Source organism: Idiomarina baltica OS145, assembly GCF_000152885.1.
In the GTDB taxonomy this organism is placed as follows: domain Bacteria; phylum Pseudomonadota; class Gammaproteobacteria; order Enterobacterales; family Alteromonadaceae; genus Idiomarina; species Idiomarina baltica.
The window spans coordinates 9548-67218 of record NZ_CH672409.1 but is presented as its reverse complement, the minus strand read 5'-3'; the positions used below and the strand labels follow the sequence as shown (position 1 = coordinate 67218).

Here is a 57671-nt window from a genome sequence, read left to right as displayed (position 1 = left end):
CTGAATCAACGTCCGGTCGTTGCAGTCACAGGTTCGAATGGTAAGTCAACGGTGACAACACTGGTAGAGCAAATGGGTCAATATCACGGCTACCGATGGGTCGCCGCTGGTAATATTGGCGTGCCGGTGCTAGACGCGTTGCAGCAAGACGCAGATGCTTACGTGTTAGAGTTGTCCAGTTTTCAACTGGAGACCACACGGAGTTTGAAATTGAACGCGGCAGCACTGCTTAATGTCAGTGCTGATCATCTTGATAGATATGACTCTGAGCAGTCTTATTTCGAAGCAAAACTGAATATTTTTAACCATGCATCGGTGAGCGTGCTTAATCGACAAGACCAACAACACTGGCCGAAGATTGTGCCAGATTCAGTTGTGACAGTGGGTGTCGATGAGAGCGTCAGTGACTATGGGCTCGTAAAAGACGACGCGGGCATCGCGATGACTCGTAACGGGAGCATTTTGGCACGAGCTGATAGATTTGCTCTAGCGGGTACGCACAATTTAGTGAACATTCAAGCGGCACTCGCACTTGCAGAAACGCTTGGTCTCAGTCCAGATAAAGGCATTGCCGCTATTGCAGACTTCACCGGCTTACCGCATCGTTGCCAAGTCGTTTACGAGGCTCAGGGTGTGCGCTGGGTAGATGACTCGAAAGCGACCAATATCGGTGCTACCGAGGCGGCGATCAATGGCCTGCGCCCGATGATTAATGGGCGGCTCATTCTTATCGCTGGCGGTGATGGTAAAGGAGCGCAGTTTACGCAACTCCTACCGGTATTGAGTCAGGTGGATGTCTTACTGACGATCGGTCGCGACGGTAAAAAAATTGCTGAATTAAGAAAAGGAGCGCGTTACTGCGAGCACTTGTCGGACGCGGTAAAAACGGCGCAGCAAATCGCTGAAGCAGAAGACTGGGTTGTTCTATCTCCAGCCTGCGCTAGTCTCGATCAGTTTAAAAATTTTGTCGAACGCGGCAAGGTTTTTCAAGAGCATATAGTGAGGTTATATGAGCGCAGCGCGTGAACAGCAGTTGCAACTCAATATAACCGAGCGCAGCAAGCACTTGGGCGTTGCTGCATGGGCTTGGTTGCGCCCTAATGCATCGCAATGCTTATATGATCGTACATTGTTCACGTTGGCAATCACGCTGTTGGTCTTTGGCTTTGTTATGGTTACCTCAGCTTCTTTGCCGACTGCCGATAAGTTAACTGGACAGCCGTTTTATTTTGCGATTCGCCATACCATTTATGTCACTGCAGGTCTGGTTGTGCTATTTGCAACGCTCGCCGTACCAACACAGTTGTGGCAAAAACACAGCGGGAAGTTGCTACTGATAGGGTTAGCATTGTTGCTGGCTGTTCTCGCGGTAGGGCACTCGGTAAATGGGGCACAGCGTTGGATAAAAATTGGACCCATTACCATTCAGGTCGCTGAGCTGGCTAAATTATTCTTTTATATTTATATGGCGAGTTATCTCGATCGTCGAGAGGTCGAGTTACGTGAGGCGACAAAAGGCTTTATAAAGCCCATGGCGCTGTTGTTTTTAGCTGCAGTGTTGTTGCTCATGCAACCGGATTTCGGCACCGTTGCGGTGTTATCAGCAACCACTATTGCAATGCTGTTTTTAGCAGGGGCTAAACTGTGGCAGTTCTTCAGTGTCTTTATCACCTGTGTGCTGGCGCTTATATTGCTGATTGTCATCGAGCCTTATCGCATGCAGCGCTTACTGACCTTTCTAGAGCCCGAAAAGGATCCGTTCGGAGCTGGTTATCAGCTTATGCAGTCTCTGATTGCATTCGGGCAGGGGCATCTATCAGGAGTGGGACTGGGAAACAGTATCCAGAAATTACAATACCTGCCAGAGGCGCACACTGACTTTATTATGTCCGTCGTAGCTGAAGAACTAGGGTTCCTGGGCGTGATGGCGGTTATCACGCTCGTGTTGATGGTTGTGGTTCGTGCACTAATTATTGGCCGTCGTTGTCTAATGGTACAAAAGCGCTACGGCGGGTATCTTGCTTATGGTATTGGTGTCTGGTTCAGCATCCAAGCTTTCGTTAATATCGGCGTGGCATCCGGTGCTTTGCCAACCAAAGGGCTGACGCTCCCATTAGTCAGTTACGGTGGTACCAGCCTCTTAGTATCCTGTATGGCTGTCGGACTGCTACTTCGAATTGATCATGAACGCCGCATGACCGGACGCAAAGTGACCCCACGCGGAGGTGCCGAATGAGTCGTATTTTAATCGCGGCAGCGGGCACCGGTGGCCACGTTTTTCCTGCGCTTGCCGTTGCTGAGCAGTTGCGTAGTGAGGGTCACCAGGTCGAGTGGGTAGGTACGGAAGAACAGCGTATCGAAGCAAAAGTTGTGCCCCAACACGGTTTTACATTGCATCGCATTTCGATGACAGGACTTCGCGGTCACGGCGTTAAGAGGCTCATTAGCATGCCGAAGACACTGTTTTCGGCTTGGCGCCAGACGCGTAAATTGTTTCGTCAGCTTCAACCCGACTTAGTGCTTACATTTGGCGGTTACGTATGTGCCCCTGTCGGTTGGGTGGCGCATGGTCTTGGTGTGCCACTGATAACCCATGAGCAAAACTCAGTTCCGGGCATGACGACACTGTTACTTGCTCGATGGGCGAATACGGTATTACTGGGATTGCCATTGGATAAGTCACGCTCGAAGAGTTTGCAGTTATTAAAGCGCGATCATGTGTATCGAGTGGGTAATCCGTTGCGACAAGATATTATTAAAGCGGCGCATCAAGCAGATCGTGAACAAGCAACGGCGTCAACGAATATATTGATCGTCGGCGGCAGCTTGGGTGCGCGTGTCTTTAATCAAACGTTGCCCGAGGCACTCTTGCAAGTTGACGCGTCCTTAAATGTGACACACCAGGTAGGGGCTGGAAATGCTGCTTCGGTTGAGGCGCATTATGGTGCAGTCAATAATGAACACCATACGGTTGAGGTTGTCGAGTTTATTGATGATATGGCGAGTGCTTATGCGGCTGCCGATATCATTATTAGTCGCGCTGGTGCGCTTTCGGTATCTGAGATCTGTGGCATTGGTAGAGCCGCTATTTTTGTGCCGCTTCCACATGCCGTTGATGATCACCAGACCGCTAACGCCAAGGCGGTGACTGATGCGGGTGGAGCGCTTCTCATCGCGCAGGATGAGTTCACCGCTGAAAACCTTGCAAAGTCCTTGCAAAGTCTATTGCAAGCACCTTCGCAACTATGGAAAATGGCGAGCTTTTCCCGCTCGGTCGGTGAGTTGCAAGCAACAGACCATATTGTCGACCTGTGCCTTCAGGTTTTGGCGGGCGAGACCCACCCTCAACCAGCAGTAGAGAGAGCGTTATGAGCCAAACGTCACAACAGCCTTTTACCATTGTTAACGTGCCTGAGATGCGTCGCGTCAAGCGTATCCACTTTATCGGTATTGGTGGCGCTGGTATGGCAGGTATCGCCGAAGTATTGCTGAATCAGGGTTATTGCGTTGTTGGCTCCGATGTTGCCGAAAATGCGAATACACAGCGCTTGGCTGCTATCGGTGCAGAGCTTTTTATCGGACACCGGGCCGTCAATGTTGAAGGCGCCGATGTCGTAGTTGTGAGTAGTGCGATTAAACCGGACAATGTTGAGCTTGATGCTGCGCAACAGCAGCGTATCCCGATTGTACGCCGTGCTGAAATGCTGGCTGAATTGATGCGCTTTAGACATGGCATCGCCGTCGCAGGAACGCACGGTAAAACGACAACCACTTCGTTAGTTGCCAGTGTATTCGCGCAAGCCGAGCGTGATCCGACCTTCGTCATTGGTGGCTTACTTAACTCGGCGGGAAGTAATGCTCGCTTGGGTTCGAGCAAATACCTGATTGCCGAAGCAGATGAAAGTGACGCCTCGTTTTTGCACCTGCAACCGATGGTGGCGGTGGTCACCAATATCGAAGCTGATCACATGGATACATACGGTGGGGACTTTAGCCGTTTACTCGATACTTATGTCGATTTTCTGCACAATTTGCCGTTTTATGGCTTAGCAGTCATGTGTATCGATGACCCTGCGGTACGTGAGTTGATTCCCCGCGTCGGTCGCCAAGCGATCACCTATGGTTTTAGCGAGGACGCTGATGTGCGAGCAGTGGACTACCATCAGCATCAAGGACAAAGTCATTTTAAAGTACTACGCGATGGACATGCGCCATTAAATGTCTCACTGAATCTGCCTGGACGCCACAATGTTCTCAATGCATTAGCGGCTGTTGCGGTCGCTTCGGATGAGGGGATTGAAGATGATGCCATCCAGCGCGCATTAAATAAATTTGAGGGAATCGGACGAAGGTTCGAATACCATGGTGAGTGTCGAGTTTCCGGTTGGTCAACCGAGACACCGGATGGTGTGATGGTGGTCGATGATTATGGTCACCACCCGTCCGAGGTTGATGCGACTATTAAAGCGGCGCGTCAAGGCTGGCCTGATAAACGTCTGGTCATGGCTTTTCAGCCACATCGATATTCGCGTACGCGAGACCTGTATGAAGATTTTGTCAACGTACTATCGCAGGTTGATACGTTATTACTACTTGAAGTTTATGGCGCCGGAGAAACTCCTATTTCAGGTGCTGACAGCCGTTCGCTCTGTCGCTCGATTCGTCAGCGCGGTCAGCTCGATCCAATCTATGTTTCTGACACGGATGCATTGCTGGAAATTATTGGCGATGTTTTACAACCGGGAGACCTTCTCCTGACTCAAGGCGCAGGTAACGTTGGGCAGTTAGCTAAACGACTGGCAAGCGAAGTATTTGATTGTCGAAAGGAGGCTCTATGAAGTCTTCCGACTTTGGTAAGGTAGCTGTGCTGATGGGCGGAAACTCTGCGGAACGAGAAGTTTCGTTGAAATCGGGTCATGCGGTACTGAATGCGTTAATTGCCCAGCAAATTGATGCGTTCGCCTTCGATCCGGCGGAGCGTCCAATTACTGATTTATTGAGTCTTGGTGTCGACCGTGCATTTATCGTTTTACACGGTCGTGGAGGCGAGGATGGCGCAATGCAAGGCGCGCTGCAATCGTTAAACGTACCTTATACCGGTAGCGCCGTTTTAGGTTGCGCATTGGCGATGGATAAAGTGCGTACAAAGCAAATCTGGCAGAGTCTGCACTTGCCTGTTGCTCCGTCAATCGTCATTCGCGTCGGCAGTGCCCAGTGGGATGCAGCACAAATATTGAAACAGCTGGGTGATAAGGTCATCGTCAAGCCTGCCTTAGAAGGCTCATCAATTGGTATGAGCGTTGCGTCCGAAGCCGGCGAGTTAGATGCGGCGATAAGAGAAGCATTGCGCTACCAGAGCGACGTACTGGTCGAACGTTGGATCAACGGGAAAGAATACACCGTAGCACTGTTAAATGATGAGGCATTGCCCGTCATACGGTTACAAACGCCGCATCAGTTTTATGATTTTTCTGCCAAATATCAGGCAAACGATACCCAGTATCACTGCCCGGCCGGATTATCTGACGAAGATGAGGAGTATCTGCGTCACTTAGCTGTGTTGGCATTTTCAGCCATCGATGGTCGCGGTTGGGGACGCATTGATGCCATGCGTGATGACGAAGGTCAGTGGTTTTTACTAGAAGCCAATGCAGTTCCAGGAATGACCGAGAAAAGTTTAGTACCTATGGCTGCAAAACAATATGGTCTGTCATTTGAACAGTTAGTCTGGAATATTTTGGCACAGACACTGGAGCAGTAAATGAGCCAACATGCCAAGCTACCCCCGCTAACACAGTGGAACTTTTGGCTCGGGGTGGTGATTTGTGTGGTGACCATAGGGGGCTTTGTATTTGGCACCTGGTATTTGATGGATGTGCTAGAAGATGAGCAACAAGTACCGTTAGCGCGATTCAACGTACAAGGTCAATTGCAGCAAACGGACGTGGCGGCCATTAGAGAAGCTATATTAGCGCAGCCGCTAGGCAGTTTTTTTACGGCCGATGTGGACCAAATTAGAGCGCGCATTGAGGCGTTACCGTGGGTTAAGCAAGCCTCACTGCGCAAAGTGTGGCCCGATCGATTATCGGTCCATGTGACGGAGCAGACGCCGATCGCTCATTGGAATGGCGACCGGTTATTGAATGCAGAAGGGGATGTATTTAGTGCTGAGCTCGATACCCGCAAGCTACCACAAGCGCTGCCTCAATTGTTTGGGCCAGAGCGCGAGGTAGAGCAAACGCTTACGGCGTATCGTGATTTACAAGGGCTACTGTCGTTAAATGGTCTAAGCATCTCAGCATTACGACTAACGGATAGATTTTCTGTCAATGTCGTATTGACGTCGGGTATCGAGTTAAAACTAGGACGCGAAGCGACGGCAGAACGGATAAAGCGCTTTATTGATTTATTACCGAAGATTAAGTCGCATCCGAACAATGAAAAGCAACGCATAGAAGCCGTTGATTTACGGTATGATACAGGGGTTGCCGTGAGTTGGCAGCCAAAGGAAGCAGAAGAGAGTTAAACAACTATGTCGAAGACCACTGAACGACAAATGGTCGTTGGATTAGATATCGGAACTAGCAAGGTCACTGCCTTGGTAGGAGAGTTGTTGCCTGATGATGATATCAGTGTCATTGGCGTAGGCGTAACAACAGCGCGCGGTATGGATAAGGGTGGCGTTAACGATCTTAATTTGGTTGTGCAGTCGATTCAGCGTGCAGTGGATGAAGCTGAGTTGATGGCTGACTGTCGAATTGCTTCGGTATACCTTAATATTTCGGGTCGTCATATTTCATGCCAGAACGAAAGCGGTATGGTGCCGGTTAATGAGGCAGAAGTAACACAAGATGATGTGGACAATGTTATTCACGCGGCACAATCCGTACCGATTGCGAAAGAACGTCGAATACTACACGTGCTACCACAGGAGTACGTGATCGATTCGCAAGAGAGTATTCGTAGCCCCATCGGCATGTCGGGCGTTCGCATGGAATCAAAGGTTCATATCATCACCTGTGCCAATGATATGGCAAAGAATATCACTAAAGCGGTTGAACGCTGTGGCTTGCAGGTTGATAAGCTGATTTTTTCAGCGTTAGCGTCCAGCATTTCCGTGCTGACCGATGACGAAAAGGATCTGGGTGTCGCCTTAGTTGATATGGGCGGTGGTACCATTGACATTTGTATTTATGCTGGCGGTGTACTGCGTCATACCGCAGTTATTCCGGCGGCGGGCAACCAAGTAACGAGTGATATCGCGAAGATATTCCGTACGCCGACTAATCATGCCGAGCAAATAAAAACCGAGCACGCCTGTGCATTGCGCGGGTTGGTCAGTATGGAAGATACCATCGAAGTCCCCTCTGTCGGTGGGCGACCCGCTCGGATGATGTCTCGTCACACGTTGGCAGAGGTGGTCGAGCCGCGTTACCAAGAGTTGTTCGAGTTAGTTCGCGAAGAGATAGTGCAGAGTGGCCTTGATGAGCAAGTGGCTGCCGGCGTTGTGCTAACGGGCGGCAGTGCAAAAATGCAGGGTTGTATTGAGTTCGCAGAAGAGATTTTTCAGATGCCAGTGCGCATAGGTAAACCGCTCCATATAAAAGGTTTAAAAGATTACGTAGAGGATCCGGTTTATGCGACCGCTGTTGGACTGTTAAAGTACGGTCAAGAAGACGCGACGGCATCGCAACAAGAAAGCAGTAAAACTGACGTGATCGGTATGTGGCAAAAGCTGCAAAACTGGTTTAAAGGTGAGTTTTAATCGCTGGGGTAGCAAGTAAAAGCAGGTAGGGAGAAGAAAAATGTTTGAACTGATGGATAATTACGAAAGTGAAGCCGTCATCAAGGTTATTGGTGTCGGCGGTGGTGGCGGTAACGCCGTCCAGCATATGGTTAAAGAGTCAATCGAAGGTGTACAGTTCATCGCTGCAAACACCGATGCGCAAGCACTCCGAAACCATAGTGCCGATGTTACTATTCAGCTCGGCTCTGATATTACTAAGGGCTTGGGTGCAGGCGCGAATCCAGAAGTCGGGCGCCAGTCGGCGGAAGAAGACCGCGATAACATTCGTGCGCAACTTGAAGGCGCCGACATGGTCTTTATCGCTGCGGGCATGGGCGGCGGCACCGGTACGGGTGCGGCACCGGTGGTCGCTGAAGTAGCAAAAGAGCTCGGTATCTTAACCGTTGCTGTCGTCACCAAGCCGTTCCCGTTCGAGGGTAAAAAACGCATGGCGGTAGCTGAAGAAGGTATCAACGCCTTGGCACAGAGTGTCGACTCACTGATTACCATTCCTAACGAAAAGCTATTAAAAGTGATGGGGCGTGGTACCACCTTACTCGATGCGTTTAGCGCGGCTAACAATGTACTGCTAGGTGCCGTACAAGGTATTGCCGAACTCATTACTCGTCCGGGTCTGATTAACGTCGACTTTGCCGATGTGCGTGCGGTCATGAAAGAAATGGGTACGGCTATGATGGGCACCGGCGTAGCCAGTGGCGAAGACCGAGCGCAAGAAGCCGCTGAAATGGCTATCAATAGTCCATTGCTAGAAGATATCGACCTTTCCGGTGCGCGTGGCGTTCTCGTCAACGTGACTGCGGGCATGGATATGAGTATCGATGAGTTTGAAACGGTTGGTAATACCGTCAAGGCGTTTGCTTCTGATAATGCAACCGTCATTGTGGGAACCGTTATCGATACTGAGATGTCTGATGAAATTACGTGTCACTGTTGTTGCGACCGGTATTGTTGCAGAGCGCAAGCCCAGATATCTCCTTGGTCAATAACGCAGCACAAGCACCTAAGCGCGAACCGGGCAGCAACTTATCGTCGGGATTTAGATTGTAGCTCGACAGCACCGCACTACGACGAGGAGCAAGAGCCTGCAGCTGAACACAAAGCAGAGCCAGCGCGCAAGCCAGCACCTAAGCAAAACGCAGAAAAAGAGCTCGACTATTTGGATATCCCAGCGTTTTTGCGTAAGCAAGTGGATTAATGCGTAAAAATTAAGCAAAATTTGCGTCATACATGACATTTATCGTATAATGTCAGACCGCGTTTCGCGCAGCAGATTTGATTGGATAGGTGAATTCGATTAATGATTACACAACGTACACTTAAAAAAGCGATTTCAACCACAGGTGTGGGTCTACACCGCGGCAACAAAGTGAACTTAACTTTGCGCCCCGCGCCGGCCAACACAGGGTTGATATTCCGCCGTGTCGATTTAGACCCGGTGGTGGACATCCCAGCTCGCGCTGATTGGGTACGAGATACCCAGTTGTGTACGTGTTTAATCAACGAAGACAACGTTCGAGTGTCGACGGTTGAGCACTTGCTCGCCGCATTAGCGGGCGTTGGCATCGACAACTTGATTATCGAAGTTGATTCGCACGAGATCCCGATTATGGACGGAAGCTCTCACCCCTTTGTGTACCTGCTACAAAGCGCGGGCATTGAAGAGCAAGCGAGTGCGAAGAAATTTATTCGAATCAAACAGCCTATTCGTGTCGAAGACGATGGAAAGTGGGCGGAACTGCTACCCCATGATGGTTTCCGCATCGACTTTGCTATCGATTTCGACCACCCTGCGATCTCTGAAACCGGTCAGACGGTCTCGATGGATTTCAGTAGTTCGGCGTTTATCAAGGAAATAAGTCGTGCGCGTACGTTCGGCTTTATGAAAGACATCGAATACTTGCGTGCAAACAACCTGGCTTTAGGTGGAAGTTTTGATAACGCAGTGGTGTTAGACGAGTTTAGAGTCCTGAATACAGATGGTCTGCGTTACGACGATGAGTTCGTTAAACATAAAATGTTAGACGCGATTGGTGATTTGTACATGGGTGGGCATAGTATTTTAGGTCACTTGAGAGCGTATAAATCAGGCCATGCGTTAAATAATCAGTTACTACAAGCGTTGCTAGCACAGCAGTCAGCTTGGGAGTTCGTGACATTTGAAGATAAAGCGTCTGAAGCACCCATTAAATATTGGTCACCTTCACTCGCTTGATGTCGAGACATAGCCTGTGCGTATTTGAAAAGGTGCTTAGTGAAAACTATGCACCTTTTTTTATTCGTCAGGCGTTAATTTAGTGCTGTTAGCAATTTGTTCTGCGAGCTTAAGCAGCTGAGTCTTAAGGGGTTCACTGCTTTGCTCAGCGAGCCTTAACAACCGTTGCTGGCGGCTCATTTCGGGCGAGGTTGGGTCACGCCGCTGAGAGCGGTTGGAAGGATCAATATCGACGCTAAGTGAGTGAACGCTGGTGCCCGTCTCGCAAAAAGTCTTGATTAACCGGGGCGCTAATGCTCGCAACTGAGTCCCTGCTGATGCCGAGCGCGTGCGTACGATAATCTTGCCGTCGCGAATATTAAGCAAATCGCATTCAGCGGCAAGGTTTGCGGGCAGGCTACGTGCAAAGAGTAGTTGCCAATCACGGAGTTGAACGGCAAACTGTGCGTATTGGCTCAACGTGTTATGATCGCGTTGATTATCTAGCCACTGTTTGGTGGTCTTAGGTTTAGAGTTCATGTGCGCTTAGTCGTTGCTGTAAACCCATAATAAGAGAGTACTAATGAGTTTATCAGTCTTTTATAAAGGCTCCAAAATTCGTTTTAGTTTCCGGCTATCGCGGCGTCGATTTTTTTCTTATATCGGCTTAGCTGCGTTAGTGGGTGTCGCTTATTTCAAGCCTTGGAGTTATCAAGGTGTCGATCCGCGTGTGGCACAAGAGAAAATTAGCGAAGAGCAAAAAAACTTGGCGTTACAATCTAAGGCGGTCGCTGATCTGTATAGCGAGACTGAGAAACGTCTCGGCGCGATGACCGTTTATTTGGGCGAGTTGAGAGCGCACATGCGTCGTTTAGATGCGCTTGGTGAAAGGCTCGCGCAAAAGGCGAACCTAAATAACGGTGAGTTCAGTTTTGAATCCGGCATTCCTTTAGGGGGGCCAGAAACTGAGGCGGTCGCATTGCCCAAATCAAATGGCACAGAAGTTTTATCTGATATTGAGCAAATGCTGTCAAAAATTGCTGACAAGCAAAAACAACTCTCGTTACTTGAATCTGTGATGATGAATCACAATGTTAATAATGAAAGCTTCATTGCAGGTAGTCCTATCAGTAGTGGTTGGCTCTCATCGCAGTATGGTGTGCGTAAGGATCCGTTTAATGGCAAACCCGCGATGCACAAAGGTCTGGACTTTGCCAGTTATGACGAGGACGTAAAAGTCATCGCCACAGGTGCAGGCGTGGTGACTTGGGCCGGTGAACGTTGGGGCTATGGAAACTTAGTCGAAATTGACCACGGGGGTGGTTTGAAGACGCGTTATGGCCATAATGAGACGATCAATGTGCAGGTTGGAGATGTGGTCACCCGTGGACAGGTCATTGCCGAGATGGGTAACACAGGTCGTTCGACCGGACCTCACGTCCATTATGAAGTGCTCCGTAATGGAAAGCAGATAGACCCGAATCGTTTCGTATATCGTTCAGCGGATTAACGGTTCAGTTTGAATCATTAGATGCGGTGGCCTGCAGCTGCCGAATTTTTTAATTTTGAAAAAACAGGATAACTCGTTCTCATGCTAGGCAGTTTGTTCAGAAAAGTATTTGGGAGTCGTAACGACCGTATTTTAAAAACGCTTCAAAAACGCGTGAATCGAATTAATCAACTCGAACCAGAGTTCGAGGCGTTATCAGACGAACAACTAAAAGAAAAAACCACAGAGTTCAGAAAACGTCTTAACGAAGGTGCCAAATTAGATAGCCTTCTTGAGGAGGCATTCGCCACAGTTCGCGAAGCAAGCAAGCGTGTGTTTAAAATGCGCCACTTCGACGTGCAGATGGTGGGTGGTATGGTTCTCGATGAAAACCGTATCGCGGAAATGAAAACCGGTGAGGGTAAAACCCTAACGGCGACTTTGCCTGCGTATCTTAATGCATTGACGGGCAAAGGCGTTCATATCATTACGGTTAACGACTATCTCGCTAAGCGTGATGCTGAGTTTAACCGCCCATTGTTTGAGTTTTTAGGCATGTCAGTAGCTTTCAATATCCCCGGCATGCAGCCGCAAGATAAGAAGGCGGCTTACCAAGCTGATATCACCTATGGCACAAACAACGAGTTCGGTTTTGACTATTTACGTGACAACATGGCGTTTTCGCCAGAGGAACGTGTACAACGCGAACTACATTATGCGCTAGTGGATGAGGTTGACTCGATCTTGATCGATGAAGCGCGGACTCCGTTAATTATATCGGGTCCCGCGGAAGATAGCTCTGAGATGTATAAAAAAATGAATGAGCTCGTACCTTTGTTGGTGCGTCAAGAAAAGGAAGACACCGAAGAAGAACGTGGCGACGGTGACTTTACCATCGATGAAAAAGCAAAGCAGCTGCATCTCACTGAGAATGGCCAAGAGCATATTGAGTCATTACTGAAAGAGCGTGGCATGTTGGGCGAGGACGACTCGCTGTATTCAGCCGCTAATATTACTTTACTGCACCACATTAATGCTGCGTTGAGAGCGCACCATTTATTTAGCCGCGATGTTGACTATATCGTTAAAGATGGAAAAATCATCATCGTTGACGAACACACTGGGCGTACGATGGAAGGCCGTCGTTGGTCGGAAGGTTTGCACCAAGCGATGGAAGCCAAAGAAGGCGTTGAAATCCAAAATGAAAACCAAACCTTGGCATCGATTACTTTCCAGAATTATTTCCGATTGTATGACAAGCTTGCCGGTATGACCGGTACAGCGGATACCGAAGCGTTCGAGTTCCAGTCCATTTATGGCTTAGAAACGGTCGTGATTCCGACCAACCGTCCGATGGTGCGCGATGATCGTGCCGACTTGATATATCTAACGACCCGCGAAAAATATGAAGCCATCGCTGAGGATATAGAAGAGTGTCGAAAACAAGGCCGTCCCGTCTTGGTTGGTACCGTCTCTATAGAAAACTCAGAATTGCTTTCGAGCTTGCTGAAGAAGAAAAAGATCCCTCATGCGGTACTTAATGCGAAGTTTCACCAACAAGAAGCCGACATTGTTGCCCAAGCGGGTCGTCCCGGCGCGGTGACCATCGCCACCAACATGGCGGGTCGTGGTACGGATATCGTATTAGGCGGCAACTGGAAATCAGATGTTGAGAAGCTAGAAGAGCCGGACAACGATAAGATTGAGAAAATCAAACAAGAATGGCAAGTGCTTCATGACAAAGTCATAGAAGCGGGCGGCTTACATATCATCGGTACTGAGCGCCATGAGTCACGCCGTATTGATAACCAGCTACGGGGACGTTCAGGTCGCCAGGGTGACCCGGGTTCATCGCGTTTTTACCTCTCTTTAGAAGATCCATTGATGCGGATTTTCGCCTCAGAACGTATGGCGACTATGATGAAGCGCCTTGGAATGAAAGAGGGAGAAGCGATTGAGCACCCATGGGTGACTCGTGCAATTGAAAACGCTCAGCGCAAAGTCGAAGGTCGAAACTTTGATGTGCGTAAACAGTTGCTTGAATATGATGATGTTGCGAATGACCAGCGCCGTGTGGTGTACGAACAGCGTAACGAATTACTCGATGAAGGCGATATTTCAGCGACGATTGATGTAATACGTGAAGACGTTATTAACGCGGTAATTGATGAATACGTGCCGCCGCAGTCGCTTGCTGAGCTTTGGGATCTGCCGAGTTTGGAAGAGCGTCTTCGTGCCGACTTTGATATCGAAGTTGAATTGCAAAAGTCGCTTGATGAGGATGAGCACTTCCACGAAGAAGTATTACGCGAGCGTGTTTTAAATGCGCTAGTCGATGCCTACAAAGAAAAAGAAGCGCTTGTGGGTGCAGAAGTTCTGCGCCGCTTTGAAAAGTCGGTGATGCTACAAAGCCTTGACCAACATTGGAAAGAACACTTAGCAGCGATGGATCATCTGCGCCAAGGTATTCACTTACGTGGTTACGCGCAGAAGAACCCGAAACAAGAGTACAAGCGCGAGGCATTTGAATTATTCAGTGAAATGCTGGAAAACCTAAAACTTGATGTTGTCACGTTATTGAGCCGCGTCCGTGTGCGCGCGCCTGAAGATGTTGATGCGGTTGATCAGCAACGTAAAGCAGCAGACAGCGCACCGCGAGAGTTCAAGCATGAGCAAGCGAGTGCTACTGCATCAGCCGATACCAATGCAGAATCGGGCGATCAGCAACAACCGGCTCAACGCGGAACGAAAGTGGGCCGAAATGAGCCGTGTCCATGTGGCTCGGGTAAAAAATATAAACATTGCCACGGTAAACTCTAATTATGTCTGATAGTACGACGCCCACAGTTCACGTAGCTGTGGGCGTAATTAAAAATGAGCAAGGCGAGATATTTATCGCCAAACGACTGAACCATCAGCACCAAGGTGGTAAATGGGAATTTCCTGGTGGAAAAGTCGAGCAGGGTGAGTCAGTCACCGAAGCACTCATTCGCGAACTAAAAGAAGAGTGTAATATCGCAGTGACGGACTGTGCACCACTCACGGTTGTCGAACACCAGTACCGTGATAAGCGCGTATTACTTGATGTGTGGTGGGTGCTGTCATATACCGGGACTGCACGCCAGATGGAAGGGCAAGAATTTGTTTGGGCTGATATCGCTCAGCTCGATGCTTATCAGTTTCCTGATGCGAATCAACCCATCGTCGACTGCCTTATGGACGCACAATCCCATTAATAATCATCGTTGGCTGACTGCTCGGGTATTTGAGCCGGCTCGCCAGGAATAGCTTTCTCTTCATTTGCCCACTCTCCTAGGTCGATAAGCTTACAGCGCTCGCTACAAAAAGGACGGTAGGCGGCCTTTTCTGACCATTGGACTGTATCGCCGCAAGTTGGGCAATCGACGTGCGTTGGCATACGCTGTTCCTCTTGTTTACTGCTCATAACATCGAGCAAGTTGAATATCTAAGTCGTGCTGATACGCGTTACTCTGACCACTATTTAATGTCATCAAACGTACTGTAAAGCGTTGACGGTGACCAGACACAACGGGATAAACCGCGTCATCGGCGGTTATTTTCATGCGTAGAATAGCTAATGGGTCGGCACTTTCCTGCCAAAAACCTTTTTTTGCTCGAACGGTTTCGAAAGGGGCACGCTCTCTCAATAAACCCAGTAGCTGCGACAGTGCGTGTTGAAAATCGGCAAGTTGAGTGCGCCAATGTTCTTGGTGTTCAATTTGACTCGCTGGGCTCTGACTCAGCCATGTTTGTAACTGCGGGAGATCAAACAGTGCTTGATATCCAGGTTGTGAAAATCGCTGTCTCATGCTTGATAAAAACGCATCTTCTTTCAAGGCTTTGACAGATTGAGCCGCAGTGCCAAGTTGTTCTTGAGCCTCTCCAAGCCGATGTAGGAGCAGTGCGACCATCTCCTTATCAACTTGTGGGTGCTTCGACCACTGCTGCACGAATTGTTTCTGCGTGTCGAGATCACGGTTCAGTTCGGTTTTAAGATCAAAGCGTTCAAATAGTTCGAGCAAACCAAATAGGGTATTAAAAAATGGTAGCGCTTGTTGTTCAGAGCCATCGAGCGGCATTTTGATTTGTAAAAACCCTTGCTCAAGCCTCAAGTAGGTACGAAACCGTTCTTGCAAAGGGTATTCATAAATCACGTATGGCACTGATTCCGACATGGGGCTCTCATCCTATTAATCCGACCGACCATGATAATGATTTCGTCGCGGGGTGCAAACAGATTCATTTTTGTGAAGCCAATTCGAGATAGTGTGCGTGCAATTTATCCAACTGATGGTATAAAGCCCGAAGGTCGTCTTCATTGCTAACAATGTCATCGGCTTTGCTAAGGCGTGTCGCGCGATCAATTTGCGACGCAATGATCGCAGCGACTTGTTCTTCGCTGGCCTGATCGCGCTTTTGCGTTCGCGCTAACTGAGTTTGCTCATCGACATCGATAACCAGCACGCGATCACATAATTCATCTAAGCCATTTTCTAGCAGCAAGGGCGCAACTAATACAACATAAGCAGATTGTGCCTGCTCAAGCTGAGCCAGGATTTGTTGACGAATGAGCGGATGCAGTAACTGATTAATCCATGCTTTTTCGTCCGGGTTATCGAACACGCGTTGACGCAATTGACTACGGATAAGGGCACCCGATTCATCGATGACTTCTGGCCCGAAATGCGCCTTTATTTCCTTCAGACCTTCGGTTCCGGGCGCAACCACTTCTCGTGCAATGACATCCGCATCGACGATGGCAATACCTTGCTCCGCAATATAGTCGGAAGCCGCGCTTTTTCCGCTACCGATGCCGCCCGTTAGACCTAAAATAAAACGACTCATTACATGACTCCAAGCCATTGCCAATAGGATTGAAGCAGCGTCTCTCCCCACAGATAACTGATTACCCCCCCGATAGCCAAAAAAGGACCAAAAGGAATGGGCACAGATTGCTTATGTTTAATCGCCACAGCCAGGCCAATCAAAATACCAGCGACGGCGCTAAAAATGACGGTGACAGGGAGTAGGGTAACACCTGTGAAGGCACTGAGTGCGGCTAATAGCTTAAAGTCGCCGTAACCCATCCCTTCTTTGCCAGTAAGTAGTTTAAATACCCAATAAAGGCTCCAAAGACTTAGATACCCAACCACGGCACCGATGATGGCCTGGCTTGGAGTTACAGTGCTAAGTGGGCTGATAGACCAAAGTAAAGCCAACCATAACAGCGGGTAGGTTAGGTTATCCGGTAATAGTTGATGCTGGTAGTCAATCACTGTCATGGCAATCAGTAAGCTGAGAGCCGTGCCGAATACCCAGAAGCTAATCGTTAAACCGAACTGCCAACTGAGCGCGAGAAAAATAAGCGTCGTTGCGACTTCAACTAACCAGTAATAAATTGGAATTGGTGTATTGCAATGACGACACTGGGCGCGCAACACTAAATAACTCAAAATCGGAATGTTGTCATACCACGCCACCGCATGCTGACATTGAGGACAGTGGGAGCCGGGGACCGCAATATTAAACTGTGTTTTCTCGCGTACTGGCTCGCCGGCAAGTTCAGCACATTCATACTTCCACTGTAATTGCAGTTGTTTTGGCAGGCGCGCGATGACTACGTTCAAAAAGCTCCCAACTGATGCGCCGAGTAACCCTGCGATGAGGAGCGCTTGCCAAGAAGTAGCCGCTAATAATACATCCATTTTATGAGTCCTAAGCTAATTGTTGTGTCAGCGAAAAAATCGGTAAATACATCGCCAACAACATAAATCCTATAATGCCCGTTAGTATGATCATCAGTAAAGGGTTTAGCCACACCCTCAACTGCTCACAATAACGTTCGATACGCTGGCTAAAGTCTTGGCTTAAACGTTCTACAGCGTGATCGACGCGACCAATATGTTCTGCTGTTTGCAGGTACGCCTGGATCGTTGGATCGTTAATTTGTACCGTGCTAAAAGATCGAGACCAACTGTTACCTTGATTAAGTGCTTGTGCAATCTTCAGTAATTTACTTTGCATGGGCAGCCACGTTGAGTGATTCGCAACCATTTGCGTAGCGTTGACCGCAGACATACCACTTTGCATCCCTAAGGCAAGGTATTCGAAGGTTGACTGATACACGCTTAGGCGCTTCAGTTTACCCCAAATCGGTAAACGCTGCATTACTGCCTGAACGCGTTGTTTCTGTAACCGATAAAGCACCGTGAAACTTAGTAGCAAAATACCTGTTACGGCGAGTAGGTTAGCGGCAGATTGACGCAACCAAGTAACACATGTAATTAAATACTGGGTTAATGCAGGGAGCGGTTGGCTGTCGAATAGTTGTTGGATGGTGGGTAGTACCCAGGTGACAAACACCGTAATAATAATGAGTGCCATAAAAAGTAGTGCCACTGGATAGCGTAAGGCATTCTTGACCAACGCGCTGATATGCCGTTGTCGTTTCCAACTAGCCACTAGGCTTTGCATGACCAGAGGTAGTTGCCCGGTTTGTTCTGCAACCGCGATACCCGCCTGAGCTGCTTTTAACGCTCGACGCTTCTCAATGCTCAAGGCCTCGGCCAGGCTGATTCCTGCCTGTACGCTGTGCTGCAGGTACTGATAATGTCTTTTGAGTGCTGGTTGATGCGTTTGTTTGGCGACAACCCCCAGTGCTAACGCGAGCGGCAATCCGCCCGTTATCAGCTGTTCTAGGCGATTGAGCGCGAGATACCATTGAGTCGTTGAAAATTGATTATAACGTCGAAAAACGTTCATCTTCGTGACTCCGATAACTTGCCTGAATGAGTGCCTGTAAACTCGGTAACTGATAGTGTTTTAGAATAGTATCGCGATGCGTTTGCGCTAATGACTCGCTATAGCCGCGCAGACGCTCAGGCCACGGCAGTAACTCAAATATGACTTTGACACCGCCTTGCGCCTGCGCGAGCAGTCGCTGGCTTATTAACAGTCTTAATGCGGCGGTCACATCGGTTTGTTGCGCACCTAACTGAACTAAACGACGAATCACATCAATTGCAGTATCGGCATGTATTGAAGCAATGACTAAATGACCAGTTAGCGCAGCTTGTACAGCGATTTTAGCGGTTTCTGCATCGCGGATCTCACCGATCATGATGACGTCAGGATCTTGTCTCAAAAAGGCACGCAAAACCTTTGCAAAACTTAAATTGCGTTGCGAGTGTACCTGCGTTTGCAAAATTCCATCGAGCTCAACTTCAATCGGATCTTCGACACTACATACCCGAAGCCCTGACTCACTTAGCTGTTTGATAATACTGTACATGGTGGTGCTTTTGCCGCTACCTGTCGGGCCGGATACGAGGATGAGTCCTATCGCAGAGGAGAGTTGCTTAATTAAATGATGAAACTGTCTATCGGTGAATCCAAGTTGGTGCAGCGAGGGCAGTTGTTCGGCACTGTATAAACACCGTATAACAAGACTTTCGCCACGATTACCGGGGCATGAGTTGAGGCGAAACCGGGCGCTTGAATCGGGTAACTCCAAGTCAATGCGCCCGTCTTGAGGTTGTTTGCTCTCCGTGACATCAACCTCTGCCATCACTTTTAGCTGAGCAACCAACGTGTCGACATCGTGCTGTGATAAACGGCGTTGCTCAATTAGTCGACCTTGAATACGCAGGCGAATGCGACCACCTTCGCGGAGCGACTCAATATGAATGTCCGAGGCGTTAAGACGGCGTGCATTAGCAAGCACGCTCTGAGCGTTAAGCGCTGAGAGATGAACAGTAGATTGGGTGCGTGCATAGACGCACAGGATGGACTTGGCGTTCATCGCTTTTAAACGAAATGTAATCGTATCGCGTTGCGGCCACGCATCGCGAGTGAGTATCAGAATTCGACCGTGCTGAGTATCAATAAGTTCGGTCAAGGAGCCTTCCGGAAGCCCTAGTTGGCTTATAAGACGTTGGCAGGTTGATGAGTTAGCAGGTAGTTCAGTGTGCCAATAGGAGCCGATATGATGTGCAACAATCATTGCGCGACTCCTTCCACGCATTGGGTTGCAAGGGGTTGGCCCGAGTCGAAGTCCGAGCAACCAAGACGCCAATCAAATACCAAACCACGGGTATCCGGTGATAAACTTAGTTTAAGCGGTGCTTGATCGACGACAACATTAGCTAAGGTTAGCTGAATGATGCCGCTTGAGGTGACTTCAAGCGACGTTAGCGCCTTAGGTAAAGGATCGGGGATTGGGGGAATACCGCGCTGCCCAGGTCGTGAACAACGGCTCATGTCACTTTCAGTTTGCCAGCACAGTGCCATGGCAAGCTGTAAGCTTTGGGTATGATTTAATGCGGCAGTGACGCGAGCTTGCTGGACATAACGCTGATATGCAGGCACCGCGAGCGATGAGAGAATAGCAATAATGGCAACAACGACCATTAACTCTATAAGACTAAAGGCGGACGAGTACTTTTTCATAATGGCTTTCGAGTAAAGCCAAAACTATGGTATCGCCCGCGCCGTTTGGCAAACGGATTAGTTTGTGCGAGGTTGCCCTATCCGCATCGATAAGTCGATAGCAGTGACGTGTTTAGTCAAAGCACCACTGGAGATGAAATCGACGCCTGTTGCGCCGAGTGATTGCAACGCTTCATCAGTAATATTGCCCGACACTTCTAACTTGAGTGGTGAACCTGCGGCTTTGTTTTGTGCCACAGCCGCTTCGATATCGCTGATAGTAAAATTATCTAACATGACAATATCGGCACCGGCATCCAGTGCTTGTTTAAACTCCGCCAGAGATTCGACTTCGACTTCGACGGGCTTGCCTGGGTTTAATTCACGCGCCGTTTTGACGGCAGGCACAATACCACCACAGGCGGCGATATGGTTTTCCTTTATCAGATAGGCATCAAATAAACCGATGCGGTGGTTAGTACCGCCGCCACAGCGAACCGCATACTTTTGCGCCATACGAAGACCTGGAATTGTTTTGCGCGTGTCTAATAGACGCGTATTGAACCCTGCCAATTTACTGACATAAAAAGCCGTTTGTGAGGCTGTCGCTGACAGTGTTTGCAAAAAGTTAAGTGCACAACGTTCGCCTGTTAGTAAGCTGCGGCTGTTGCCTGATAAGTGGCACAAGGTTGTGTTAGCTTGCACCTTGTCGCCGTCGGTGACACACCACTCGATAGCCACATCGGCATCCACCTGACGAAACACCTCTTCGACCCAAGCAGTGCCGCAAACCACCATATCTTCACGGGTGATGATAGTCGCTTCGCTCAGATGATGAGCCGGAATCAACTGTGCCGTAATATCCAGTGTGGGATCCGCCGCTGACAAATCTTCCTCTAGGCTATGAGTGACTTGCGACGCAATAGCATGGCGTTCGGCTTCGGTGAGCTGCATGGGATACTTTACCTTTTGACTGACAATGACGATACTAGGGCACAAACTTTACCGTTTTGCTGAGCCCGTGAAAAGACACACAATAAAAAATCACTGGATTCGAGACGTAAAACACTGTGCTTCACCGCACTATGATGAGCGCCCCGATAAACAGGACATTTCGCTATTGGTCATCCATTGTATCAGCTTACCCGAAGGTTGCTATGGGACGCCCTATATTGAGAAACTATTTACCCAGGGTTTGAGCCAGCAAGAGGGTGATTATTTCGCGCCTTTGACGGGCTTACGCGTATCAAGCCATTTGTTGATTAGACGTGATGGTACTATCGAGCAATACGTGCCTTTTGACAAACGCGCCTGGCATGCCGGCGTGTCCAGTTACAACGGGCGTGAACGCTGTAATGACTTTAGCATCGGTATTGAGCTTGAAGGCACCGATCATTCCCCTTACAGCAAACGCCAGTATCAGAGCTTGGTTGATGTTAGCCAGACAATATTAGACTATTACCCTAAACTGACATTAGACAGAATCACAGGCCATCAACATATTGCGCCCGGCCGAAAGACGGATCCCGGACGCTGTTTTGACTGGTCGTATTATTTGAACGCATTGTCGCGCAAGGACTCTCTATGACACTCATTGCTTTGCTCATAGCACTTAGTATCGAACGGCTTTACCCATTACCCGCGGTATGGTCGATCGACTTTTACATGCAGCGCTGGATGAATTGGAGCCAAACTAAAGTCCGTTACTTCCGGGGACAGTCGGCTTGGGCGTTACTGCTTCAAATATTATTACCTGCTGCTTTAGCTTGGTTATTATTTCATTGGCTTGATAGTGGTTTAGTTAATTTTATTGGCGGCATTATCGTGTTGCTATTGGTGATGAATGCAGGGCCGGAACGACTCGCGTATAAACAGCTATTAAAAACAGCAATGCGAGCGGATAGTGCAGGTTATCAAGAAGCCGCTGAGCAACTACGTCACTATGCCCATTTACCCGAGGGTACTCCAGTCGAACGCGCCGTAGTATGGCTGAACTTTGTCCACTTTTTGGCACCGATATTCTTCTTCGTCACCTTTGGAATTGCAGGTGTTTTAGCTTATGGCTGTTTGCGGAGTGTCTACCGCGGCACAGTCCAACAGGATTTTGATGAGACCGCACGGGCTCAGGTAGAGCGAGCACTGTGGGCGCTTAATTTTATTCCAGCACGTTTTGCGGCGCTCGGAGCCGCCTTGGTGGGTCACTTTAGTCATGCTCTGCCTGCTGTCATGGCAATGGCGACGAACACTCAAGATGATAACCCCGAGCTATTGCACCAAGTGGTCGAGAAGGCAGAAGGGCGGTCACACCACCCCGATGATCGATCCGATGCTGTCACTCACCAGCTTAATCTGATGAAACGACAACACCTATTCTGGTTTGTTGTCATCGCAGTATTAACCCTGACAGGGACTATCGTTTAGCTTTAATGCCAGTAAACAAAGGTCTGACCAGCTAAATTAATTTGGGGTTTACCGCTGAATGATTTAGAATATCGGGCAACTTTGGTCAGACCAATTTACCGAGGGTGGACAGCACATTGCCTTTTGAACGCATAAAAGTGGCAAAAATTTCCGATCAAATCGTTTCTCAAATCGAGGCGATGATCGTTGATGGCCGTTTTGAAGCCGGGCAAAAGCTGCCCGCCGAACGAGAGCTTGCGCAACAGTTCAGTGTTTCGCGGCAATCGTTGCGGGAAGCGATTCAAAAGCTCGAAGCGAAAGGGTTGTTAGAACGTCGCCACGGTGGTGGCACCTTTGTCACCGACAGTGTGAATGAGTCGGTGACAACGCCGTTGTTCGAGTTATTGGCAAAACACCCCGAATCACAATTCGACCTTCTCGAATTTCGTCATGCGCTGGAGGGCATTTCGTCGTTTTATGCCGCTTTACGAGGCACAGATGCCGATCTAGATCGTATCGAATTCAGTATCAATAGCATAATGGATTCACAAACGCGGGCTATCGACGAGCAAGTGCAGTCGCTCGTTAATTTCTATTTACGCATTGCCGAAGCATCACATAATGTGGTGCTTTTGCATGTGGTGCAGGGCATGCGCGAGCTCCTTGCAGAAAACATAAAGCAAAACTTAGAGGTGTTGGCTAACAATCCCTCAGTAGTGGAGCAGTTAAACCAACACCGTTTGCAAATTGCCAAGGCAATTATCAACGGTCAACCGGAGCAGGCACGAGATGCGTGTCATCAACATTTGTCCTATATTGAACAGGCATTGATGGAGATGACAAAAGAGCAATCTCGCATTCGGCGCTCGCTTCGTCGTTCCTGATTGAAACATTGAATGAAAGGAATAGCTATGAGTGAAGAAAACAAACAAGATGTTGACCAGCAAGAAACGCAGGAGTGGCTTGATGCGCTCGAAGGCGTTCTGGACGCCGAAGGTCCGGATCGCGCACACTTCTTGTTGGAGCAACTGATTGATAAAGCGCGTCGTAACGGTGCGTATTTGCCTTATCGTCCAACCACTTCCTACTTAAATACTATTCCGGCGAGTCAGGAACCGACCATGCCGGGCAATCAAACCATGGAAGCGCGTATTCGTTCAGCCATTCGCTGGAACGCGGCGATGATGGTTTTGCGTGCGTCACAGAAAGGTGAGGAACTCGGCGGTCACATTGCGAGTTTTGCGTCCTCAGCGATGCTATATGATGTCGGCTTTAACCACTTCTTCCGCGCACCGAGTGAGGGCGACGGGGGTGACTTCCTATTTATTCAAGGCCACGCATCGCCGGGTATTTATGGCCGTGCGTTTATCGAAGGTCGTTTGACTCAAGAGCAACTGGATAACTTCCGCCAAGAAGTCGACGGCAAAGGCTTGCCTTCGTATCCGCACCCGAACCTGATGCCTGATTTCTGGCAATTCCCGACCGTATCAATGGGCTTGGGTCCAATTCAGGCGATCTACCTCGCCCGTTTCTTGAAGTATTTGACTGACCGTGGCATTAAAGACTGCTCAAATCAACGCGTGTATTGCTTTATGGGCGATGGTGAAACCGATGAGCCAGAAAGCTTGGGTGCGATTAGCCTGGCATCACGCGAAGGCTTAGATAACTTGACCTTTGTTATCAACTGTAACTTGCAACGCTTAGATGGTCCGGTGCGTGGTAACGGTAAAATTATCCAAGAGCTGGAAGGCACCTTCCGCGGTGCAGGTTGGGAAGTTATCAAGGTAATCTGGGGTCGCTACTGGGATCCACTACTTTATCGCGATACCGAAGGTAAGTTGCGTGAGTTGATGGAAGAAACCGTGGATGGTGACTACCAGAACTTTAAAGCAAAAGGTGGCGCATATACGCGTGAACACTTCTTCGGTAAATATCCAGAAACCGAAGAAATGGTCGCTAACTTATCGGATGAAGATATCTGGCGTCTAAACCGCGGCGGTCACGATCCCGTTAAGGTTTACTCGGCCTATCACAAAGCAGTGAACACCAAAGGGCGTCCGCAAGTTATCTTAGCGAAGACCGTGAAAGGTTACGGCATGGGTGCGGCAGGCGAAGGTAAAAATATCGCCCACCAAGTTAAGAAAATGGATATGGATGCCATCAAGCATCTACGTGATCGCTTTAACATCCCGTTCAAAGATGAAGAGCTACAAGATCTGCCTTACTACAAGTTTGAGGAAGACAGTGAAGAGCTGAAGTACATGAACGAGCGTCGCGAGGCATTGGGCGGTTACATGCCGACTCGCCGCGCCGAGAGCGATGTTGAGCTCGAGCTACCGTCGTTGAAAGCGTTTGATGCGGTGCTGAAAGGTTCAGGCGACCGCGAAATTTCATCAACGATGGCGTTCGTCCGCGTACTGACGGCATTATTGAAAGATAAGAAAATCGGTAAGCGTGTCGTACCTATCATTCCTGACGAAGCACGTACCTTTGGTATGGAAGGCTTGTTCCGTCAAGTGGGCATTTATGCGCACCATGGTCAAAAATATACTCCGCAAGATGCCGATCAAGTGGCCTATTATCGAGAAGATAAGAAAGGTCAGGTTATTCAAGAAGGTATCAACGAGCTGGGCGCAATGGCGTCGTGGGTGGCGGCAGGTACAAGCTACTCACTTAACAATGAGCCGATGATTCCGTTCTACATCTATTACTCGATGTTTGGTTTCCAACGTGTGGGTGACTTAGTGTGGGCCGCTGGCGACAGCCAAACACGCGGTTTCTTGATTGGCGGTACAGCCGGTCGTACAACGCTGAATGGCGAAGGGTTGCAGCACCAAGATGGACACAGCCATATCTTGTTCGGTACGGTGCCTAACTGTATTACTTATGACCCAACCTACGGTTATGAGATTGCAGTGATCGTACATGACGGTCTGAAGCGCATGTATGAAGACCAAGAGAACGTGTTCTATTACTTGACTGTAATGAACGAAAACTATCATCAGCCAGAAATGCCAGAAGGTGTCGAAGAAGGCATCTTACGTGGTATTTATAAGCTCGACGACGTGAAAGCTAAGAAGAAAGCTAAAGCCGATGTTCAGCTGTTAGGTAGCGGTACGATCTTAGAGCAGGTGCGCAAAGCCGCTGACATCTTGGCAGAGGACTTCGATATCAACTCGACTGTGTACAGCGTAACCTCATTTAACGAGCTGGCGCGTGATGGTCTAGATGTTGAGCGTCACAATATGCTCAATGCTGATAAAGAGCCGAAAGAAGCCTTTATCACTAAGGCAATGAAAGATGCGAAAGGTCCAGCGGTTGCAGCGACGGATTACATGAAGTTATACGCTGATCAAGTGCGTCAGTGGGTGCCGACTTCGTATCGTGTCTTGGGTACCGATGGATTTGGTCGTTCGGACAGCCGTGCAAATCTGCGTAAGCACTTTGAAGTGGACGCTAACCACGTGGTGGTTGCTGCACTTAAAGAGCTTGTTGATGCCGGCGACATTGACGCAAAAGTGTTGAGCAAAGCGATCAAAGACTACGGTATTGACGTCGATAAACTTAACCCACGTAACGCATAAGGAGTATTGATATGGCGGATAAGATTGAACTCAAAGTCCCCGACGTGGGCGGAGAAGAAGTCGAAGTCATTGAGATCCTCGTCAGTGCAGGCGACACCATCGAAAAAGAAGATGGTGTTGTCACAGTCGAGAGTGACAAAGCTTCTATGGATATTCCCGCCTCTGAGGGCGGGAAAATCGTCGAGTTAAAAGTAAAAGAAGGCGACACCATCAAAGAAGGTGACGTCCTCGCTATCATCGAAGCGGCGAGTGACGACAGCACCGATGATGACGACGACAGCGATGATGACAAAGCCGAAGACACGACGGAAGAATCCTCTTCTGATGACTCATCCTCTGACGCACCGGAAGACGATGACGATGCACAGGATGACCAGGAGCAGGAAGCAGCAAGTGGTGGCGAGAGCGAAGTGATTGACGTAGAAGTCCCTGATATTGGCGATGAAGAAGATGTCGAAATTATCGAGATCTTGGTCAACAAAGGTGATTCGGTCGAAAAAGAAGATGGCTTGATTACCTTAGAAACTGACAAAGCCACCATGGATGTGCCATGCCCCGAAGATGGCGAAGTGGAAGAAATGCTGGTCAAAGTCGGCGATAAAGTATCGCAAGGCTCTAAGATCGCGAAGTTGAAAGTCACGCGCAGTGGCGGTAGTTCGAGCTCAACCAAAGACGAGTCTAAATCAGCATCGAAATCCGAAGATAAGGCTGAGCAAGCACCCTCGAAGTCTGAGAGCGACGACAAAGCGTCCGCTAAGTCGAACTCTACGCCGACCAGCGAACGTCAGCCGCCTGTGCCGGATCATCCGACCGAGCGTAAAGATGGTTCACCGATTCATGCATCACCGGCCGTTCGTCGTGTTGCACGTGAATTCGGCGTCGACCTATCGCAAGTCAAAGGGACTGGGCCTAAGAGCCGTATCCTCAAAGAAGATGTGCAAGAGTACGTTAAGTACGAGTTGTCACGTCCGAAAGCAGTCGCCGGACAAACGTCCCAAGGCGGCGGTGGTCTGCAAGTAATTGATGGACCTAAAGTCGACTTCAGCAAATTCGGTGAAGTGGAAGAAGTTCAGTTATCGCGCATTCAGCGGAAATCAGGTCCCAACCTGCATCGTAACTGGGTGACTATCCCACACGTCACGCAGTTTGATGAAGCGGACATCACCGAACTTGAGCGGTTCCGTAAATCGGAAAACGAAGTCGCTAAGAAACAAGATCTTGGCTTCAAGATCACACCATTGGTGTTCATCATGAAAGCGTGTGCGAAAGCATTGCGTGAATTCCCGAATTTCAACTCATCGTTGTCAGAGTCGGGTGAAGCCTTAATCATGAAGAAATATGTGCACATTGGTATTGCGGTGGATACGCCGAACGGTCTCGTTGTACCGGTCATCCGTGATGTCGATAAGAAAGGCATTTATGAGCTGTCAGAAGAGCTTGTTGATGTCAGTGCGCGTGCACGTGACGGCAAGTTGAAAGCAGCCGATATGCAAGGCGGATGTTTCTCAATCTCAAGCTTGGGCGGTATTGGTGGCACAGCATTTACACCGATCGTTAATGCACCAGAAGTGGCTATCTTAGGCGTATCGCGTAATGAGATGAAGCCGAAGTGGAACGGTAAAGAGTTTGAACCTAAACTCATGTTGCCATTGTGTCTGTCCTACGATCACCGCGTGATCGATGGTGCAGATGCGGCGCGTTTCACAGCGTATTTGAGCCAAGTTTTAGGTGATATTCGTAAATTGGTGCTTTAAGCACCAATTTTACCGAGAAATACGATCTAAATGGCGTTACAATAACCGCACATTTAGCGTTGACGGACCTCGGTGGGTAGCTCAACCCGCCGTGAATAACAAGGGGTTATCATGAGCGACAAAATTAAAGCACAGGTAGTAGTGTTAGGTTCTGGCCCAGGTGGCTATTCAGCAGCATTCCGTGCCGCTGACCTTGGTTTAGAAACGGTTCTAGTTGAACGTTACAGCACCTTAGGGGGTGTTTGTTTGAACGTAGGCTGTATCCCTTCAAAAGCTTTGTTGCATTTAGCAAAGCACATTGAAGATGCCAAAGTATTGGCGAACGAAGGCGTCGAATTTGGCGAGCCTAAAATTGATTTAGACAAGATCCGTAAGCACAAAGAAAAAGTCGTGGGTCAATTGACTGGCGGTTTAGGTCAAATGTCTAAAATGCGTAAAGTGAAAGTCGTCAACGGTTACGGCAAGTTCACGAGCAGCAACACTTTGAATGTAGAAGGTGAAGACGGCAACACCGAGATTGAGTTTGAAAACGCAATCATCGCAGCCGGTTCACAACCTATCAAATTGCCTTTCATCCCACATGATGATGAGCGTATTTGGGACTCTACCGATGCACTTGAGCTGAAAGAAATCCCTGAAAAAATGCTTCTTCTAGGTGGTGGTATCATCGCTCTAGAAATGGGCCAGGTATACAGCTCGCTGGGTTCTAAAGTTGATGTTGTTGAAATGACGGACCAATTGGTACCGCCTGCTGATGCAGACATCATGAAGAGCTTCAACAAGCAAGTGAAAGGACGTTTTGAAAACGTCATGCTAAGCACTAAAGCGACTAAAGTTGAAGCGAAGAAAGACGGTATCTATGTCACCTTTGAAGGCAAAGGTGCACCAGAGAAACCCGTTAAATATGACGTGGTATTGACCGCAGTCGGCCGTGCGCCGAATGGTAAGAAGATCGACGCTGATAAAGCGGGCGTTAAGGTCACCGAGCAAGGCTTCATCGAAGTGGACAGCCAAATGCGTACTAACGTGGACAACATCTTCGCGATCGGCGATATCGTTGGTCAGCCGATGTTAGCCCACAAAGCCGTTCACGAGTCGCACGTAGCGGCCGAAGTGATTGCAGGCAAGAAACACTTCTTCGAGCCGAAGGTAATTCCTTCGATCATGTATACCGATCCAGAAGTAGCATGGGCCGGTGTAACAGAGAAAGAAGCGAAAGAAAAAGGCATCGAATACGAAGCAGTAACCTTCCCATGGTCTGCATCAGGTCGTGCTATCGCCTCAAATGCTCAGCAAGGTATGACTAAGCTTATCTTTGATAAGAATAACCGTATCATCGGTGGTTCAATGTGTGGTTCTAACGCCGGTGAGTTGTTAGGTGAAGTTTGCTTAGCGATCGAGATGGGTTGTGATGCAGAAGATATCGCATTAACCGTTCATGCTCACCCAACCTTACATGAATCAGTTGGCTTAGCTGCTGAAATTCAAGAAGGTTCAATCACTGATATGCCTAACCCGAAAGCGAAAAAGAAAAAGTAACTTTTCGTTTACGGTAAATTATCAGCAAAACGGCAACATTCATCGCGAATGTTGCCGTTTTTCTTTACTTGTCGCCTAATTTTGCGCTAATTTGTTCGAACTTGTAGATATGAGTCGACAAAAACTAAATAACAGGTGACAACCAATGAATAAATTAACTACCGTTGCTCTGAGTGTCTCTATGGCACTTGCTTTAGGCGCATGTTCGCCGCAACAAGAAGCGCAATCGGAACAGTCTAGCCAACAGAAGCCCGCAGCCGAGAAACAACAAGAACAGCAATTAAGCTCGGGTATCGTGCTAGAGAACTTTGATAAAAGCGCGCGTCCTCAAGATGACCTAAATCAGTACGTCAATGGCGCGTGGATGGAAAAAACCGAAATTCCTGACGATCGCTCGTCCGTCGGTTCTTTCTTTGACTTGCGTGAACGCAACCAAGAGCGTCTACACAATATTATTGAGAAATCAGCCAACATGAATGCGGCTGCAGGCACTAACGAACGCAAAGTGGGTGATTTCTTCAACGCGTATATGGACGTTGAGACGTTGAATGAGCTCGGTGCCAAGCCAATCCAGTCGGATCTTGAGTCGATCAACGCGCTTGATAGCTACGAGTCCGTTGCTGAATACTTCGCACACATGAGCCGCATGAGCACGTCAATTCCGTTCGGCTTCTACGTCTATCCGGATGCAAAAGACCCACAAACTAACGCGATGTATGTATCGCAAAGTGGTCTTGGCTTGCCGGATCGTGAGTACTACTTAAGCGACGAAGACAAATTTAAAGAGTTCCGTACCGCGTATGTTGAGTACATCAGCGATGTGATGGAAATGGCTGGCGTTGACAATGCAAAAGCGGCGGCGGAACGTGTGCTAGAGCTGGAAACAAAATTAGCCGAAGCACAGTGGACGCGTGTTGAAAGCCGTAACGCTGACAAAACTTACAACAAAATGACGGCAAGCGAAGTCGATGAATTGCTTGGTAGCTTTGACTTTGCGCGTTATTTGAAAGCCGCTGACTTGAACGATGTCGACAACATGATTGTCAGTCAACCATCGTATTTCGAGAAACTCGGTGAGATGTTCACGGATGTCGATCTGCAGACGTGGAAGGACTATTTATCGTTTAAAGTGATCAACGATGCCGCTTCAATCTTAAGTGAAGACTTCTCCGATCGCCGTTTTGCATTCTATGGTACTACGTTACGTGGCATTCCAGAGCAAGAGCCGCGCTGGAAGCGTGGCGTGGATGCGACTAACAGCGTGTTAGGCGAAGTGTTAGGGCAGGTATACGTCAAAGAATACTTCCCGCCCGAAGCTAAAGAGAAGATGGAAGGCTTGATTGAAAACTTGCGTGCTGCTTACGCAGATTCAATCCAAGGCTTAGATTGGATGACCGACGAAACTAAAGAAAAAGCGTTGGAAAAGCTCGCCAAGTTCGATCCAAAAGTAGGCTATCCAAACGAGTGGCGTGACTACTCAGATTTAGATATTTCTTCGACTGACCTCGTTGGTAACTACAAAGCGTACGCTGAGTTCAATTACAACGAAGAAATCGAGAAAATCGGCGGTCCAGTCGATGAAGAAGACTGGGGCATGACACCACAAACGGTTAACGCTTATTACAGCCCGGTGCGTAACGAGATCGTTTTCCCAGCGGGTATCTTGCAGCCTCCATTCTTTGATATGAATGCTGAGATGGCTGTTAACTATGGCGGCATCGGTGCCGTTATCGGCCACGAAATGGGCCATGGTTTTGATGACCAAGGTTCTAAATATGATGGTGAAGGTAACTTGAACAGCTGGTGGACTGATGCCGACCGTGAAGCCTTTGATAAACGGGGTAAAGCATTGTCAGCGCAGTACAGCGCTTATGAGCCTATCGAAGGTGTGAACATCAACGGTGATCTGACGTTGGGTGAAAACATTGGTGACCTTGCAGGATTAACTATCGCATATAAAGCTTACATGAAATCGCTCGACGGCGAACAAGCGCCTGTGATGGATGGCTTTACAGGTCCTCAGCGTGTATTCATCGGCTGGGCACAAGTATGGCGTGGCAAGTATCGTGAAGATGCGATTCGTCAACAGGTGTTGAGCGATCCGCATTCGCCAGCCGAATACCGTGTAAACGGAACGGTGGTCAACGTACCTGCGTTTTATGAAGCCTTTGACGTGAAGCCTGGTGATGAGCTTTACGTAGCACCAGAGAACCGTGTTACCATTTGGTAATAACTTGAGGATAGGTAGTCGTATACAGTTATGAGAACTATCGTATTGTTGCTATGTATGGCTCTGACAATCGTGAGTGGGGTATTACCCGCTACTCACGCTCAAGCCATGCCGATGACAACAACGATGACGCATCATGATTGCTGCGACTCTGGTGACGCTCAGCCTAGTGCTGAGCGTCACGCATCTTCATCCGACTGTGAGCAGGACACACACGCCTGCGATAATTGCACACAGCATTGTTTCGCGCATGCGGGACTTCTTTCTATCTCTTCCAATATTCAAGTAACCGCTTACCAAGGTGTTTTTGCAGCACCCATCGCCCAGTTACTTGATGCCTCCGAAGGTATTCTACGCCCACCTAAGGCTTAACCAACTTTAAATAAAATAGCGTTGGTTTTTTTAATTAGGTGGAAACATGAATACTCGTATTTTATGGATCGTTTTGATCCTATTAACTCCGTTTGTCTCTGCACAAGAGCCGGTTTATGTGTGCCCAATGCACAGTGAAGTCACTCAACACGAACCAGGTAAGTGTCCTATTTGTGGCATGGATTTGGTGCTAAAGGAAAGCCAAAGCATGGATATGAATATGAACCATGCCAAGCAAAGTCCGATAACATCGCCATTATTTGAAATACCCGCCGCTCAACAGCAGGCGATTGGCGTGACAACGACTTCGGTGACCCGAAAGTCGCTTCAACCTGAACTGAGTGTGCAAGGGAAACTGCAATGGGCTGAAAATGAACAGATTCATATTCATCCACGCGCGAAAGGATGGGTTGAGAAGCTGTATGTGGACGTCGAGGGAGAGGCTGTTAATAAAGGCGACCCGCTTTATCAAGTCTATGCGCCAGATTTAGTTGTCGCTCAAGATGACTATTTGCAGTTACTTGATTCTCTACAACAAGTTGGCTCAGCTGAAAAGCAAACGAGTTTTAAAAACCGTGGTCGCAAGCGGCTCAAATTACTCGGTATGACCGACGAACAAATTGAACGATTAGAGCGAACAAAAGAAACGCGCTACACGGTTGATTACTTTGCACCTCAGTCGGGTTTTGTGAGTGCGCTCAATATTCAAGAAGGTATGTATATCGTGCCAGAACAGTCAGTTATGACCATTAGTGGTGAACAGTCACTTTGGCTCATGCTTGATATACCACAGCGGTATAGTGCGCTGATTAAGTCGGGGCAGATGGTGCATATCGCTTCAAACACTGTGCAAGGTCACTGGATGGGGCATGTTGATTACGTTTATCCAGAGATAGACGAGGCATCACAAACGCTTCGCGCCCGAGTGCCGCTCAGCGTATCAAGTGACACCCTCGCGGTCGGTAGTTGGTTAAATGCTCATGTTGAGCTACCAAAACTTCCCGCAACGCTGGTGGTGCCTGTCTCAAGCTTGATTCAAGTTGCTAAGCAAAACCGAGTTGTGGTTAAAAGCAGTGACCATGAATTCACTGTAAGGGCGGTGAAAGTCGGTCAAATGGTGGGTGATGAAGTCCAGATATTAAGTGGACTCGAAGCGGGAGAAGAGGTGGTCACTAATGGCCAGTTCATGCTCGACTCTGAGGCGTCTTTAAGGGGCCTGTTGCCCGAGCAGTCAGCAGTGATGCCGATGAATCAGCATCAGCATGGAGGCGCGCATGATTAACTTTCTGATAGGACTCAGTTTACGACATCGTTGGCTTGTGCTGTTACTCGCCGCGGCGATAGCACTCGTCAGTCTTCAATCGTTACGCGATACGCAACTCGATGCGATTCCCGATCTATCGGACGTCCAGGTTGTCGTGAAGACCAGCTACCCAGGTCAAGCCCCTGCGGTGGTTGAAGAGCAAGTAACGTACCCCTTGTCGAGTACTTTATTGTCCGTCCCTAACACGAAGTCAGTGCGTGGCTTTTCATTTTTCGGCGACTCATATATTTATATCGTATTTGAGGAGGGCACAGATCCCTACTGGGCAAGAAGTCGAGTACTCGAGTATTTGAATCAGGCACAGGCACAGTTGCCAACAGGAGTTCAACCGATGCTGGGACCGGATGCGTCCGGTGTCGGCTGGATTTATCAATATGCACTGGTGGACCGAACAAATACGCATGACTTAGGCGAGTTAACGCGAATCCAAAACTGGTACTTAAAGCAAGGATTGCAGAGTGTTAAAGGTGTAGCTGAGGTAGCCCGAGTGGGGGGGATGGTTGAGACATACCAAGTGGTCGTTGATCCGACGCAACTGCAACGCTATCAAATCAGCCTAGGGGATGTCACAGCAGCGATTCGAAATGCTAATTCAGAGGTCGGTGGCTCAGTTATTGAAATGGCTGAGGCCGAATACATGGTGCGTGGATTCGGTTACTTACAATCTATCGAAGATTTTCAGAGGCTACCGATTGGCCCAGCTTCCTCAAATGATGGTGTTGTTACCTTAGGAGACGTTGCGCATATTCGAGTGGGACCTGAATTACGAAGAGGCGTGGCCGATTTAGGTGGGCAGGGTGAAGTGGTGGGTGGCATTATTGTTATGCGCTATGACAGTAATGCGTTAAAGACGATTAACCGCGTAAAGGCTCAATTAAAACAGCTTGCTCAAGGTCTTCCCGAAGGCATCGAGGTCGTAACGACCTATGACCGCTCTGAATTAATCAATGCATCAGTTGATAACCTCAGTAGCAAGCTCATTGAAGAGATGGCGTTTGTCGCCGTGATCTGCTTTATCTTCTTGTTGCATGCCCGCTCGACGCTTGTCGCCGTGATCAGTTTACCGTTATCGGTGTTGATTGCCATTTGGATTATGAACCTGATGGGAATTACAGCGAATATAATGAGTTTGGGTGGTATTGCGATAGCCATTGGTGCTCTAGTTGATGCGGCTATTGTAATGATTGAAAATGCGCATAAACATTTGCAATTATTTACCGACAAGCAACAGCGACAACCTGATTCGTCTGAACGTCAGAAAGTGATACTCGATGCGTGTCGCGAAGTGGGTGGCTCACTGTTCTTTTCGTTGCTCATTATTACCGTTAGTTTTCTTCCTATATTCGCGTTACAAGGGCAGCAAGGGCGCTTATTTGAACCATTGGCATATACTAAAACGCTTGCGATGGCGTGTGCAGCGCTGTTATCGATCACTTTGATTCCAGTGCTCATCGTTTTTTTAATACGCGGTAAAATCCCATCAGAGGAAGGTAATTTTATTACTCGCGTATTAGTTTGGTTCTATCGACCTGCGCTTAATATGTCATTGAAGTGGCCTAAAGTAACGGTGTTACTTGCCATCGCTATCACTGCAAGCGCGGTCTATCCTTGGCAAAAATTAGGCTATGAATTGATGCCTCCCTTATATGAGGGGGATTTAATGTATATGCCGACGACGATGCCTGGCATTAGCGTCGAAGAGGCGTCTGAACTGTTACAGCAGACGGATAAATTGATAGCTCAACACCCTCAAGTTGAGCGAGTATTCGGTAAGATTGGCAGAGCGGATACAGCAACTGATCCGGCTCCTCTTACGATGATTGAGACAAGCATAACCTTAACTCCCGAATCGGAATGGCCCGCGGGAAAGACCATTGAGGATATTAAAGCTGAACTTGACCAGTACGTACAAATTCCAGGCGTAACTAATGCTTGGGTCATGCCGATTAGAACTCGTATAGAAATGCTAGCAACGGGGGTGAAAACACCTTTGGCGATTAAAGTCAGCGGCTCTAATCCGAGCCAGCTACAGCATATTGCGACGCAAATCGAAAACCAGCTGAAGCAGCATCCTGCAACAGGCTCTGTCATAGCCGAACGTGCACAGTCTGGTCGATATGTCGAAATTTCGCCCAAATTAAAGGAAGCGGCTCGCTATGGGGTTTCGCAAAATGAGCTACAACAACTTATTTCGCAAGCGATAGGGGGGCAGCAAATAGCAACATCTATTCAGGGTGATCAACGGTTCCCGATCAATATTCGTTATCCACGTGCGACACGGGATCACATTGAAAAGCTTAAACAACTTCCTTTTTTCAGTGAGTCTGGTCGTTGGTTAGTGTTGAGTGATATCGCAGATATTCAGCTGACCGCAGGTCCTGCCGTGCTAAAAAGTGAGAACGCACGGCTCAGCAGCTGGATTTTTATTGAGCCGAAGGCGGGCGTGACGACTTCGGAGTTGATTGAAAAAACGACACCTTCTCTTCAATCATTGTCGCTCGCTGACGGTTACAGCTGGAACTGGACAGGGCAATTTGAAGCGATGCAACAGGTTGAGCGAGACTTGCAACTAATCATTCCAATTACATTGGTACTCATTCTTTGCCTGCTTTACGGCGCTTTTAACTCGCTATCGCAAGCGTTAGTTGTTATCGCGACCCTACCTTTGGCGCTAGCAGGTAGCCTTTGGTTTATTTATTTACTCGATTACCAATTATCATTAGCTGTAATTGTCGGAATGATTGCTTTAGCGGGGGTCGCTGCAGAATTTGGTATTGTCATGTTGCTTTACCTTAACCAAGCCTGGAAAGCCCGTAATAACGATGCTTCGCAATTGCTACAGGCAATACAGGATGGGGCGTTAAAACGCGTCCGCCCGAAAGCGATGACAGTATCTACAATCATTGTGGGATTATTACCTATCATGCTTGGAGCCGGTATTGGTAATGACGTTATGCAACGCATTGCCGCTCCGATGGTGGGTGGGATGGTATTGGCGCCGTTGGTGTCGATGGTATTAATCCCAGTTGTATTTTTGGTGTTAAATCGACGTCAAAAAAGGTAGTTAATCAGCAAACCGTTGTTCGCAGATGTGCGGTATTTACAAAATGCTTACAAAATAAACTATTAACAAACAATGGTTTAACAATCGATTGCAATAAAACGTTGCAATCGTTATGGCAAATACTAAAACGCTCATCTATTATTTTTTTCGACTCAAGTGGGTTGCCACTTGAGTCGGCCAAACCCTCCGTGAGGCGGGGACGGAAAGCTTCGGGTCTTCTAAAAATAAAAACGAAGATAGCCGGGTTGCAGCTAAATAATTAATTTTGTTTAACTGCCAAACTCATCGCGAGATGAGGACGGAAAGCCACGGGTCTCAGAGTGTGTTGAGATGTATCTCAGATAGCCGGGTTGCGGAACTTAGGAATTTCGCAAAATGAAAACTTCAGTAAAAACCCTCTTAGTTGCTAGTCTATTCACCACCACCGCAGCAGTCGCTGAACAAATGGATTTAAGCAACACCGATACCACGTCATTTACTGTCAACGGTACCGTTGAGAAAGTCTGTAAAGTGGATAACAGCAGTGGTCCATCAAAAACTATCGCTCTCGACGGCGTTGCTACAGCTGGCTTTGGTGTTGGTTTCTGGTGTAATACTTCTGCAATGCCTACCATCACCTACAGCTCACAAAACGGTGGTGTGTTAGCACTAAACAACGATCCACAAGCCGGTTTCATTCCATACACTATGGATCATGGTTCAGCAGTGGGCGTTTCTCTCACCTCACCTTATTCAATGACTGGCAACGGAAACATGGTCGGTAACAACACCAATGGTGACCTCCATCGCCGTACCTTGAAGGTCTCTCCTGCACCTACAGGTTATGAGCGCGCCGGTGACTATAGTGACACGATCACTGTCACTGTGACTCCGAACTAATTGAGTTTTTCCATATAAGCCATCGCTTTAGGGCGATGGCTTAATTTTCCCGAATAATCTCATGAGTTCAGCCATGTTAAAAAAAGCAATGTTGTGGCTGCTAGTACTGGTTGCTGTGCTGGTAGATGCCTACGAAGTGGAGCCGATGATCGCTGAAATCCAGGCGACCAGCGGTCATAACCGTGTGACTTATCGCGTCGCAAATCCGAGCGACACCACCTTGCCGCTTGAAGTTGAAGTGTACAAACGAAGCTTCGATGACAACCAAGTTGAACAGTTAGTCGAAACCGATGACATTATCGTACTGCCACCGCAGATTGAAGTGGGCGCCCAGTCCTATCAAGTTTTTCGAGCGCAATTTATTGGTGACCCACGTTTAGCTGAGACGCAGTCTTACCGAATTGTGTTTAAGCAATTGCCGCTAAAAAGTGAACCCGATGGCCAACCTGAAATTAACATGGTGTTTAATTTCGCTACACTGCTATTCGTCAATCCTCAACAGGGGGTTGAGGACCTACAACAGAAACTCGAGTGTAATGATGCCGAGATAGGTTGTCAGTTAGTGCTTACTAACAATGGTAACCAAGTGGTTAATCTTAATGGCAGTCAATTGATTATAGATTCAGGTAATGAGCATGCTGTTGAATGGACAATGTATCGCGAGTTACTACCCGTTTCCTATTTAATGCCATCGCATACCATTCGTTTAGCGCTGGCGTCTCTCAATGAGCAAGGACGAGTCGAAGATGCGCGCATTAAACTGGCTGATGATCGTTAGTGCGTCTGCCTCGGCTTATGCATTACCGTTACAATCTCAACAATATGCAATTGATTTGCCGGTCAATTATAATGAACGCGCGATTCAAGACATCGCGGCGACCATTCAATCGGGCCAAGTCGTTGCTGTTGTTAAACAGTCATTACTGAGCTCAATGGGCCGTATGCTGAATGACGACACCATGCATTGGGTAGAGGCTTATCCTGACAGTTTAATCCCCATCACTGCACTGCAAGATCGTGGGATTTTTATCGACTTTTCACCGCAAAACATGAGTCTAACGGCAAAGTTAGCTGGTAGTGCTCTGCGTCCAACTGAGTTAAATTACGGTACTGCGGATTATGTCGTAATTCCCGATAGCACTGCGACTATTGCGAGCTTAAATCGGTTTAACCTACTGACGGAGACTGTCGACTCAGACACGCGCTACGCCCTAGAATGGCTCGGTTCGGCAAACGTCGGTGGATACGATGGTGTGAACGCGCGTTGGTCTGCCTTTGCCGATCGAAACGATGAGGGCAATAACGAGTTCTATCGTGGAGAAGTCACACTATTTCACGATAACCCTCAATTGCCATTGCGCTATGAACTCGGCGATTTGACTACCTTTACGAGTGGGCATGTCAGCGGTCTCAATATGGGGGGTATTGGTGTTTCGCGCGCCTACCGTGAGCTTCAACCGCGTCGTGAAATCAGTCCAGGCAACAGTCAGCAGTTCTATCTACCGTCGAGCGCCGATGTTGAGATCCAAGTCAACGGCTTTACCGTCTTACGACAACAATTTAACCCAGGTCGTTATGAGTTAAATGATCTGCCCTTCACAGCAGGCGCCAATGAAGTGCTCGTCGTTGCGACTTTTGAGGACGGCTCCACACAGACATTTCGCTTTGACAACTTTTACAGCGGCGCATTGTTACGCAAAGGTCTTTCAGATTTCTCTTTTCAGCTCGGCTATGCATCGGAGTTTGAAGAGTTTTCATATAACTATGGGGATGAACTGACATTCTCTGGCTATTACGATTACGGTTTCTCGGATAGTTTCACTGCCGGTGTGAACCTCGAACTTAGTAGTTTGGGCCATATTGTGGGCACGACGGTCTCCTATGGTTTTGATATCGGTGTCATTACATTGCGTGGCTCACAATCTAAGTTGGATGAATTTAATGGCTATGCAGCGTCTGTGGATGTCGGGTTCTCAGTCTGGGGAAGTGGTTATAATAGCTCGCCTAACCTGCGCTTCAGTTTTGAGAAAAGAGTTGAGTTTGCCCCCACAGTCGCCACGCAGCCACTGACGTTATTTGATGACCGTCGAGTGACGGCAGACTATACTTATTTCTTCAATGATGAGTTTGATTTAACCGCCAGTGTGTCGCGCTACGAAGCGGTCGATGGCACAACAATTAATACGGATTCGCTTCGGTTCAGTTGGCGTCGTCGCGGCTGGTTACTGAGTGCCGAATATTATCGCAGTAACTTTGTTGATCCATTAACGCAGCAGCAAGATGGCGTGTTTTTGAGTGTTTCGTGGAACAGTTATGATTCACGTAGTCAGTTGCGTACAAGGGTTGAATACGATCACCGTAGAGAACAGGCGCAAGCGAGCTTTGGTCGCATTAACCGCAACCGTGTGGGCAACTATGGCTACGAAATCTATGGTATCGATAATCCACAACTACGGGATATTCGCGCCAGCGGTAGTTACACCGGAAACCGCATACGCGGCGAACTGACGGCGTCAAAACTAGAACTCGAGTCGGGCGCTCGTTTTGACATCTATCGCACATCGCTGAGTACGACGCTCGGTTTTGCTGATGGAAGCCTTGGCATGTCGAGTATTGTTGATGCTCCATTCGCGCTGATTAAAAAGCATAAGACACTCGCCGATAGTGATGTCGAGATTAATCCAGATTATTTGGGTGAAATTGAGGCTCGCGCGGGAGAGCATTTAGCAGGATTAGTGACATTAGGCGCGCCGTTTAGTGAAACCAGCCTTGTCGTTAATGTACCTAATGCACCGCTCGGTTATAACTGGGGCCCAGGATTGTATGACTCAAGTGGTGGTAGTGTGACTGGACGCGTCATTACTGTGGGTTCGGATGCCGCTTATTTAGTCTTGGGTTATATCCAAGATGAGTCGGGTCAGCCACTCAGCTTGGAGCGTGGCGAACTGGTTGGAAATGGATTGGTGTTGGATGTATTTACCAATCGCAGGGGCCGTTTTGCGGTCGAGGGCATTGCGCCAGGTACTTACAAGTTAGTGATAGGTAAGTATCAAGCAAAAGTGAACTTTAAAGCAGCGGAAGAAAATTTAATTGATGCGGGGATTATTACCGTAAGCGAGGTGCAACCATGAAAAGGTTCATAATCGTGTTTATTTTTCTGGTATCAGCTGTGGCACAAGCTGATAGTCGTTACCCACACCAGTGCACGGGTGACTTTGATGTGCAAGTTAATCAATACAACTCGGTAAGGTTTGACGATGAAATTTTATTGCCGATAAAAGTGCAGGCATTTCGAGAGGGACGTCCTTGTATCGATAGTTTGATTTTTAGTGCTGTGGATAACGGACCTTTTAAACTCATCGGTGAAGGAGGTGTACAACTCGACGCCACCTTATTGAACACTAACCGCAAGCCTTTGCCCGTGCGTACGGTCGATGGACGTCGTTCTTGGATTGTTGATTACAATGGTCATCAGCATTTAAACCTATGGTTACGTATCGACGCGCACCGCGTGATCACGGCTGGCGCCTATGCCGCTGCCCTGGTGGTTCAATCAAAGGATGGTCGTCGTACATTAATGGACAAAGTGGTCGACCTTGGGTTTTACATGCCAGCCGTTGTCAGTATTCAAGTCGCTCGGTCGCACAGTGATTCGGTGCGCGGTCATGGCGGCCACTACCAAGTAGACTTAGGGAGCCTCAATGATGGCGCGCGGGCTGATTGGCGACTGAAAGTATTTAGTAACAGTCTATACGATGTATCAATTTACTCGGAAGACCGTGCACTGGTACATCAACAAGATACGAGTAGCCGTATCCCGTATGAGATCCTTTTTGATGGCAATCGTTTTCCCGCGACCACCACCTACCAACGCAGCTACCAGCAAAGTTACTCAGGCAAGCGACGTTTTGATATGGGTATCGTCGTGGATGATGTGAAGTATCAACGCGCGGGTCGGTACCAGGATACCGTTTATGTGACCGTAACAGCAAGGTAGGAGCCCTTTTGAGTAAACAGACGTTAAATGCAGGTTTTACCCTGATTGAGTTGATTATTGTTATTGTGGTCATTGGTGTCCTAGCGGTGACGGCGGCGCCTAAGTTTTTTGACTTTGGTACCGCAGCACGGACCAATGCGGTTAAGTCGATGTCGGGTACCTTGACGGAAGCCTCCAAGCATATTGATGCTGCGTTGCAGCTACCTAACCGAGTTATATACGTGAATGGCAGTCCGTGGTTAGATGTTAATGGTGACGGTATTATTGAAGCCGATGCCACGTCAGACCAAGAGAATCCGCGTAATAATGTCAGCCGCGACATCAAGCTAATAAAAAATGACGTGGATCAATTGGGGCCTGATAACTTTGAAGTGGCAAAAATGGTGAGTTTCTCAGAGGATGTCATTATTGAAGTCGGCGAGCGTCATCAAACCTATATTGGTTTTGACCGTGATGATGATGGTGAGATAGCCGATGACAATTGTCGCGTTTATTTTACCCAACCCATTAATTCACGCGGCACTTTTGTTGCAAATAAAACAGACGGCTGTTAATTGATCATTAAAAAAGCCTCGCAGCAAAACTGCGAGGCTTTTAACTTCGACTCAGTACGCGATGCGATTAAGCAACGTTGATGGTCGGGATGATGTTCTCTTTTGCTGCTTTTTCAGCGTCACGGAACGCATCCATTTGGTCAAAGTTTAGATACTTATAAACTTCGCCAGCCATCGCGTTAATGTCTTGCGCGTACTCAAGGTACTCTTCTGGTGTCGGTAAACGACCAACGATAGCACCGACTGCTGCAAGTTCTGCAGAAGTAAGGTAAACGTTTGCGCCATCACCTAAACGGTTAGGGAAGTTACGCGTTGAGGTTGACAACACCGTTGAGTTTGGCTCTACGCGTGCTTGGTTACCCATGCACAATGAACAGCCCGGCATCTCAGTACGGACGCCATTACGCTCGTAGATGTCGTAGTAACCTTCAGTTTCAAGCTGAGCCTTATCCATTTTCGTTGGCGGCGCAATCCATAAGCGAGTGTTTAACGGATCAGAGTTCTTCTCAAGCAGCTTACCAGCGGCACGGAAGTGACCGATGTTGGTCATACATGAACCGATGAAAACCTCGTCAACTTTATCGCCAGCGACTTCGCTCAGGAATTTTGCGTCGTCAGGGTCGTTCGGACAACAAACGATAGGCTCTTTGATTTCATCAAGGTCGATTTCAATCACTTCTGCGTATTCAGCGTCTTTATCTGCACGCATCAATGACGGGTTCTCAAGCCATTCTTCCATCTTACGCGCACGGCGTTCAAGTGTACGTGCATCACCATAGCCTTCGTTGATCATCCAACGCAACATAGTGATGTTTGAGCGTAAGTACTCACCTACTGACTCTTCTGAAAGGTTGATAGTACAACCTGCCGCTGAACGCTCTGCAGAAGCGTCTGACAATTCGAACGCTTGCTCAACAGTTAGATGCTCAAGGCCTTCAATTTCTAAGATACGACCCGAGAATGCGTTTTTCTTACCGCGTTTCTCGACTGTTAACAAACCGTCTTTAATCGCAAACGCTGGGATGGCATGAACAAGGTCACGTAATGTGATACCTGGCTGCATCTTACCTTTAAAACGCACCAATACCGACTCAGGCATATCCAGCGGCATAACGCCTGTTGCTGCAGCAAAAGCGACCAAACCAGAACCCGCAGGGAAAGAAATCCCCAGTGGGAAACGAGTATGTGAGTCACCACCAGTACCTACCGTGTCTGGTAACAACATACGGTTTAACCAGCTGTGGATGATACCGTCGCCTGGGCGCAGTGATACACCGCCACGGTTCATGATGAAGTCTGGCAACGTGTGCTGAGTCTCAACATCAACCGGTTTTGGATACGCAGAGGTGTGACAGAATGACTGCATGACCAAGTCAGAGTTAAAGCCAAGGCACGCTAAGTCTTTAAGTTCGTCACGGGTCATTGGACCGGTGGTATCCTGTGAACCTACGGTTGCCATTTGCGGCTCACAGTAAGTACCTGGGCGTACGCCTTCCATACCGCATGCTTTACCGACCAGTTTCTGAGCAAGGCTGTAGCCTTTACCACTGTCTTGTGGTTGTTCAGGCGTTAAGAATAAATCGCTTGCGCCTAAGCCCAATGATTCACGCGCTTTTGCAGTCAAACCACGACCGATGATCAAGTTGATACGGCCACCTGCACGCACTTCATCTAGGATGACGCGCGATGCGTAATCATATTCAGCGATGACTTCGCCCGCTTCGTTTTTGATTTTGCCTTCGTATGGGAAGATGCTGATCACATCGCCCATGTTCATTTTCTCAACGTCGGCTTCAAATACTAATGCGCCCGCGTCCTTCATCGTGTTAAAGAAGATAGGAGCGACTTTACCACCGATACAAATACCGCCTGCACGCTTGTTTGGCGTACCTGGCATATCTTCACCGATGTTCCACAGCACAGAGTTAGTCGCCGACTTACGTGAAGAGCCAGTACCCACAACATCGCCTACGAATGCAACGGGGTGACCTTTCTTCTTAAGTTCTTCAATTTGCTCGCCGGCATTGGTGATGCCTTCACGCGGCATTTTGTACATTGCCTTAGCGTGCAAAGGAATATCAGGGCGTGACCATGCATCCGGCGCAGGTGACAAGTCATCGGTGTTGGTCTCACCGGTCACTTTGAATACAGTCGCTTTGATTTCGTCCGCCATCTTGTCACGGCTAGTGAACCACTCACCTTCAGCCCATGATTCTACGACTTCTTTTGCAAGCGCGTTGCCTGCTTTCATTTTTTCTTCAACGTCGTGGAAGGCGTCGAACATCAAGATGGTGTGCTTAAGCTCTTCAGCCGCAAGACGACCTAATTCAGCGTCATCTAACAACGCGACTAAAGTCTCGATGTTATAGCCACCGTGCATGTTGCCCAACAATTTAACGGCTTGTTCTTTACTGATAACAGGGCTTTCGACGTCGCCTTTAACAACTGCGCTCAAGAAGCCTGCTTTTACATAAGCCGCTTCATCGACGCCTGGAGGTACACGCTCTGAAAGGAGCTCGACTAAAAACGCTTCTTCACCCGCGGGTGGGTTTTTTAGCAGCTCAACTAAATCTGCAACTTGTTCAGCCGTTAATGGCTTCGGAGGGATGCCCTCAGCGGCACGCTCTTCAACGTGCTGACGATATTCTTTTAGCACTCCAGTTACCTCTTGTGTGTTTGCATGAGAAATAATGACTTCACTAGTGGCGGGCATTATACGCATTTTCCCGCCAATTCACACGGCACGCGGCTATAAATCAGACAATGTAGGGTATAAATACTATGAATAACAGAAGGTTTTAGCTATCAACGGCCTTTTCGGCAAATGCTTGCCAAATGGCCTCAGCCGCAGGACCCGGACTCCGTATTGCCGAGCGTATAATGTGTACTTCTAAATTGACCCGTTGCACGAACCCCGGAATTTCGATTTGTACCAACTCGCCACTGGCCAAATAAGGTGCGGCCATGTGCATAGGAATCGCCCCCCAACCTAGGCCAGCAACGAGCATATCTCGTTGTGTCGCCACGTCACTGGTTTGAATACGTCGCTGACTCGGCAGTTTGAGGATAGCGTCGACATTAATACCGACTTCGAGTACTTGCGGCACCAACATCGGTAGCCCCAACAGTTGCTGCCGATTATCAGGCACACCGCCGTTTTCTTCGGCAAGTTGACTATGCATTACAACGACAAGTTGAAAAGGGCTCACTTTGAGTGTCTCAAATTCGCCGTACTGTCGAAACAACGGCAGCCAAGGACAAATTGCGAGATCGGCTTCCCCCTGATTAATGCGTCGCAAGGCTCGTAGTTGCGATTCGCCTTCAAAGCGTAATTCGGTGGCGGGAAATTCGCTTTGTACTAAGGTTATGGCATCGAACCAATAACGCGCATCGCAGGTGTGGTCAAAACAAAGCGTTAAATGGGGTTCAGCGCCGGTGCGCAAACGACTGGATAACGTATCCAAGCGTTCATGCTGGCGCAAGACTTCTTCAGCTTGTCGTAAAAACTGTTGACCGTGCGCTGTCAGTTGCAGACGGTAACCGTCCCGATTAAATAGCGCAAAGCCAGCCTCTTGCTCGAGCTTCTTGAGTGCCATACTAATGGCTGACTGGCTACGGTGCAGTTGCTGAGCACTTTTTTGAAGCGAGCCCGAAGCGGCGACGCTCGCCATCATTTTGAGATGCAGTATATTCATTAAAACTGAAGTAGTTAAAAAGATTTTTTCAATATAACTAAATTAAATTTAACGCTAAACTAAGCAATAAGCAAAGTTTTTCCTATTAACTTGCGCCCAATGGGAGTTCCAAAATGAATCGAATGATTGGCGGCATCACACTATGCTCGCTGTTGTTGTTAACAGCATGTTCCGAACCTGCATCCAGTAACGTCTCGGCAGAGAAGCCACCTCGCCCAGTGCGGATCGTCACGGTGCAAGATGCCGGCGGGGAACAACTACGCCAATTTCCAGCCGTCGTTGAAGCAGCCGAAGTGGCACAGTTGACCTTTCGTGTTGCGGGTGAGGTCAAGGAGCTACCAGTAAGGGCGGGCGCCCAAGTCAAAAAAGGCGACCTCATTGCTCGCCTTGACCCGACGGACTACCGTCTGGCGATGGAACAAGCAAAAGCGCAATTCGACCTGGCGTCGTCACAGTATCAACGCAACAAGAAGCTGGTTGCGCAGGGGCTGATGTCCGAGGCGCAGTTCGACCAAATTGAGTCGCAGCTGGCTGTTGCGCGAGCGAATTATGAAACCACCAAGGCTAACTTAGGCTATACCGAGCTACGCGCACCTTTTGATGGTGTAATAGCTCAGCGACCTGTTGAGCGCTACGAAAATGTTCAAGCAAAGCAACCCATTGCGACTTTGCAAATAGCCAACGCAGTGGATGTTTCTATCCAAGTGCCGGAAAATCTCTTTGCGCAAGTGAATAAAAACCTTAATTATGAGCCGACGGTAGTATTTGATGCTGCGCCACAAAAACGCTTTGTTGGTCATTTGAAAGAGTGGGACTCCCAGGCAGACCCCGCTACCAACACCTATGAGGTCGTGTTTACCTTACCTCGACCCGATGAATTGAATATTCTGCCAGGCATGACTGCAACGGTTATTGTCGATTTACGGCAAGTTATGCGCGGCACCCTTGAAGGCGTTTTGGTGCCCTCAACGGCGGTGTTTGATGAGCAAGATAACCAACATTATGTATGGGTAGTCAATGCGCAAATGCAAGTCGAAAAGCGAAGCGTCGAAGTTGGGAACATGACCAACGAGGGTCTACTCGTCACCGACGGGCTCGAAACCGGTGAGCGTATCGTCAGCGCGGGTGTATACCAACTACAGCCGCAGCAGCAAGTGCGTGAATGGCAGCGTGAGCGGGGGCTGTAATGAATATAGCTCAATACAGTATGGAGCGAAAAACCAGTAGTTGGTTGTTGCTTATTGTTCTACTGGTTGGAGGCATTGTCAGTTTATTACAGCTTGGGCGACTTGAAGACCCCAAGTTTACTATTAAGCAAGCTATGGTAATCACCGCCTATCCAGGCTCATCGGCACAACAAGTCGAAGAAGAGGTTACTTACCCACTTGAAAATGCCATCCAGTCGCTCAGTTACGTTGATAATATTCGCTCTATCTCGAAGCCCGGCCTTTCGCAAATAACCGTTGAAATGAAGTCCACTTATCGCGCTGATGATCTAGAGCAAATTTGGGATGAATTGCGCCGTAAAATCAATGACAGCGCGCGTAATTTACCGCCCGGAACACAACAACCGATCATTCGTGACGATTTCGCTGATGTTTATGGTGTGCTGCTCGCCATTACCGGTGACGGTTATGATTATCAAGACATCGAATATTACGCAGATTTCCTACGTCGTGAATTGGTGCTGGTGGAGGGCGTCGGCAAAGTGATCGCCAGTGGCGAACAGCAAGAGCAGGTGATTGTTGAAGTATCACGGTCAAAGCTCTCAAATGTTGGTATTCCCACGAGTCGTATCGCTAACTTGCTAACCACACAAAATACCGTGGCCGATGCTGGGCGAGTCACGGTAGACGAGGAGCGCTTTCGGATTGCCACAACAGGTGAATTTGAATCCGTGGAAGAGCTTGCTAATTTGGTGATTAGTAATCCGGGAGCCGAGCAACGGATTTACTTACGTGACGTCGCACAGATTTACCGAGATACCAAAGAAATCCCCAGTCATATTGTACGCTTCAATGGACAACCCTCAATTTGGCTAGGCGTCTCATTTGCAGATAATGTCAACGTGGTTGACGTGGGGCAGCGTATTAACCAACGTTTGGACGAGTTGAGTTATGCTCAACCCGTGGGCATGAGCGTAGAGCGTATTTACGACCAGCCACACGAGGTCGAAAACTCGGTCGATAATTTCTTGATGAATTTGGTCGAAGCCGTAGTCATTGTGATTATCGCTCTTTTACTGAGTATGGGCTTTCGCAGTGGGATTCTCATTGGTGGCGTGCTGCTATTAACCGTATTGGGCACGTTCATCTTCATGAATATTTTTGATATCAACCTCCAGCGGGTGTCACTAGGAGCGCTCATCATTGCGCTGGGTATGCTGGTGGATAACGCCATTGTTATTGCCGATGGCATGATGGTCGGTATGCAACGCGGACAAACAAAGCTTAGAGCCGCGGTGACGGTGGTGCGCCAGAATCAATGGCCACTACTCGGTGCCACCGTGATTGGCATTATCGCCTTTGCGCCTATCGGGTTATCTTCTGACGCGACGGGGGAATTTGCCGGAAGCCTGTTTTGGGTGTTGTTGATTTCGTTACTACTCAGTTGGATAACCGCGCTGACACTTATTCCATTCTTAGCCGACCGAATGTATAAAGAGGGGGATAAATTGGCGGCGGATGGTGATGATGTGTATGGTCATCCGGTGTTTAAAGGTTATCGACGTGTATTATCGTGGTGCTTGCAGCATCGTTTGCTGACCATGTTAGCGATGCTGGCGCTCTTGGTCACTTCGGCGGTGGGCTTCAAACAAGTTAAACAGGCATTTTTTCCACCGTCGACGACTCCCATGTTTTACGTCGACCTTTGGTATCCAGAAGGCACTGACATTCGTTTTACGTCTCAAGATGCAAGACGTGCTGAGCAATACTTATTGGCGCAACCAGAAGTCGCCTCAGTTGCGACCACCGTTGGTCAGGGAGCACCGCGCTTTACCCTGACTTACTTGGTCGAAAAGTCTTACGAAAGTTACGCGCAGTTGATCGTAAGGGTCGCTGACAAAGACACCATGTTGAATGTCATGGCAGACACACGTCAGTACCTAAGAGAACATCACCCTCAGGTCGAAGATAAACTCATACGTGTCAATATTGGTCCAGCAACGCCTGCTAAGATAGAAGCGCGCATCAGCGGTCCCGATCCAGAGGTCTTACGCAAACTGGCTCAGCAAGCTGAGACAATTTTACGCGACGATCCAGGGGCGATGAATATTCGTCATGATTGGCGCCAAAAGACGAAATTGCTTCGACCGCAGTTTGATGAAGCGGCCGCACGGCGACTCGGTATTACTAAGCAGGATGTAGACCACTTACTCAAAACCAACTTTGAGGGTCGCACCGTTGGCATTTATCGCGATGGAACTGATTTATTACCGATTATCTCGCGCGCGCCGGCTCAAGAGCGAGTTGACTTGGATAACTGGCGCGAATTGCAAATATACAGTCCTGTGCTTGATCGCTACTTACCGCTAGGACAAGTGGTTCAAGATATTAATGTGGTCTGGGAAAACGCCCTGATCATGCGTCGTGATAGAAAACGGACGCTGACAGTGATGGCCGATCACGACGTGCTCGGTAACGAAACGGCGGCGGCTGTATTTGCACGAGTACAACCTAAGATTGATAACATGGCACTACCGCTGGGCTATTCTATAGAGTGGGGCGGTGAGCATGAGGCATCCAATAAAGCTCAGAAGGCTCTGTTTGGTTCTTTACCACTCGGATTTCTCGCGATGTTCATTATCACCGTATTGTTGTTCAATTCGATGCGTTTAGCGACTGTGCTGTGGACCACGGTACCGTTATCGATTGTGGGCGTCACGTTGGGCTTATTAGTACTGAATATGCCCTTCGGCTTTATGGCATTATTGGGCTTTCTCAGTCTTTCAGGCATGCTAATCAAAAACGGTGTTGTGTTGCTTGAACAGGTTAATGTCGAGCTTGAGGAGGGCAAACCTGCTTATCAAGCCTTGGTCGATGCTTCGGTCAGTCGTGTCCGGCCGGTATTTATGGCCGCCGCAACAACGATATTAGGGATGTTACCGCTATTACTGGATGATTTCTTTGCCAGTATGGCGACGGTCATTATGTTTGGTTTAGGTTTTGCCACGGTACTGACATTGTTTGTGGTCCCTGTGATGTATGCGGTTGTGCAGCGAGTTAAAACACCTCAATCATCGTAGTCGATAACATCGGCTCATAAAAAAGGCTTGCCGTATTTGGCAAGCCTTTTATTTATCAGTCGTCTTGGTTAGGCCGACTTTTGGTCATCAATCCATTGATTAATATGCTGTTCTAACACATCCAGTGGCACACTGCCGTTCTCGAGTATCGCATCGTGGAACTCGCGTAGATCAAAATCACTACCAAGCTCGTCTTCTGCCCGCTTGCGCAGTGCTTTGATTTTCAACTCACCCAGCTTATAGGACAGTGCCTGAGCGGGCCAAGTGATATAGCGATCAATTTCAGTTTTCACGTTATGTAACGATAGCGCTGTGTTGCTCGCCATAAAGTCAATCGCACGCTCACGGCTCCAACCCATAGCATGCATACCCGTATCCACTACTAAACGTGCTGCACGCCACATTTCATAGCTTAAGCGACCAAAGTTGCTGTATGGGTCTTGATAAAAACCAGCTTCTAAACCTAAATATTCAGAGTACAAGCCCCAGCCTTCACCAAAAGCAGAAATATAAGTTTGCTGGCGATACTCTGGCACATTTTTCATCTCTCCGGCGATTGCATTCTGCAAATGGTGACCTGGCACGGCCTCGTGCAGGGTCAATGCGGGGATTTGATACAGTGGACGACGATCCAATGCATAAGTATTTACCCAATAATAGCCCGCTTGGTCAGCACGGTTTGAGCCTTTATAACGACCGGTTGTGTACTTGGGAGCAATCTCGTCTGGTACAGGCGCAATACCATAGGGCTTACGTGGCAACGTTTTGAATAAGCCGGGTAGTTTACCATCCATCTTTTTTGCGACCAACGCAGCGGTTGCGAGCAACTCTTCCGGCGTGTCTGCATAAAACTGCTCATCGGTACGCAAGAATTCAACGAATTCATCAAAATCACCGTCAAAGCCTGATTCCGCAATTACTTCATCCATTTCTGCACGAATACGCTTAACTTCGCTCAACCCAATTTCGTGGATTTCTTCGGCGGTCATGTCGGTTGTCGTGTAATGCTCGATACGGTTCTTATAAAACGCTTTTCCATTAGGTAAGTCATAAGCGCCGATTGAATCACGTGAGTTCGGCAAGTACTCGGTGACCATAAAAGTAAAGTAGTCATCGTAAGCTGGCATAATCTGGTTATCGATGACGTTACGCGCTTGTTGTTGCAATTCAGCCCAAGTGGCATCATCAACAAAGCGAGGTTGCTGTTTGAACGGGTCAAAATAAACACTTTGCTCAGGATCTTGCACAATATAGGCAAGGATACTTTCTTCAAATCCTTCCATCGCTGCTTTCGGTTGCGTATAGCCTTCCTCAATAGCCTTACGCAGCCAGTCAGTTTGTTGTGTCATGTACCGCTGGATAGTTGCTAGCTTACTAAGGTAGTCGCGATAATCCTGAGCCGACTCAAACCGCGTATTACCTGGCATGAACGCCAATGACGAATGAAATGAGCCCTCTGCAGTGAGTGGCATATAATGAGCTTTAAAGCGATACTCGTCGACGCTATTTTTAAGTGAATATGAGATCATTGCATGGTTAATGCGATCTTGAGAACTGAGCTGGCTGACATCAATCGCATCAAGTTGTGCTAACCACTTTGCGTGCTTCTGATAACGCGCATTAAGTGCCGCTGGGGACATGTCCGGTAATGCCGTTTTATGGCTTGCTGATAAGTCTTCCCAAACAGTATTGGCCAGTGTATGAAACGACTCGGTCAATGAAGTTTGCTGACTGACTTGATGAGTTTCAGCGTTCGGCGGTGTATGCGATTGGCTTGCACACGACACCAGTGAGACAATACTGGCGGCTAAAATCAATTGGCGCATGATTTTTCCTTGCGATTCTGTGTGATTTACAGGCATTCTATAATGCCTGCAGTTCCGATGAATGTAAAAATAACTAAAACAACGTTTAACTGGAACGGAGATACACTTTGTTTAAAGCGCAATCCGGAATTTGTGACGAGCCTAATCTACATGGACTCACTTTGTTTTGCCATGTCATGACGGATGATGTTGATGTCATGCGTCGCAAAATTGCTCGTATTCCATCGATTATAGATGAACTCAGCGATCGCTTCTCGGAAGCGATGTTGAATGGGTTTATCGCCATTGGCAGTGAGTATTGGGATATTCTTTATCCTGAGCATCGTCCCGAGGGCTTTGGTAGCTTCCCCGAGCTGCGAGAGGGCCATAGAGATGCGCCCGAGCAGGTGTTCGATTTGCTGATTAACCTCCGATCAGATCGCTATGATGCCAATTACTTAGCCGCTCGCACACTTAATGAGTGGTTGGGTTATGATATCGAAATCGCGGAGCATATTCATAGCTTCCGTTATCTCGATGGCCGTGATCTGATGGGATTCGTTGATGCGCCTGATAATCCACGTGGTTTACGCCGTCGAAATGTAGCGCTAATCGACAAACAACAAAGTGACTTGTTTGAGCACAGTAGTTATCTGTTCGTGCAAAAGTTTAAACATGATTTAAAGCGTTGGGACTATCTCGGTATTGAGCGTCAGGAGCAGGTATTAGGACGTGATAAAGTCACCTCGGAAAAGTTACCCGAGGCCGACATTATCGGTGTCACTCATGCCAGTAAAACGCGCTTGCTTGATAAAAATGAGCAACCTATTCCTTTATTACGGCAAAATATGGCGTGGGGTGATACGCGAGAGCAGGGTATGTTAGCGATGTATTTTACATGCCAGCCAAAGGCCGTAGTGAACTGGCTCAAGCAGCGCTATCAAGAAGATGACTCGAACCAATACGACCCTTTGCTCGATTACACGCAAGCCACAATCAATTCGGCATTCTTCGTGCCGAGCCGGGCGTTTCTGGCATTGAGTGTAGAACGCTCGGCTTGCTGAGCCCGCGAATCGCTATTTAATTTTCGTTGTCCGGTACAACCGAGTGTGCCTCAAATAACGACTTTACTTTTTCTAAGGTAAAATCGATCTCAGAGACCTTTAACGGCGCGATAAAAATGGTGTCGTCGCCCGCGATGGTTCCAAGTACGCCTTCCTTTTTACCGACTGAATCAAGTAAGCGAGCAATGAGTTGTGCGGCACCCGGGCTAGTACGAATAATGACCATGACATCATTGTGCTGAATATCCAAAACAAGTTGGTTTAATGGTGCTTTAGCCGAGGGCACTGATATTTCGGCAGGTAAACAGTACACCATCTCTTGTTTAGCATTCCGTGTTCGCACTGCACCATGCTTACTGAGCATACGCGAAACCTTGGATTGACTGACATTGCTAAAGCCTTGTTGCTTGAGTGCCTCAACGATTTCACCTTGTGAACCGTAGCGTTCTTCTTTCAATAATGCTTTAAATGCTGCCAGTAGTTTTGCTTGTGTCATGCCCTTCGCCTAGATCAGTTTATTTGTATTTTAAGCCCTATTGGAGTACAGTTTTGCGCCATATCCGCATAACTATTCTATGCTTATGCAGTCACTAATCCAACATAAAAACGGAGTCTGAGATGAAAGTAGCCGTATTAGGTGCGGCCGGTGGTATCGGCCAGGCGTTATCTTTGTTGTTAAAAACTCAACTACCTGCGGGTTCTGAACTGTCTTTATATGACGTTGCCCCAGTTGTTCCTGGTGTAGCGGTTGATCTGAGCCACATCCCAACCGACGTAAAAGTTACCGGTTATGGTAAAGACGATTTAGCGTCAGCACTCGTCGGTAGCGATATCGTTTTGATTCCAGCAGGTGTTCCGCGTAAGCCAGGTATGGACCGCTCTGACCTGTTCAACATGAACGCCGGCATCGTTAAAAACCTTGTTGAAGGTGTCGCAGATAACTGTCCAGACGCTTGCGTCGGTATCATTACTAACCCAGTGAATACAACGGTTCCTATTGCGGCTGAAGTATTGAAGCAAAAGGGCGTTTATAATAAACAAAAACTTTTCGGCGTAACGACACTTGACGTTATCCGTTCTGAAGCTTTTGTTGCTGAACTGCGTGGTTTGAATCCTGCTAATGTCACTGTGCCAGTAATTGGCGGTCACAGCGGCACGACGATTCTGCCACTGTTGTCACAAGTCGAAGGCGTTGAGTTTACTGAGCAGGAAATCAAAGATTTGACTCACCGTATCCAGAATGCGGGTACCGAAGTTGTTGAAGCGAAAGCAGGCGGCGGTTCTGCAACATTATCAATGGGTCAAGCCGCAGCTCGTTTCTGCTTGTCATTAGTTAACGGCTTGCAAGGTCAGGACACTATCGAGTGCACTTACGTTGAAGGTCCTGGTGATAACGCTAAATTCTTCGCACAGCCAGTTCGCTTAGGCAAGAATGGTGCAGAAGAAATCCTATCTTACGGTGAGTTAAGCGCATTCGAACAAAAGTGCATGGATGACATGCTCGACGGTTTGAAAGGCGATATCCAAAAAGGTATCGACTTCGCATCTTAATCGCGAAGCGAACAAAAAAACCGCATGCTTGCATGCGGTTTTTTTATGTTTGATTTATGTGATGAGCCTAATTATGCGACGCGATCAACCGCTAAATGAGTCAGCGCGATCAACGCTTGCTTATAATCTGATTCAGGTAAAACGGCTAAACTCTCCCGCGCCTGCTGCGCCACCTCAAGCGCTTTTTGACGAGTGTACTCGAGCGCGCCCGTGGCGTGCATAGCCGCAAGCACGGTTTCTAAGTGTTCGCGCCCATCACCTTGTTCTATGGCTTCTCGAATCAACTTGCGAGCAGCTTCATCACCATGCCACATCGCGTATAACAGTGGCAGTGTCGGTTTACCCTCAGCGAGATCATCGCCCGCGTTTTTGCCCATGGTTTGACTATCGGATGTATAATCCATCAGGTCGTCGACCAATTGGAACGCGGTGCCTAAATAGCGACCATAGTCAGCCAATTGTTCGGTCACTGTGCTGTCTTGTTCGGTAAGCACGCCAGCCAGTTGTGTCGCAGCCTCAAACAACTTCGCCGTTTTGCCATAAATGACATCAAAGTAGCGTGCTTCGGTGGTGTCCGGATCATTACAGTTCATCAATTGCAAAACCTCACCCTCTGCGATCACGTTCGTGGCATCCGCTAAAATACTCAAAATCGTCATTGAGTCGAGCTGAACCATCATTTGGAACGCGCGGGTATATAGAAAGTCACCAACGAGTACCGAGGCTTCATTACCAAATACCGCGTTAGCGGTCTTGCGACCACGGCGCAGTTCCGACTCATCAACGACATCGTCATGCAGCAACGTTGCGGTGTGAATAAATTCGATAATAGTCGCCAGCGATAGGTGGGCACGGCCTTCATAACCGAGTGCACGACATGAGAGAACAGCAAGCAGAGGGCGCAGTCGCTTACCGCCACTATTCACAATATACATGCCCAGTTGATTGATCAGCGCTACATCGGAGCTTAACTGTTCGCCAATGAGCGCGTTAACGCCTTGCATGTCTTTTTGTGCGAGATCGTTAATGGACTTCAGATCCATCATAATATGAGATGCTTTACGTAAATTTAACGGAGATGGGATGTTACAATATATGAGCGTGCGTTGCTAGCCATTGGCAACGACGTTGAATAACTCGAAAAAGTGCGCAAATGAATCATAAAAGAACACCAGAAACTACTTGCGATCCTGTTGTTTATTCAGTAGAATTCGCGACCTATTTTAAATTCGAGTGCCTAATGGCAGTGGAGATTACTATGTACGCAGTATTCCAAAGTGGCGGTAAGCAGCACCGTGTGACTGAAGGCCAAATCGTCCGCCTGGAAAAACTGGAAGCAGCTACCGGAGACGTAGTTGAGTTCGACCAGGTTCTTATGGTTTCTGACGGCAACGATGTAAAAATCGGTGCGCCGTTAGTATCAGGTGGCAAAGTGACAGCTGAGATCGTTGATCACGGTCGTGGCGACAAAGTGAAGATCGTTAAATTCCGTCGTCGTAAGCATTCACGTAAGCAACAAGGTCACCGTCAGTGGTTCACAGAAGTGAAAATCACTGGTATCAACAGCTAATTTAAGGAGTAACGACACATGGCACACAAAAAGGCTGGTGGTTCTACTAAAAACGGTCGTGACTCAGAGAGTAAACGTCTGGGTGTTAAGCGTTTCGGTGGTGAGTCTGTATTGGCAGGCAACATCCTAGTTCGTCAACGTGGTACTAAATTCCACGCTGGTAGCAACGTAGGCATGGGTAAAGATCACACCTTATTCGCGACCGCGGAAGGTAAAGTTTCTTTCGAAACTAAAGGCAGCAAAAATCGTAAATTTATCAGTGTAATCACTGACTAATTTCAGCTGTCTCAAAAGATTTGAAAAGCCCTGCCTTTACGGCAGGGCTTTTTCATATGTGCTAACCTTAGTATCCTCAAGAATTGTTCTAAAAGAAGTCGCTCATGAAATTCGTAGATGAAGTAGAAATCCGTGTGGAAGCCGGTGATGGTGGTAATGGCTGTATCAGCTTTCGCCGTGAAAAATACATTCCCAAAGGTGGCCCCGATGGTGGCGACGGCGGAGATGGCGGCGATGTCTATTTAGAAGCCGACGAAAACCTCAACACCCTTATTGATTATCGTTTTGAGCGCTTTCACCGTGCTGAGCGGGGTCAAAACGGAATGAGTAAAAATTGTACGGGTAAGCGGGGTGAAGATATTACCTTAAAAGTGCCCCCTGGTACGCGTGCGAAAGATATTGATACGGGTGAGGTGATCGGGGATTTAACACGCCACGGTCAGCGCATCATCGTGGCGAAAGGTGGCTTTCATGGGCTAGGTAACACGCGTTTTAAAAGCAGTGTTAACCGTGCCCCGCGACAAAAAACCAATGGTACGCCGGGTGAAGTACGACAACTTCAGCTCGAATTGATGCTGTTGGCTGACGTCGGGTTATTGGGCATGCCCAATGCAGGTAAATCGACCTTTATTCGTTCGGTATCTGCCGCAAAACCTAAAGTTGCGGATTACCCGTTTACCACTCTGGTACCCAATTTAGGTGTTGTGCGACCTGCGGCTCACCACAGCTTTGTGATCGCTGATATTCCGGGTTTGATTGAGGGTGCCGCTGAAGGTGCTGGTTTAGGTATACAGTTCTTGAAGCATTTAGAACGCTGCCGTCTGCTATTGCATCTTGTCGACTTAGCACCATTTGATGAGAGCGATCCCGTTGAACAAGCGCGCGTTATCATTGAAGAGCTGGAGAAATACAGTCCTAAGTTGGCGGAAAAGCCGCGCTGGTTAGTGATCAATAAAGTTGATCTCGTACTCGAGGAAGAACGCCAAGAATTAGTTGATGACCTGGTTGAGCGATTAGGCTGGGAAGGTCCAGTTTATCAAATCGCCGCATTGGAAGGCCGCAATACGCAGCAGTTGTGTCATGATGTCGTCGAGTATATTGATACTTTGCCTTCACCTCATGAAGAAGCGCAAAAAGCGCAAGAGGAAGAAGCCGTCGACTTTAAATGGGATACGTACCATGATGAAGTCTTGGAAGAGTATCAAGATGAAGACGATTTTGATGACGACGATGATGATGACGACGGTGTCGACGACGGTGTCGAAGTCATCTACCAAAAGTAATGTCTAAAAAGGGCGACATTCAATGAAAGTTTCTATGATAGCCGCGATGGCGAATAATCGAGTCATAGGAAAGGACAATGCGATGCCATGGCATATTCCTAATGAGCTACAATATTTCAAAAAAGTTACATTAGGTAAGCCGATTGTTATGGGTCGGCGAACGTTTGAATCATTGGGTCGTCCCTTGCCAGGACGTAAGAATATTGTATTAACTTCGCAACCCGATCGACACCAAGACCCCGATAATGGCGTAATTTGGGTGGCAAATGTCGACCAAGCATTTGCCGCCGCTGGGGATGCTGAAGAGTTGATGATTATTGGTGGAGGAAAAATATATGAACTTTTTTTCCCGTATTGCGACCGTCTATATGTTACCGAAATCGAATTAGATGTTGAAGGCGATACATACTTCCCTGATTATCAAAAAGCGCATAGCTGGCAAGAACTTAAGCGGCAATTTGTTGCCGCGTCGGATGATCAAGTACCTGCCTATACTATAAAAGTACTCGACAAAGAAAGTTAATAAAGTGTTGTTTTTTCAAAGCGTTA

At 48.2% G+C, this 57671-nt stretch carries 48 protein-coding genes, 1 pseudogene and 2 riboswitches (1 of these 51 cut by a window edge); of the genes and pseudogenes, 35 read left to right on the top strand and 14 right to left on the bottom strand.

Annotated elements, in window-relative coordinates:
- The 9 genes and pseudogenes from murD to lpxC form a co-directional block, all read left to right on the top strand.
- On the top strand, positions 1-1026 hold the 3' portion of the coding sequence (gene murD / locus OS145_RS11850) for a UDP-N-acetylmuramoyl-L-alanine--D-glutamate ligase (protein ID WP_006956772.1). It extends 342 nt beyond the left edge of the window; the window shows 1026 of its 1368 coding nt (coding positions 343-1368); the start codon falls outside the window, past its left edge; its stop codon occupies positions 1024-1026.
- Complete coding sequence (gene ftsW, locus OS145_RS11845) at positions 1010-2236, top strand: putative lipid II flippase FtsW (protein ID WP_006956771.1); 1227 nt, start codon at positions 1010-1012, stop codon at positions 2234-2236. Before murD ends, ftsW begins: the two co-directional genes overlap by 17 nt.
- Positions 2233-3372 carry an undecaprenyldiphospho-muramoylpentapeptide beta-N-acetylglucosaminyltransferase gene (murG, locus tag OS145_RS11840; RefSeq protein ID WP_006956770.1) on the top strand — a complete coding sequence of 380 codons (1140 nt, stop codon included), beginning with the start codon at positions 2233-2235 and terminating at the stop codon, positions 3370-3372. The genes ftsW and murG overlap by 4 nt, the downstream gene beginning before the upstream one ends.
- Positions 3369-4838, top strand: a complete 1470-nt coding sequence (gene murC, locus OS145_RS11835; RefSeq protein ID WP_006956769.1) for a UDP-N-acetylmuramate--L-alanine ligase — start codon at positions 3369-3371, stop codon at positions 4836-4838. Before murG ends, murC begins: the two co-directional genes overlap by 4 nt.
- Positions 4835-5761, top strand: coding sequence for a D-alanine--D-alanine ligase (locus OS145_RS11830; RefSeq protein WP_006956768.1), 927 nt, complete (start codon positions 4835-4837; stop codon positions 5759-5761). Before murC ends, OS145_RS11830 begins: the two co-directional genes overlap by 4 nt.
- The gene (locus OS145_RS11825; RefSeq protein ID WP_006956767.1) at positions 5762-6526 is read left to right on the top strand and encodes a cell division protein FtsQ/DivIB; all 765 of its coding nucleotides are present in this window, start codon (positions 5762-5764) and stop codon (positions 6524-6526) included.
- A gap of 6 nt (positions 6527-6532) precedes the next feature.
- Complete coding sequence (ftsA, locus tag OS145_RS11820) at positions 6533-7765, top strand: cell division protein FtsA (RefSeq protein ID WP_006956766.1); 1233 nt, start codon at positions 6533-6535, stop codon at positions 7763-7765.
- Positions 7766-7805: 40 nt separating this feature from the next.
- Positions 7806-9002, top strand: a pseudogene (ftsZ, locus tag OS145_RS11815) (cell division protein FtsZ).
- Positions 9003-9104: 102 nt separating this feature from the next.
- The gene (gene lpxC, locus OS145_RS11810) at positions 9105-10019 is read left to right on the top strand and encodes a UDP-3-O-acyl-N-acetylglucosamine deacetylase (protein ID WP_006956764.1); all 915 of its coding nucleotides are present in this window, start codon (positions 9105-9107) and stop codon (positions 10017-10019) included.
- 60 nt (positions 10020-10079) lie between these two features.
- Here the strand turns inward: lpxC and OS145_RS11805 are convergent, their stop codons facing one another.
- A complete protein-coding gene (locus tag OS145_RS11805) occupies positions 10080-10538 on the bottom strand; it encodes a DciA family protein (protein WP_006956763.1) in 459 nt (152 codons plus the stop codon).
- Positions 10539-10581: 43 nt separating this feature from the next.
- Here OS145_RS11805 and OS145_RS11800 point away from each other — a divergent pair, with 43 nt between their 5' ends.
- From OS145_RS11800 to mutT, 3 genes are all read left to right on the top strand, one after another.
- Positions 10582-11508 (top strand): M23 family metallopeptidase, encoded by a 927-nt coding sequence (locus tag OS145_RS11800; RefSeq protein WP_006956762.1) that lies wholly within the window; start codon positions 10582-10584, stop codon positions 11506-11508.
- An 81-nt stretch (positions 11509-11589) separates the two neighbouring features.
- A complete protein-coding gene (gene secA / locus OS145_RS11795; protein WP_006956761.1) occupies positions 11590-14307 on the top strand; it encodes a preprotein translocase subunit SecA in 2718 nt (905 codons plus the stop codon).
- Positions 14308-14309: 2 nt separating this feature from the next.
- Positions 14310-14723: an 8-oxo-dGTP diphosphatase MutT gene (gene mutT, locus OS145_RS11790; RefSeq protein WP_006956760.1), complete on the top strand. Its 414-nt coding sequence runs from the start codon at positions 14310-14312 to the stop codon at positions 14721-14723.
- On the opposite strand, the gene yacG is transcribed toward mutT, so the two are convergent.
- The 8 genes from yacG to nadC form a co-directional block, all read right to left on the bottom strand.
- Entirely contained in the window at positions 14720-14905 is a 186-nt protein-coding gene (gene yacG / locus OS145_RS11785) for a DNA gyrase inhibitor YacG (RefSeq protein ID WP_040488200.1), read from the bottom strand. The genes mutT and yacG overlap by 4 nt on opposite strands.
- Positions 14906-14921: 16 nt before the next feature.
- Positions 14922-15683 carry a cell division protein ZapD gene (gene zapD, locus OS145_RS11780; protein ID WP_006956757.1) on the bottom strand — a complete coding sequence of 254 codons (762 nt, stop codon included), beginning with the start codon at positions 15681-15683 and terminating at the stop codon, positions 14922-14924.
- A gap of 64 nt (positions 15684-15747) precedes the next feature.
- Positions 15748-16353, bottom strand: coding sequence for a dephospho-CoA kinase (gene coaE, locus OS145_RS11775; RefSeq protein ID WP_006956756.1), 606 nt, complete (start codon positions 16351-16353; stop codon positions 15748-15750).
- Positions 16353-17213: a prepilin peptidase gene (locus tag OS145_RS11770; protein ID WP_006956755.1), complete on the bottom strand. Its 861-nt coding sequence runs from the start codon at positions 17211-17213 to the stop codon at positions 16353-16355. The genes coaE and OS145_RS11770 overlap by 1 nt, the downstream gene beginning before the upstream one ends.
- 10 nt (positions 17214-17223) lie before the next feature.
- Positions 17224-18270: a type II secretion system F family protein gene (locus OS145_RS11765; protein ID WP_006956754.1), complete on the bottom strand. Its 1047-nt coding sequence runs from the start codon at positions 18268-18270 to the stop codon at positions 17224-17226.
- A complete protein-coding gene (locus tag OS145_RS11760; protein ID WP_006956753.1) occupies positions 18248-19510 on the bottom strand; it encodes a GspE/PulE family protein in 1263 nt (420 codons plus the stop codon). Before OS145_RS11760 ends, OS145_RS11765 begins: the two co-directional genes overlap by 23 nt.
- Positions 19507-19956, bottom strand: a complete 450-nt coding sequence (locus OS145_RS11755; RefSeq protein ID WP_040488179.1) for a pilin — start codon at positions 19954-19956, stop codon at positions 19507-19509. Before OS145_RS11755 ends, OS145_RS11760 begins: the two co-directional genes overlap by 4 nt.
- A 57-nt stretch (positions 19957-20013) precedes the next feature.
- The gene (gene nadC / locus OS145_RS11750; protein ID WP_006956751.1) at positions 20014-20889 is read right to left on the bottom strand and encodes a carboxylating nicotinate-nucleotide diphosphorylase; all 876 of its coding nucleotides are present in this window, start codon (positions 20887-20889) and stop codon (positions 20014-20016) included.
- 25 nt (positions 20890-20914) lie between these two features.
- Here nadC and ampD point away from each other — a divergent pair, with 25 nt between their 5' ends.
- The 15 genes from ampD (at position 20915) to OS145_RS13665 (ending at position 41632) form a co-directional block, all read left to right on the top strand.
- Positions 20915-21523, top strand: coding sequence for a 1,6-anhydro-N-acetylmuramyl-L-alanine amidase AmpD (gene ampD, locus OS145_RS11745; RefSeq protein WP_006956750.1), 609 nt, complete (start codon positions 20915-20917; stop codon positions 21521-21523).
- Positions 21520-22356: a regulatory signaling modulator protein AmpE gene (gene ampE, locus OS145_RS11740; RefSeq protein ID WP_006956749.1), complete on the top strand. Its 837-nt coding sequence runs from the start codon at positions 21520-21522 to the stop codon at positions 22354-22356. Before ampD ends, ampE begins: the two co-directional genes overlap by 4 nt.
- Positions 22357-22472: 116 nt before the next feature.
- On the top strand, positions 22473-23219 hold the full coding sequence (gene pdhR / locus OS145_RS11735; RefSeq protein WP_006956747.1) for a pyruvate dehydrogenase complex transcriptional repressor PdhR: 747 nt from the start codon (positions 22473-22475) through the stop codon (positions 23217-23219).
- 27 nt (positions 23220-23246) lie between these two features.
- Entirely contained in the window at positions 23247-25919 is a 2673-nt protein-coding gene (gene aceE / locus OS145_RS11730; RefSeq protein WP_006956745.1) for a pyruvate dehydrogenase (acetyl-transferring), homodimeric type, read from the top strand.
- An 11-nt stretch (positions 25920-25930) separates the two neighbouring features.
- Positions 25931-27673, top strand: coding sequence for a dihydrolipoyllysine-residue acetyltransferase (gene aceF / locus OS145_RS11725; RefSeq protein WP_006956743.1), 1743 nt, complete (start codon positions 25931-25933; stop codon positions 27671-27673).
- A gap of 111 nt (positions 27674-27784) precedes the next feature.
- The gene (gene lpdA / locus OS145_RS11720) at positions 27785-29212 is read left to right on the top strand and encodes a dihydrolipoyl dehydrogenase (RefSeq protein WP_006956741.1); all 1428 of its coding nucleotides are present in this window, start codon (positions 27785-27787) and stop codon (positions 29210-29212) included.
- Positions 29213-29357: 145 nt separating this feature from the next.
- Positions 29358-31442 carry a M13 family metallopeptidase gene (locus OS145_RS11715; protein WP_006956737.1) on the top strand — a complete coding sequence of 695 codons (2085 nt, stop codon included), beginning with the start codon at positions 29358-29360 and terminating at the stop codon, positions 31440-31442.
- Positions 31443-31499: 57 nt separating this feature from the next.
- Positions 31500-31814, top strand: a complete 315-nt coding sequence (locus OS145_RS13335) for a hypothetical protein (RefSeq protein ID WP_006956736.1) — start codon at positions 31500-31502, stop codon at positions 31812-31814.
- 46 nt (positions 31815-31860) lie between these two features.
- A complete protein-coding gene (locus tag OS145_RS11710) occupies positions 31861-33096 on the top strand; it encodes an efflux RND transporter periplasmic adaptor subunit (RefSeq protein WP_006956734.1) in 1236 nt (411 codons plus the stop codon).
- Positions 33089-36202, top strand: a complete 3114-nt coding sequence (locus OS145_RS11705) for an efflux RND transporter permease subunit (RefSeq protein ID WP_006956731.1) — start codon at positions 33089-33091, stop codon at positions 36200-36202. Before OS145_RS11710 ends, OS145_RS11705 begins: the two co-directional genes overlap by 8 nt.
- Before the next feature lie 166 nt (positions 36203-36368).
- Positions 36369-36455, top strand: a riboswitch (cyclic di-GMP riboswitch).
- A 12-nt stretch (positions 36456-36467) separates the two neighbouring features.
- Positions 36468-36560: riboswitch (cyclic di-GMP riboswitch) on the top strand.
- A gap of 17 nt (positions 36561-36577) precedes the next feature.
- Positions 36578-37081: a Csu type fimbrial protein gene (locus tag OS145_RS11700; protein ID WP_006956728.1), complete on the top strand. Its 504-nt coding sequence runs from the start codon at positions 36578-36580 to the stop codon at positions 37079-37081.
- A 73-nt stretch (positions 37082-37154) separates the two neighbouring features.
- Positions 37155-37859, top strand: coding sequence for a fimbria/pilus periplasmic chaperone (locus OS145_RS11695; RefSeq protein WP_006956725.1), 705 nt, complete (start codon positions 37155-37157; stop codon positions 37857-37859).
- Complete coding sequence (locus tag OS145_RS11690) at positions 37828-40212, top strand: fimbria/pilus outer membrane usher protein (protein WP_006956723.1); 2385 nt, start codon at positions 37828-37830, stop codon at positions 40210-40212. The genes OS145_RS11695 and OS145_RS11690 overlap by 32 nt, the downstream gene beginning before the upstream one ends.
- On the top strand, positions 40209-41078 hold the full coding sequence (locus OS145_RS11685) for a hypothetical protein (RefSeq protein ID WP_006956720.1): 870 nt from the start codon (positions 40209-40211) through the stop codon (positions 41076-41078). The genes OS145_RS11690 and OS145_RS11685 overlap by 4 nt, the downstream gene beginning before the upstream one ends.
- 8 nt (positions 41079-41086) lie before the next feature.
- Positions 41087-41632 carry a prepilin-type N-terminal cleavage/methylation domain-containing protein gene (locus tag OS145_RS13665; protein ID WP_006956718.1) on the top strand — a complete coding sequence of 182 codons (546 nt, stop codon included), beginning with the start codon at positions 41087-41089 and terminating at the stop codon, positions 41630-41632.
- 67 nt (positions 41633-41699) lie between these two features.
- On the opposite strand, the gene OS145_RS11675 is transcribed toward OS145_RS13665, so the two are convergent.
- Positions 41700-44288: a bifunctional aconitate hydratase 2/2-methylisocitrate dehydratase gene (locus OS145_RS11675; RefSeq protein ID WP_040488192.1), complete on the bottom strand. Its 2589-nt coding sequence runs from the start codon at positions 44286-44288 to the stop codon at positions 41700-41702.
- A 142-nt stretch (positions 44289-44430) separates the two neighbouring features.
- Positions 44431-45327 (bottom strand): LysR family transcriptional regulator, encoded by an 897-nt coding sequence (locus tag OS145_RS11670; protein WP_040488177.1) that lies wholly within the window; start codon positions 45325-45327, stop codon positions 44431-44433.
- Between the two features lie 113 nt (positions 45328-45440).
- On the opposite strand from OS145_RS11670, the gene OS145_RS11665 reads away from it, so the two are divergent.
- Both OS145_RS11665 and OS145_RS11660 read left to right on the top strand, forming a co-directional pair.
- Positions 45441-46514 carry an efflux RND transporter periplasmic adaptor subunit gene (locus OS145_RS11665; RefSeq protein ID WP_006956709.1) on the top strand — a complete coding sequence of 358 codons (1074 nt, stop codon included), beginning with the start codon at positions 45441-45443 and terminating at the stop codon, positions 46512-46514.
- Entirely contained in the window at positions 46514-49573 is a 3060-nt protein-coding gene (locus OS145_RS11660) for an efflux RND transporter permease subunit (protein WP_006956708.1), read from the top strand. Before OS145_RS11665 ends, OS145_RS11660 begins: the two co-directional genes overlap by 1 nt.
- 68 nt (positions 49574-49641) lie before the next feature.
- Here OS145_RS11660 and OS145_RS11655 read toward each other — a convergent pair whose 3' ends face one another.
- Positions 49642-51399 (bottom strand): DUF885 domain-containing protein, encoded by a 1758-nt coding sequence (locus OS145_RS11655; RefSeq protein WP_006956707.1) that lies wholly within the window; start codon positions 51397-51399, stop codon positions 49642-49644.
- 107 nt (positions 51400-51506) lie between these two features.
- Between OS145_RS11655 and OS145_RS11650 the strand changes: the two genes are divergently transcribed.
- Positions 51507-52442, top strand: coding sequence for a Dyp-type peroxidase (locus tag OS145_RS11650; RefSeq protein WP_006956706.1), 936 nt, complete (start codon positions 51507-51509; stop codon positions 52440-52442).
- A 16-nt stretch (positions 52443-52458) separates the two neighbouring features.
- Here the strand turns inward: OS145_RS11650 and argR are convergent, their stop codons facing one another.
- On the bottom strand, positions 52459-52938 hold the full coding sequence (argR, locus tag OS145_RS11645) for a transcriptional regulator ArgR (protein ID WP_006956705.1): 480 nt from the start codon (positions 52936-52938) through the stop codon (positions 52459-52461).
- 122 nt (positions 52939-53060) lie between these two features.
- Here argR and mdh point away from each other — a divergent pair, with 122 nt between their 5' ends.
- The gene (gene mdh / locus OS145_RS11640; RefSeq protein WP_006956704.1) at positions 53061-53993 is read left to right on the top strand and encodes a malate dehydrogenase; all 933 of its coding nucleotides are present in this window, start codon (positions 53061-53063) and stop codon (positions 53991-53993) included.
- 71 nt (positions 53994-54064) lie between these two features.
- Here mdh and ispB read toward each other — a convergent pair whose 3' ends face one another.
- Positions 54065-55036, bottom strand: a complete 972-nt coding sequence (gene ispB / locus OS145_RS11635; RefSeq protein WP_006956703.1) for an octaprenyl diphosphate synthase — start codon at positions 55034-55036, stop codon at positions 54065-54067.
- A 215-nt stretch (positions 55037-55251) separates the two neighbouring features.
- Here ispB and rplU point away from each other — a divergent pair, with 215 nt between their 5' ends.
- The 4 genes from rplU (at position 55252) to folA (ending at position 57645) form a co-directional block, all read left to right on the top strand.
- Positions 55252-55563, top strand: a complete 312-nt coding sequence (gene rplU, locus OS145_RS11630) for a 50S ribosomal protein L21 (protein WP_006956702.1) — start codon at positions 55252-55254, stop codon at positions 55561-55563.
- Positions 55564-55581: 18 nt separating this feature from the next.
- Complete coding sequence (gene rpmA, locus OS145_RS11625) at positions 55582-55839, top strand: 50S ribosomal protein L27 (protein WP_006956701.1); 258 nt, start codon at positions 55582-55584, stop codon at positions 55837-55839.
- A gap of 104 nt (positions 55840-55943) precedes the next feature.
- On the top strand, positions 55944-57122 hold the full coding sequence (gene cgtA / locus OS145_RS11620) for an Obg family GTPase CgtA (protein ID WP_006956700.1): 1179 nt from the start codon (positions 55944-55946) through the stop codon (positions 57120-57122).
- Positions 57123-57144: 22 nt separating this feature from the next.
- Positions 57145-57645: a type 3 dihydrofolate reductase gene (folA, locus tag OS145_RS11615; RefSeq protein WP_006956699.1), complete on the top strand. Its 501-nt coding sequence runs from the start codon at positions 57145-57147 to the stop codon at positions 57643-57645.
- The last annotated feature ends 26 nt before the right edge of the window (positions 57646-57671 follow it).

What these genes read in the sequence shown, in the direction of transcription:
- OS145_RS11770 (WP_006956755.1), bottom strand. Translation starts at nt 17,213, where the DNA reads ATGGATGTATTATTAGCGGCTACTTCTTGGCAAGCGCTCCTCATCGCA.
- zapD (WP_006956757.1), bottom strand. Translation starts at nt 15,683, where the DNA reads ATGTCGGAATCAGTGCCATACGTGATTTATGAATACCCTTTGCAAGAA.
- lpxC (WP_006956764.1), top strand. Translation starts at nt 9,105, where the DNA reads ATGATTACACAACGTACACTTAAAAAAGCGATTTCAACCACAGGTGTG.
- ftsA (WP_006956766.1), top strand. Translation starts at nt 6,533, where the DNA reads ATGTCGAAGACCACTGAACGACAAATGGTCGTTGGATTAGATATCGGA.
- OS145_RS11710 (WP_006956734.1), top strand. Translation starts at nt 31,861, where the DNA reads ATGAATACTCGTATTTTATGGATCGTTTTGATCCTATTAACTCCGTTT.
- OS145_RS11670 (WP_040488177.1), bottom strand. Translation starts at nt 45,327, where the DNA reads ATGAATATACTGCATCTCAAAATGATGGCGAGCGTCGCCGCTTCGGGC.
- folA (WP_006956699.1), top strand. Translation starts at nt 57,145, where the DNA reads ATGAAAGTTTCTATGATAGCCGCGATGGCGAATAATCGAGTCATAGGA.
- OS145_RS11695 (WP_006956725.1), top strand. Translation starts at nt 37,155, where the DNA reads ATGTTAAAAAAAGCAATGTTGTGGCTGCTAGTACTGGTTGCTGTGCTG.
- murC (WP_006956769.1), top strand. Translation starts at nt 3,369, where the DNA reads ATGAGCCAAACGTCACAACAGCCTTTTACCATTGTTAACGTGCCTGAG.
- OS145_RS11765 (WP_006956754.1), bottom strand. Translation starts at nt 18,270, where the DNA reads ATGAACGTTTTTCGACGTTATAATCAATTTTCAACGACTCAATGGTAT.
- OS145_RS13335 (WP_006956736.1), top strand. Translation starts at nt 31,500, where the DNA reads ATGGCTCTGACAATCGTGAGTGGGGTATTACCCGCTACTCACGCTCAA.
- ispB (WP_006956703.1), bottom strand. Translation starts at nt 55,036, where the DNA reads ATGGATCTGAAGTCCATTAACGATCTCGCACAAAAAGACATGCAAGGC.
- nadC (WP_006956751.1), bottom strand. Translation starts at nt 20,889, where the DNA reads ATGCAGCTCACCGAAGCCGAACGCCATGCTATTGCGTCGCAAGTCACT.
- OS145_RS11685 (WP_006956720.1), top strand. Translation starts at nt 40,209, where the DNA reads ATGAAAAGGTTCATAATCGTGTTTATTTTTCTGGTATCAGCTGTGGCA.
- OS145_RS11825 (WP_006956767.1), top strand. Translation starts at nt 5,762, where the DNA reads ATGAGCCAACATGCCAAGCTACCCCCGCTAACACAGTGGAACTTTTGG.
- OS145_RS11715 (WP_006956737.1), top strand. Translation starts at nt 29,358, where the DNA reads ATGAATAAATTAACTACCGTTGCTCTGAGTGTCTCTATGGCACTTGCT.
- murG (WP_006956770.1), top strand. Translation starts at nt 2,233, where the DNA reads ATGAGTCGTATTTTAATCGCGGCAGCGGGCACCGGTGGCCACGTTTTT.
- OS145_RS11700 (WP_006956728.1), top strand. Translation starts at nt 36,578, where the DNA reads ATGAAAACTTCAGTAAAAACCCTCTTAGTTGCTAGTCTATTCACCACC.
- ampE (WP_006956749.1), top strand. Translation starts at nt 21,520, where the DNA reads ATGACACTCATTGCTTTGCTCATAGCACTTAGTATCGAACGGCTTTAC.
- lpdA (WP_006956741.1), top strand. Translation starts at nt 27,785, where the DNA reads ATGAGCGACAAAATTAAAGCACAGGTAGTAGTGTTAGGTTCTGGCCCA.
- OS145_RS11690 (WP_006956723.1), top strand. Translation starts at nt 37,828, where the DNA reads ATGCGCGCATTAAACTGGCTGATGATCGTTAGTGCGTCTGCCTCGGCT.
- coaE (WP_006956756.1), bottom strand. Translation starts at nt 16,353, where the DNA reads ATGAGTCGTTTTATTTTAGGTCTAACGGGCGGCATCGGTAGCGGAAAA.
- OS145_RS11760 (WP_006956753.1), bottom strand. Translation starts at nt 19,510, where the DNA reads ATGATTGTTGCACATCATATCGGCTCCTATTGGCACACTGAACTACCT.
- OS145_RS11800 (WP_006956762.1), top strand. Translation starts at nt 10,582, where the DNA reads ATGAGTTTATCAGTCTTTTATAAAGGCTCCAAAATTCGTTTTAGTTTC.
- OS145_RS11665 (WP_006956709.1), top strand. Translation starts at nt 45,441, where the DNA reads ATGAATCGAATGATTGGCGGCATCACACTATGCTCGCTGTTGTTGTTA.
- OS145_RS11705 (WP_006956731.1), top strand. Translation starts at nt 33,089, where the DNA reads ATGATTAACTTTCTGATAGGACTCAGTTTACGACATCGTTGGCTTGTG.
- rplU (WP_006956702.1), top strand. Translation starts at nt 55,252, where the DNA reads ATGTACGCAGTATTCCAAAGTGGCGGTAAGCAGCACCGTGTGACTGAA.
- OS145_RS11805 (WP_006956763.1), bottom strand. Translation starts at nt 10,538, where the DNA reads ATGAACTCTAAACCTAAGACCACCAAACAGTGGCTAGATAATCAACGC.
- mutT (WP_006956760.1), top strand. Translation starts at nt 14,310, where the DNA reads ATGTCTGATAGTACGACGCCCACAGTTCACGTAGCTGTGGGCGTAATT.
- yacG (WP_040488200.1), bottom strand. Translation starts at nt 14,905, where the DNA reads ATGCCAACGCACGTCGATTGCCCAACTTGCGGCGATACAGTCCAATGG.
- aceE (WP_006956745.1), top strand. Translation starts at nt 23,247, where the DNA reads ATGAGTGAAGAAAACAAACAAGATGTTGACCAGCAAGAAACGCAGGAG.
- secA (WP_006956761.1), top strand. Translation starts at nt 11,590, where the DNA reads ATGCTAGGCAGTTTGTTCAGAAAAGTATTTGGGAGTCGTAACGACCGT.
- OS145_RS11660 (WP_006956708.1), top strand. Translation starts at nt 46,514, where the DNA reads ATGAATATAGCTCAATACAGTATGGAGCGAAAAACCAGTAGTTGGTTG.
- OS145_RS11755 (WP_040488179.1), bottom strand. Translation starts at nt 19,956, where the DNA reads ATGAAAAAGTACTCGTCCGCCTTTAGTCTTATAGAGTTAATGGTCGTT.
- argR (WP_006956705.1), bottom strand. Translation starts at nt 52,938, where the DNA reads ATGACACAAGCAAAACTACTGGCAGCATTTAAAGCATTATTGAAAGAA.
- cgtA (WP_006956700.1), top strand. Translation starts at nt 55,944, where the DNA reads ATGAAATTCGTAGATGAAGTAGAAATCCGTGTGGAAGCCGGTGATGGT.
- ampD (WP_006956750.1), top strand. Translation starts at nt 20,915, where the DNA reads ATGACGATACTAGGGCACAAACTTTACCGTTTTGCTGAGCCCGTGAAA.
- OS145_RS11830 (WP_006956768.1), top strand. Translation starts at nt 4,835, where the DNA reads ATGAAGTCTTCCGACTTTGGTAAGGTAGCTGTGCTGATGGGCGGAAAC.
- rpmA (WP_006956701.1), top strand. Translation starts at nt 55,582, where the DNA reads ATGGCACACAAAAAGGCTGGTGGTTCTACTAAAAACGGTCGTGACTCA.
- OS145_RS11655 (WP_006956707.1), bottom strand. Translation starts at nt 51,399, where the DNA reads ATGCGCCAATTGATTTTAGCCGCCAGTATTGTCTCACTGGTGTCGTGT.
- ftsW (WP_006956771.1), top strand. Translation starts at nt 1,010, where the DNA reads ATGAGCGCAGCGCGTGAACAGCAGTTGCAACTCAATATAACCGAGCGC.
- mdh (WP_006956704.1), top strand. Translation starts at nt 53,061, where the DNA reads ATGAAAGTAGCCGTATTAGGTGCGGCCGGTGGTATCGGCCAGGCGTTA.
- aceF (WP_006956743.1), top strand. Translation starts at nt 25,931, where the DNA reads ATGGCGGATAAGATTGAACTCAAAGTCCCCGACGTGGGCGGAGAAGAA.